Origin of the sequence: Amycolatopsis sp. NPDC098790 (assembly GCF_044759945.1) — a bacterium.
In the GTDB taxonomy this organism is placed as follows: domain Bacteria; phylum Actinomycetota; class Actinomycetes; order Mycobacteriales; family Pseudonocardiaceae; genus Amycolatopsis.
In genome coordinates this window covers 55,862-111,878 of record NZ_JBIWAI010000005.1, presented here as the reverse complement: position 1 = coordinate 111,878, position 56,017 = coordinate 55,862, and the positions used below count along the sequence as shown (strand labels likewise).

The 56,017-nt window shown below is 71.8% G+C and carries 51 protein-coding genes (2 of these 51 cut by a window edge); 31 read left to right on the top strand and 20 right to left on the bottom strand.

Annotation, left to right across the window (positions count from 1 at the left end; genetic code table 11):
• Nucleotides 1–251: the end of an alpha/beta hydrolase gene (locus ACIQWX_RS34110; RefSeq protein ID WP_400880104.1), read on the top strand. Its footprint begins 823 nt before the window's first position; 251 of the gene's 1,074 nt are visible here — the last part of the coding sequence; the start codon falls outside the window, past its left edge; it ends in the stop codon at nt 249–251.
• A 20-nt stretch (nt 252–271) separates the two neighbouring features.
• Nucleotides 272–922 carry a cutinase family protein gene (locus tag ACIQWX_RS34105; protein ID WP_400880101.1) on the top strand — a complete coding sequence of 217 codons (651 nt, stop codon included), beginning with the start codon at nt 272–274 and terminating at the stop codon, nt 920–922.
• Between the two features lie 93 nt (nt 923–1,015).
• Here the strand turns inward: ACIQWX_RS34105 and ACIQWX_RS34100 are convergent, their stop codons facing one another.
• The gene (locus ACIQWX_RS34100) at nt 1,016–2,482 is read right to left on the bottom strand and encodes a hypothetical protein (protein WP_400880098.1); all 1,467 of its coding nucleotides are present in this window, start codon (nt 2,480–2,482) and stop codon (nt 1,016–1,018) included.
• Nucleotides 2,483–2,607: 125 nt separating this feature from the next.
• Between ACIQWX_RS34100 and ACIQWX_RS34095 the strand changes: the two genes are divergently transcribed.
• Nucleotides 2,608–2,901, top strand: coding sequence for a hypothetical protein (locus ACIQWX_RS34095; protein ID WP_400880095.1), 294 nt, complete (start codon nt 2,608–2,610; stop codon nt 2,899–2,901).
• Between the two features lie 42 nt (nt 2,902–2,943).
• Here ACIQWX_RS34095 and ACIQWX_RS34090 read toward each other — a convergent pair whose 3' ends face one another.
• Nucleotides 2,944–3,735, bottom strand: a complete 792-nt coding sequence (locus ACIQWX_RS34090; RefSeq protein WP_400880092.1) for a lysozyme — start codon at nt 3,733–3,735, stop codon at nt 2,944–2,946.
• A gap of 214 nt (nt 3,736–3,949) precedes the next feature.
• Between ACIQWX_RS34090 and ggt the strand changes: the two genes are divergently transcribed.
• A complete protein-coding gene (gene ggt, locus ACIQWX_RS34085; protein ID WP_400880090.1) occupies nt 3,950–5,749 on the top strand; it encodes a gamma-glutamyltransferase in 1,800 nt (599 codons plus the stop codon).
• A gap of 88 nt (nt 5,750–5,837) precedes the next feature.
• On the opposite strand, the gene ACIQWX_RS34080 is transcribed toward ggt, so the two are convergent.
• The gene (locus ACIQWX_RS34080; RefSeq protein ID WP_400880087.1) at nt 5,838–6,782 is read right to left on the bottom strand and encodes a GNAT family N-acetyltransferase; all 945 of its coding nucleotides are present in this window, start codon (nt 6,780–6,782) and stop codon (nt 5,838–5,840) included.
• Nucleotides 6,783–6,920: 138 nt separating this feature from the next.
• On the opposite strand from ACIQWX_RS34080, the gene fmt reads away from it, so the two are divergent.
• From fmt to ACIQWX_RS34065, 3 genes are read left to right on the top strand one after another with little or no spacing between them, the layout of a single operon-like run.
• Entirely contained in the window at nt 6,921–7,847 is a 927-nt protein-coding gene (gene fmt, locus ACIQWX_RS34075) for a methionyl-tRNA formyltransferase (protein ID WP_400880085.1), read from the top strand.
• Nucleotides 7,844–9,268 carry an RsmB/NOP family class I SAM-dependent RNA methyltransferase gene (locus tag ACIQWX_RS34070; RefSeq protein ID WP_400880083.1) on the top strand — a complete coding sequence of 475 codons (1,425 nt, stop codon included), beginning with the start codon at nt 7,844–7,846 and terminating at the stop codon, nt 9,266–9,268. The genes fmt and ACIQWX_RS34070 overlap by 4 nt, the downstream gene beginning before the upstream one ends.
• The gene (locus ACIQWX_RS34065; protein ID WP_400880080.1) at nt 9,265–9,762 is read left to right on the top strand and encodes a flavoprotein; all 498 of its coding nucleotides are present in this window, start codon (nt 9,265–9,267) and stop codon (nt 9,760–9,762) included. The genes ACIQWX_RS34070 and ACIQWX_RS34065 overlap by 4 nt, the downstream gene beginning before the upstream one ends.
• 355 nt (nt 9,763–10,117) lie before the next feature.
• Here the strand turns inward: ACIQWX_RS34065 and ACIQWX_RS34060 are convergent, their stop codons facing one another.
• The 4 genes from ACIQWX_RS34060 to ACIQWX_RS34045 all read right to left on the bottom strand — a co-directional run bounded on the left by ACIQWX_RS34060 (nt 10,118) and on the right by ACIQWX_RS34045 (nt 14,721).
• Nucleotides 10,118–11,200: a serine hydrolase domain-containing protein gene (locus ACIQWX_RS34060; RefSeq protein WP_400880077.1), complete on the bottom strand. Its 1,083-nt coding sequence runs from the start codon at nt 11,198–11,200 to the stop codon at nt 10,118–10,120.
• A 113-nt stretch (nt 11,201–11,313) separates the two neighbouring features.
• Nucleotides 11,314–12,708 (bottom strand): alkaline phosphatase, encoded by a 1,395-nt coding sequence (gene phoA / locus ACIQWX_RS34055; protein WP_400880075.1) that lies wholly within the window; start codon nt 12,706–12,708, stop codon nt 11,314–11,316.
• Nucleotides 12,709–12,865: 157 nt separating this feature from the next.
• Complete coding sequence (locus tag ACIQWX_RS34050) at nt 12,866–13,525, bottom strand: response regulator (protein ID WP_400880073.1); 660 nt, start codon at nt 13,523–13,525, stop codon at nt 12,866–12,868.
• Nucleotides 13,522–14,721: a sensor histidine kinase gene (locus ACIQWX_RS34045; RefSeq protein WP_400880070.1), complete on the bottom strand. Its 1,200-nt coding sequence runs from the start codon at nt 14,719–14,721 to the stop codon at nt 13,522–13,524. The genes ACIQWX_RS34050 and ACIQWX_RS34045 overlap by 4 nt, the downstream gene beginning before the upstream one ends.
• A gap of 121 nt (nt 14,722–14,842) precedes the next feature.
• On the opposite strand from ACIQWX_RS34045, the gene rpe reads away from it, so the two are divergent.
• From rpe to ACIQWX_RS34020, 5 genes are all read left to right on the top strand, one after another.
• Nucleotides 14,843–15,514 (top strand): ribulose-phosphate 3-epimerase, encoded by a 672-nt coding sequence (gene rpe / locus ACIQWX_RS34040; RefSeq protein ID WP_400881426.1) that lies wholly within the window; start codon nt 14,843–14,845, stop codon nt 15,512–15,514.
• A gap of 79 nt (nt 15,515–15,593) precedes the next feature.
• Nucleotides 15,594–16,223: a riboflavin synthase gene (locus ACIQWX_RS34035; RefSeq protein WP_400880068.1), complete on the top strand. Its 630-nt coding sequence runs from the start codon at nt 15,594–15,596 to the stop codon at nt 16,221–16,223.
• Nucleotides 16,220–17,548, top strand: coding sequence for a bifunctional 3,4-dihydroxy-2-butanone-4-phosphate synthase/GTP cyclohydrolase II (locus ACIQWX_RS34030; protein WP_400880065.1), 1,329 nt, complete (start codon nt 16,220–16,222; stop codon nt 17,546–17,548). Before ACIQWX_RS34035 ends, ACIQWX_RS34030 begins: the two co-directional genes overlap by 4 nt.
• A complete protein-coding gene (gene ribH, locus ACIQWX_RS34025; protein ID WP_400880062.1) occupies nt 17,545–18,051 on the top strand; it encodes a 6,7-dimethyl-8-ribityllumazine synthase in 507 nt (168 codons plus the stop codon). The genes ACIQWX_RS34030 and ribH overlap by 4 nt, the downstream gene beginning before the upstream one ends.
• A 35-nt stretch (nt 18,052–18,086) precedes the next feature.
• Nucleotides 18,087–18,482 carry a PH domain-containing protein gene (locus ACIQWX_RS34020; RefSeq protein ID WP_400881424.1) on the top strand — a complete coding sequence of 132 codons (396 nt, stop codon included), beginning with the start codon at nt 18,087–18,089 and terminating at the stop codon, nt 18,480–18,482.
• 308 nt (nt 18,483–18,790) lie between these two features.
• On the opposite strand, the gene ACIQWX_RS34015 is transcribed toward ACIQWX_RS34020, so the two are convergent.
• Entirely contained in the window at nt 18,791–19,567 is a 777-nt protein-coding gene (locus ACIQWX_RS34015; protein ID WP_400880059.1) for an exodeoxyribonuclease III, read from the bottom strand.
• Between the two features lie 64 nt (nt 19,568–19,631).
• Complete coding sequence (locus ACIQWX_RS34010; RefSeq protein ID WP_400880056.1) at nt 19,632–20,354, bottom strand: S1 family peptidase; 723 nt, start codon at nt 20,352–20,354, stop codon at nt 19,632–19,634.
• Between the two features lie 165 nt (nt 20,355–20,519).
• On the opposite strand from ACIQWX_RS34010, the gene uvrC reads away from it, so the two are divergent.
• From uvrC to whiA, 4 genes are read left to right on the top strand one after another with little or no spacing between them, the layout of a single operon-like run.
• The gene (uvrC, locus tag ACIQWX_RS34005; protein ID WP_400880054.1) at nt 20,520–22,475 is read left to right on the top strand and encodes an excinuclease ABC subunit UvrC; all 1,956 of its coding nucleotides are present in this window, start codon (nt 20,520–20,522) and stop codon (nt 22,473–22,475) included.
• Nucleotides 22,476–22,517: 42 nt separating this feature from the next.
• Nucleotides 22,518–23,375 carry an RNase adapter RapZ gene (rapZ, locus tag ACIQWX_RS34000; RefSeq protein WP_003101350.1) on the top strand — a complete coding sequence of 286 codons (858 nt, stop codon included), beginning with the start codon at nt 22,518–22,520 and terminating at the stop codon, nt 23,373–23,375.
• Between the two features lies 1 nt (nt 23,376).
• Nucleotides 23,377–24,372: a uridine diphosphate-N-acetylglucosamine-binding protein YvcK gene (gene yvcK / locus ACIQWX_RS33995; RefSeq protein WP_400881422.1), complete on the top strand. Its 996-nt coding sequence runs from the start codon at nt 23,377–23,379 to the stop codon at nt 24,370–24,372.
• Nucleotides 24,363–25,355, top strand: coding sequence for a DNA-binding protein WhiA (gene whiA, locus ACIQWX_RS33990; protein ID WP_086671216.1), 993 nt, complete (start codon nt 24,363–24,365; stop codon nt 25,353–25,355). The genes yvcK and whiA overlap by 10 nt, the downstream gene beginning before the upstream one ends.
• A 1-nt stretch (nt 25,356) precedes the next feature.
• On the opposite strand, the gene ACIQWX_RS33985 is transcribed toward whiA, so the two are convergent.
• The 3 genes from ACIQWX_RS33985 to ACIQWX_RS33975 are packed head-to-tail and all read right to left on the bottom strand — an operon-like array spanning nt 25,357 to nt 26,857.
• Nucleotides 25,357–25,875, bottom strand: a complete 519-nt coding sequence (locus tag ACIQWX_RS33985) for a hypothetical protein (RefSeq protein WP_400880050.1) — start codon at nt 25,873–25,875, stop codon at nt 25,357–25,359.
• Nucleotides 25,872–26,732, bottom strand: coding sequence for a hypothetical protein (locus tag ACIQWX_RS33980; RefSeq protein WP_400880047.1), 861 nt, complete (start codon nt 26,730–26,732; stop codon nt 25,872–25,874). Before ACIQWX_RS33980 ends, ACIQWX_RS33985 begins: the two co-directional genes overlap by 4 nt.
• Nucleotides 26,729–26,857 carry a hypothetical protein gene (locus ACIQWX_RS33975; protein WP_400880044.1) on the bottom strand — a complete coding sequence of 43 codons (129 nt, stop codon included), beginning with the start codon at nt 26,855–26,857 and terminating at the stop codon, nt 26,729–26,731. The genes ACIQWX_RS33980 and ACIQWX_RS33975 overlap by 4 nt, the downstream gene beginning before the upstream one ends.
• Before the next feature lie 146 nt (nt 26,858–27,003).
• Here ACIQWX_RS33975 and ACIQWX_RS33970 point away from each other — a divergent pair, with 146 nt between their 5' ends.
• On the top strand, nt 27,004–27,981 hold the full coding sequence (locus ACIQWX_RS33970; protein ID WP_400880041.1) for a glucosyl-3-phosphoglycerate synthase: 978 nt from the start codon (nt 27,004–27,006) through the stop codon (nt 27,979–27,981).
• 207 nt (nt 27,982–28,188) lie between these two features.
• Nucleotides 28,189–28,908 carry a response regulator transcription factor gene (locus tag ACIQWX_RS33965; RefSeq protein WP_400880038.1) on the top strand — a complete coding sequence of 240 codons (720 nt, stop codon included), beginning with the start codon at nt 28,189–28,191 and terminating at the stop codon, nt 28,906–28,908.
• A gap of 12 nt (nt 28,909–28,920) precedes the next feature.
• Here ACIQWX_RS33965 and ACIQWX_RS33960 read toward each other — a convergent pair whose 3' ends face one another.
• The gene (locus ACIQWX_RS33960) at nt 28,921–29,271 is read right to left on the bottom strand and encodes an ArsR/SmtB family transcription factor (RefSeq protein ID WP_400880036.1); all 351 of its coding nucleotides are present in this window, start codon (nt 29,269–29,271) and stop codon (nt 28,921–28,923) included.
• A gap of 271 nt (nt 29,272–29,542) precedes the next feature.
• Here ACIQWX_RS33960 and ACIQWX_RS33955 point away from each other — a divergent pair, with 271 nt between their 5' ends.
• The gene (locus ACIQWX_RS33955) at nt 29,543–33,091 is read left to right on the top strand and encodes an ACP S-malonyltransferase (RefSeq protein WP_400880034.1); all 3,549 of its coding nucleotides are present in this window, start codon (nt 29,543–29,545) and stop codon (nt 33,089–33,091) included.
• Nucleotides 33,092–33,110: 19 nt separating this feature from the next.
• Nucleotides 33,111–34,580 (top strand): hypothetical protein, encoded by a 1,470-nt coding sequence (locus ACIQWX_RS33950; RefSeq protein ID WP_400880031.1) that lies wholly within the window; start codon nt 33,111–33,113, stop codon nt 34,578–34,580.
• Between the two features lie 60 nt (nt 34,581–34,640).
• Here the strand turns inward: ACIQWX_RS33950 and ACIQWX_RS33945 are convergent, their stop codons facing one another.
• The gene (locus ACIQWX_RS33945; protein ID WP_400880028.1) at nt 34,641–36,071 is read right to left on the bottom strand and encodes an MFS transporter; all 1,431 of its coding nucleotides are present in this window, start codon (nt 36,069–36,071) and stop codon (nt 34,641–34,643) included.
• 213 nt (nt 36,072–36,284) lie between these two features.
• Here ACIQWX_RS33945 and ACIQWX_RS33940 point away from each other — a divergent pair, with 213 nt between their 5' ends.
• The gene (locus tag ACIQWX_RS33940) at nt 36,285–37,181 is read left to right on the top strand and encodes a helix-turn-helix transcriptional regulator (RefSeq protein ID WP_400880025.1); all 897 of its coding nucleotides are present in this window, start codon (nt 36,285–36,287) and stop codon (nt 37,179–37,181) included.
• Here ACIQWX_RS33940 and ACIQWX_RS33935 read toward each other — a convergent pair.
• Entirely contained in the window at nt 37,067–37,993 is a 927-nt protein-coding gene (locus ACIQWX_RS33935; protein WP_400880022.1) for a sterol desaturase family protein, read from the bottom strand. The genes ACIQWX_RS33940 and ACIQWX_RS33935 overlap by 115 nt on opposite strands.
• A 70-nt stretch (nt 37,994–38,063) precedes the next feature.
• Between ACIQWX_RS33935 and ACIQWX_RS33930 the strand changes: the two genes are divergently transcribed.
• Entirely contained in the window at nt 38,064–38,672 is a 609-nt protein-coding gene (locus ACIQWX_RS33930; protein WP_400880019.1) for a TetR/AcrR family transcriptional regulator, read from the top strand.
• Nucleotides 38,673–38,958: 286 nt separating this feature from the next.
• Here the strand turns inward: ACIQWX_RS33930 and ACIQWX_RS33925 are convergent, their stop codons facing one another.
• Nucleotides 38,959–39,492: a hypothetical protein gene (locus ACIQWX_RS33925; protein ID WP_400880016.1), complete on the bottom strand. Its 534-nt coding sequence runs from the start codon at nt 39,490–39,492 to the stop codon at nt 38,959–38,961.
• Nucleotides 39,493–39,654: 162 nt separating this feature from the next.
• On the opposite strand from ACIQWX_RS33925, the gene ACIQWX_RS33920 reads away from it, so the two are divergent.
• Nucleotides 39,655–40,023, top strand: coding sequence for a hypothetical protein (locus tag ACIQWX_RS33920; protein WP_400880013.1), 369 nt, complete (start codon nt 39,655–39,657; stop codon nt 40,021–40,023).
• 48 nt (nt 40,024–40,071) lie between these two features.
• Here the strand turns inward: ACIQWX_RS33920 and ACIQWX_RS33915 are convergent, their stop codons facing one another.
• The 3 genes from ACIQWX_RS33915 to ACIQWX_RS33905 all read right to left on the bottom strand — a co-directional run bounded on the left by ACIQWX_RS33915 (nt 40,072) and on the right by ACIQWX_RS33905 (nt 44,493).
• Nucleotides 40,072–42,636 (bottom strand): PQQ-dependent sugar dehydrogenase, encoded by a 2,565-nt coding sequence (locus ACIQWX_RS33915; RefSeq protein ID WP_400880010.1) that lies wholly within the window; start codon nt 42,634–42,636, stop codon nt 40,072–40,074.
• Between the two features lie 539 nt (nt 42,637–43,175).
• Nucleotides 43,176–44,015 (bottom strand): coproporphyrinogen III oxidase, encoded by an 840-nt coding sequence (locus ACIQWX_RS33910; protein WP_400880007.1) that lies wholly within the window; start codon nt 44,013–44,015, stop codon nt 43,176–43,178.
• Between the two features lie 40 nt (nt 44,016–44,055).
• Nucleotides 44,056–44,493, bottom strand: coding sequence for a PPOX class F420-dependent oxidoreductase (locus ACIQWX_RS33905; RefSeq protein ID WP_400880004.1), 438 nt, complete (start codon nt 44,491–44,493; stop codon nt 44,056–44,058).
• A gap of 101 nt (nt 44,494–44,594) precedes the next feature.
• On the opposite strand from ACIQWX_RS33905, the gene ACIQWX_RS33900 reads away from it, so the two are divergent.
• Genes ACIQWX_RS33900 through ACIQWX_RS33880 form a run of 5 tightly spaced genes read left to right on the top strand, consistent with a single transcriptional unit; the run spans nt 44,595 to nt 52,458 of the window.
• A complete protein-coding gene (locus ACIQWX_RS33900) occupies nt 44,595–46,046 on the top strand; it encodes a hypothetical protein (RefSeq protein WP_400881420.1) in 1,452 nt (483 codons plus the stop codon).
• Nucleotides 46,046–46,846, top strand: a complete 801-nt coding sequence (locus ACIQWX_RS33895) for a hypothetical protein (protein ID WP_372659999.1) — start codon at nt 46,046–46,048, stop codon at nt 46,844–46,846. Before ACIQWX_RS33900 ends, ACIQWX_RS33895 begins: the two co-directional genes overlap by 1 nt.
• A gap of 11 nt (nt 46,847–46,857) precedes the next feature.
• Entirely contained in the window at nt 46,858–51,312 is a 4,455-nt protein-coding gene (locus tag ACIQWX_RS33890) for a hypothetical protein (RefSeq protein WP_400880001.1), read from the top strand.
• A 37-nt stretch (nt 51,313–51,349) separates the two neighbouring features.
• Nucleotides 51,350–52,135, top strand: coding sequence for a TIGR03620 family F420-dependent LLM class oxidoreductase (locus ACIQWX_RS33885; RefSeq protein ID WP_400879998.1), 786 nt, complete (start codon nt 51,350–51,352; stop codon nt 52,133–52,135).
• The gene (locus tag ACIQWX_RS33880) at nt 52,132–52,458 is read left to right on the top strand and encodes an ArsR/SmtB family transcription factor (protein ID WP_400879996.1); all 327 of its coding nucleotides are present in this window, start codon (nt 52,132–52,134) and stop codon (nt 52,456–52,458) included. Before ACIQWX_RS33885 ends, ACIQWX_RS33880 begins: the two co-directional genes overlap by 4 nt.
• Here the strand turns inward: ACIQWX_RS33880 and ACIQWX_RS33875 are convergent.
• Nucleotides 52,439–53,083, bottom strand: a complete 645-nt coding sequence (locus ACIQWX_RS33875) for a LysE family translocator (protein ID WP_400879994.1) — start codon at nt 53,081–53,083, stop codon at nt 52,439–52,441. The two genes, ACIQWX_RS33880 and ACIQWX_RS33875, sit on opposite strands and share 20 nt — an antisense overlap.
• A gap of 72 nt (nt 53,084–53,155) precedes the next feature.
• On the opposite strand from ACIQWX_RS33875, the gene ACIQWX_RS33870 reads away from it, so the two are divergent.
• The 3 genes from ACIQWX_RS33870 to ACIQWX_RS33860 all read left to right on the top strand — a co-directional run.
• A complete protein-coding gene (locus ACIQWX_RS33870) occupies nt 53,156–54,337 on the top strand; it encodes a winged helix DNA-binding domain-containing protein (RefSeq protein ID WP_400879991.1) in 1,182 nt (393 codons plus the stop codon).
• A 397-nt stretch (nt 54,338–54,734) separates the two neighbouring features.
• Nucleotides 54,735–55,736 (top strand): type I glyceraldehyde-3-phosphate dehydrogenase, encoded by a 1,002-nt coding sequence (gene gap / locus ACIQWX_RS33865; RefSeq protein ID WP_370961427.1) that lies wholly within the window; start codon nt 54,735–54,737, stop codon nt 55,734–55,736.
• 5 nt (nt 55,737–55,741) lie between these two features.
• Nucleotides 55,742–56,017: the start of a phosphoglycerate kinase gene (locus ACIQWX_RS33860; RefSeq protein WP_400879988.1), read on the top strand. Its footprint extends 972 nt past the window's final position; only the first 276 of its 1,248 coding nucleotides appear in the window; the start codon lies at nt 55,742–55,744; its stop codon lies beyond the right edge, outside the window.

Below are 56,017 nucleotides of genomic sequence, written 5' to 3'. Positions count from 1 at the left end.
TCGCCGGCGTCGGGGTTTCGCTGTACGTCGGCAACGGCGGCGGTGACCCCACCGAGCCGGAGTTCTGGCTCGAAGGCGCGGCGAAGCGCACCAAGGCCGCGATGGACGCGCTGAACATGCCTTACTACTACGTCAACTACGGCGACGGGGCCGCTTGGGGCACGCAGTGCGACGGCGGCCACAACGGCGGCTGCTGGGAGCAGGACCTCCGTGACCTGATCCCTCGCCTCGAACGACTTCTGACCGTCTGACCCGAGAAGGGGAGTTCACCATGAAGAAGACCGCGGCCGCACTGGCCGGCCTGATGATTTCCGCGGGGTTGACCCTGGCCGCTCCGACGTCCGCCTCGGCGGCGTCCTGCGACGGCACCTACACGATCGTGGTCGGCGGAACGGGGGACAACGATTCCAACGCGCCCTATTGGCAGGGCAACATCAGCCAGCGCGTCGGGTACCCGGCCCAGCCGATCGGCTTCAACGCCCGGCAGGGGGTCAACGAGCTGAACCGGCTCATCCGCGACCAGCGCAACGCCTGCTGGGACCAGCACGTCAAGGCGGTCGGGTTCTCGCTCGGCGCCGCGGTGGTGCACACCTGGGTCACCGAGAACTGGGGGAGCATCGACAACGTGAACGCCGTCCTCATCGCGGACCCGAAGCGGGCGCCGGGTCCGGGCAACGCCGGAGCGGCCGGGCACCCGCTGATCGCCCCGATCGCCGGGTTCCCGCTCGCCGGGGTGGACAACTTCTTCGGCGACATCCCGACGCTGACGTTGTGCACCGACGACGTCATCTGCGACATCAGCGCGGCTTCGGGTCTGCCCGGTTACCTGTGGGAAGGCAAGCACGGCAACTACAACTTCAACGTCGACGTCTATTCCGACGACGCCGGCGGCCAGTGGTACAACGGCGTTTACTTCCCCTGATCAGGAAGGGCAGCGTCGCAGCCGGATCGAAGCAGGACTGGGTGGCGCGGTCGAGTGTTCCGCCGACCGCGCCACCCTCGTAACCCGGGGGCGTTACAGGGCTGCACTCGCCGTGGCTTCGACCGGGAGCCGCAGCCACCAGTTCGCGCGGGCCCGGACGACGGGAGCGTGTGTCCGCAGGAGCCGCAGCCCGTCGTGGTCGCCGTTCATCCCCACCGCGTAGAGCGCGGCTCGCTGGGTGCTCCCGCCGGTCGGGTGCGCGGTGAGCACGTGGTGCCAGAGCCGCGGGTCCGTCCGCCCGGGGAGGTGAGCCAGGGCCACGGCCGCCGCGTCCCGGGCCGTGTCCCGTCGCACCAGGTTTTCGACGACCGGGCGGTGCCGAAGCTCGCCGAGGCTGCCCAGCAGGTCCACGAGCACGCTGTGGATCGCCGAGCCGGTCCTCAAGCGGCCGCCGGACAGCATCGCCGCGAGGGTGTCGGCGAGGAGCCCGCGAAACGGCGACGCGTGCAGGACGTTGACGGTGAGGATGCGCAGATCGCTGTCGGTGCTGGCCAGCGCCTGACGGAGGATCCGCGGGCCGAGCAGGTCCGCTTCGTGCCGCCGGGTCTGTGCTCGGGTCAAGGCGGCGTGCAATTGGCCGAAAGCGGCTTCTCCGGTTCTGTCCGGAGGCACCGAACGCGCGCTCGGGCGGTGCCGGAACAGCGCTGCGAGGACGTCCGAGGCCGCTTCTCGGATCGGTGGCGAGGTCGACGCGCCTGCACACAGTTCGCGAGAGATGGCTTCCAGCCGGCGAACGAGGTCGGGTGCGCCGGGCGGCCGGGCTGCCCAAGCGAAGAGCGCGCCGAGTTGTTCGGCATCGTTGCGCGGTGCGGACAGCAGCCGGAGGAGGCGGCGCGAGGTCGTCGGTGCCCGGTTCGCCGCGAGCAGGGCGACCGGGTCGATGATCAGCTGGCAGGCCGGCTCGGCGACGAATTCTTCGGTCGCCGCGACGAGCGCGGCGCCTCCTTCCGGGTGCCGGTGCACCCGTTGCAGCGCGGAAAGGCGGAGCAGGTAGCGCCACCTCACGGAAAGGCACATTTCGGTGAGCAGCCGGTGGACGAGGGTTTCCCACACCGGCCGGGCGAGTGTCCGTCGCGGCTGGGTCAAGGAAACCGTCAGGTCTGCCCATTCCGCCGCGGAAATCGGATCACGGGCGAGACATTTCTCGAGCAGTTCGTCACAGGGCGGCGCGGTCCGGCGCCCTGTCTGCCGGTTCCGGCCGAGCGCGGTGACCACAGCCACCAGTTCGCCCGGCGGGAGGTCGAAGAGGCGCTCGTACTGGTGCAGGGCCGAAGTCGGCACGGTGGCTCGGGAGTTCTCCCAGCGGGAGACGGTCGCGTTGTCGACGGGTGGTGTCCGGATCGCGGCCGCCAGCTGCCGGATGGTCAGGATGTCTTCGTCGCCGTAGAGGCGCCACATCTTGAGCAGCCAGGCGGCGAGCCGGCTTCGCTCGATTCGCGGCCACGGATCGGCCGCCTCGTCGCCGAGGGAGGTCGGACGTCCACGCCGAGCCGGTGGCATCGCCCGATTTTCCCCGGCCGGTTCGGTGGGGAACGCCGCCGAACGGGTGCACCGGTTTCGCAGCAAATCGGTTCGGGACCGTCCGTGCGGCTTACCGTCGATTTCCCACGGAAAGGAGCCCGGTCATGACCCGTGCGGTCCCGTACGGCTCGCTTCACTTCTGTTCGTTCCCGGACAACGGGATGACACCCGTGAGCGGCCCTCAGCTGGTCGTCGTCTTGAACCCGCTGTACAGCCCGGAGACCGGGCAGTGCTTGGTGGCGGGCGCGTTCATGCAGGACGGCAAGGCGGGGGTGGATCTCCACCACCTCCACACGGTTCGGATCGACAGCCTGCAGGACAGCCGCCTCCACCTCGAACCGGAGCTCTTCCACCAGGCTCACCGGGCGCTGGCGGAGAAGGTCGGATCCGGCAGTTGACGTGCCGGGAGCACGCACCGATGCGTGCTCCCGGCCCCCAAATCAGCCGGTCGCGAGGACCTTCAAGCGCGAAATGTCCGCGCTGAACTGGTCCTGGTCGATCGGCGAAGAGCTGTACTGCCAAAACGTGTAGAAACCCCAGTTGTACGGCAACGTCCCCGCCGAAGACGCGTACCGCGCCACCCAAAGCGGGTTCGTCGAACTGAAATCGCCCGTGTTGCCGGTGCACTGGCTCCACCAGCTCGTCGCCGTGTAGATCACCGGCCAGCGGGTCGTCTTCGCGTGGTACTCGTCGCTGAACGCCTTGATCCACGCCACCATCTGGGCCGGCGTCTTGCCGTAGCACGCGTTGTTCGGGCCCCACTCGATGTCGAGCGTGCCCGGGAGCGTCTTGCCGTCCTTCGACCAGCCGCCTCCGTGGGCGACGAAGTAGTCCGCCTGGGCCGCACCGCCCGAGGTGTCCGGGCGGCCGTAGTGGTACGCGCCGCGGATCATGCCCACGTTGTACGAGCCCGTGTACTGCTGGCTGAAGTACGCGTTCTGGTAGCTCGTGCCCTCGGTCGCCTTCACGTAGGCGAACTTCTTGCCCGCGCTCCAGTACGACGCCCAGTTGACGTTCCCCTGGTACGAGCTGACGTCGATGCCGGGGACGCTCGCGTCGACCGACGCCGGCAGGAGACCCGCCGGGGCCACGCCGTCGTGGGCGCGGATCGACGCGCCCATCTCGTGGTTGTCCGACGCCGCCTGGGCGCCGGTGGCGGTCACGACCAGCAGGGAGGTCGAGACGGCCACAGCGGCGCCGAGCAGGCGGCGCCACCTCCGTGGTGCAGTCATCTTCGGTTGTTCCTTTCGGTTGCCCTCGCGATGCGCGGTGTGCAGGCCGCGCCGCATGATTCTGTTACACCGGGTACCACAACGTCACTGCTCCATGTGAAGCAATTTCGAAGTCTGGGGAAACATGTGAAACGTTGGCAAACCGGGCGAATCGGCTCGATCCGCGCCCTTTGGCGTCTTGAAGGCGCTTGATCCGAGGGGCAGACTCGCCCGCATGTCCGCGCACTGGAGCCGCACCACGCTCGTCCTGGCCGCTGCCGCCGCGCTCACCGCCGGCGTGGCCGCGCCCGCCGCCGCCGCCGCGACCCCGACGCCGAAGTCACCGGTCGCCGTCGGGTTCGGGGGCGCCGTGGCCAGCATCGACGCCGACGCCACCGCGATCGGCACGAAGGTCCTGCGCGACGGCGGCAACGCCGTCGACGCGGCCGTCGCGGTCGCCGCCGCCCTCGGCGTCACCGACCCGTTCTCCGCCGGCGTCGGCGGCGGCGGGTTCTTCGTGTACTACGACGCGAAGACCCACCGCGTCCACACGCTCGACGGCCGGGAGACCGCGCCGAAGACCGCCGACGCGAACCTCTTCGTCGAGAACGGCCAGCCGCTGCCGTTCAACGACGCCGTCACGAGCGGGCTGAGCGTCGGCGTCCCCGGCACGCCCGCGACGTGGTCCGAGGCGCTGCGCAAGTGGGGGACGCGCTCGCTGGCGAAGTCGCTGAAGCCCGCGGAAGATCTGGCGCGCAAGGGATTCGTCGTCGACTCGACGTTCCAGACGCAGGTCGCGAACAACGCCGCGCGGTTCTCCGCGTTCCCCTCGACGCGGTCGCTGTACCTGCCCGGCGGCGCGCCCCCGTCGCCCGGGACCGTCTTCCGCAACCCCGACCTCGCGAACACGTACGCGCAGCTCGAGCGCCAGGGCGTCGACGCGCTGTACCGCGGCCCGATCGGTGCCGACGTCGCCAAGACTGTCCAGCAGCCGCCGAAGGACCCGGCCTCGACGCTGAACGTGCGTCCCGGCAAGCTGACCACCGCGGACCTCGCCGCCTACCGCGCCATCGAGCGCACCCCGACCCACGCGACCTACGAGGGCCTCGACGTCTACGGCATGCCGGCGCCGTCCTCGGGCGGGCTCACGGTCGGCGAAGCGCTCAACATCCTCGAGAACTTCGACCTGAAGCACGCGAGCAAGGCCGACTACCTGCAGTACTTCCTGGAGTCGACGCGGTTCGCCTTCGCCGACCGCAACCGCTGGATCGGCGACCCGGCGTTCGTCGACGTCCCGGCCAAGCAGCTGCTGAGCCAGCGCTTCGCTGACTCGCGGGCGTGCCTGATCTCGAAGGACAAGGCCGCGACCAGCCCGGTCGCGCCGGCCGACCCCCGCCACCCGGCGCCGTGCGCGGCGGGCACGACGGCCGCGCCGACGCCGTACGAGGGCGAGAACACCACGCACCTGACGGTCGCCGACAAGTGGGGCAACGTCGTCGCCTACACGCTGACGATCGAGCAGGAGGGCGGCAGCGGGATCGTCGTGCCGGGCCGCGGGTTCCTGCTCAACAACGAGCTGACCGACTTCTCGTTCACGCCGGTGACGCCGGGCGTGCCCGACCCGAACCTGCCCGGCCCCGGCAAGCGGCCGCGTTCGTCGATGGCGCCGACGATCGTCCTCGACCACGGCCGCCCGTTCTTCGCCACGGGCTCGCCGGGTGGCGCGTCGATCATCACGACGGTGCTGCAGGTGATCCTCGGCCGCCTCGACCGCGGGCTGTCACTGGAGAACGCGATCGCGGCGCCGCGGGCGTCGCAGCGCAACTCGGCGGCGGCGCAGGTCGAGCAGGCGTTCCTGGACCAGCCGGAGACGGCGGCCCTGCGGGCCAGGGGCCAGGGCTTCTCGACGGCACCGGCGGAGATCGGCGCGGCAACGGGAGTGGAGCGCCTGCGCGACGGCCGCTGGCTGGCGGCGGCGGAGCCGGTCCGCCGCGGCCAGGGCGCGGCCCAGGTCGTGTGGCCGGCCCGCTGGTAGCAAGCGCCCCAATGTGGCCTTCGGTGCGTCTCACGCACCCAAGGCGGCCTTCGGTGCGTCAGACGCAACCAAGGCCGCCTTGGGGCGCTCAGGCTTCCCGGGCCCAGCGGACGTACTGCGTCTTCGGCGCGAACCCGGCCTTCTCGAACACCCCGGAGGCCCCCGTCGGGCTCGCCGAGTCGACGACCAGAACCGCCCGGTCGTAACCCCGCTCCGCCGCGGTGCGCAACGCGTGTGCCAGCAGGGCGGTGGCGACCCCGCGCTTCCGGTGCTCGCGCAGCGTCCCGACGATCATGAAGTGCGCGTCGCGGATCCCGGTGGCCTCGGTGTCGGCGTCCCACGACATCGTCACCAGCAGGCCCACCGGAATCCCGGTCGCGTCGCGGTGCAGGAAGCTGACCTCGGGCCGGAACGTCTGGTTGACGATCTTGTTCCGCCACATGTCCGCGGGCATCGGCACCGCGCCCCAGGCGTCCTCGAACGCCGCGTTCCGGACCCGCCGGAAGTCCTCGTCGGTCCCCGCCGACCACGGCTCGATCCGCGCTTCCACCGGCGCGACGTCCCCGAGCGGGTGTTCCATGCGCCGGAAGTACCGGACCGGCTCGAAGCCCTGCGAACGCATCAGCTCGGCCAGGCCGGCGATGTGCTCGGGCCGGTGGACGTCCACCGCGAGCCGCAGCCCTGGGTGGTGCAGTTCGTGGAGCACCTTCGCCGCGGCCACCCCGGCCTCGACGAGCCGGGTGCCGATGCCCCGGCGACGGTGGGCCGGGTGGACCCCGCCGTCCAGGAAGACCCGGTGGACCTCGTCCGCGGACGGTTTGAAGCGGATCTTCACGTAGCCGATCATCGCGTCGCCGTCGAAGGCCGCGAGACTGCCGCGCTCGAGGTCGGCGTACGGGTCGACCAGCTCCTGGCGGGTGTCTTCGGCCGTGTAGTTCTCGCCGATCCCGTCGACCGCCTCCATCGCGTTGAGCAGGTCGGCGGCGGCCTGGGCGTCCTCGACGGCGAGGGGCCGCCACGTCGGAGTGGGCATGCCGGCGACGCTAACCGGACTCGCGCGCGCTGTCGCCCGGGTTTTCCGGCGGGCGCGGGCGCGCCGCGATCACGGGGGCCTTCTAGACTCGGGCGCGATGTTCCAGCCACCTGAACCCTCCCCACCGGGGGTGGGCCGATGAAGCTCGTCTTCGCCGGCACCCCCGAGCCTGCCGTCCCCGCGCTGCGCGCCCTGCTCGACTCCGGCCGCCACGAGGTCGCCGCCGTCGTCACGCGTCCGGACGCGCAGGCCGGCCGCGGCCGCCGCGTCGTCCGCTCCCCGGTCGGCGCCCTCGCCGACGAGCACGGCATCGAGGTCCTGACGCCCGCGCGCGCCGGCGACCCGGCCTTCCTCGCGCGCCTGACCGAACTCGCACCGGACGCCTGCCCGGTCGTCGCCTACGGGGCGTTGCTGCCGCAGGCCGCCCTCGACATCCCGCGCCTCGGCTGGGTGAACCTGCACTTCTCGCTGCTGCCCGCCTGGCGCGGCGCGGCGCCGGTGCAGGCCGCCATCCGCGCCGGCGACGAGATCACCGGCGCGTCGACGTTCCGGATCGTCAAGGAGCTGGACGCGGGCCCGGTCTTCGGCGTCGTCACCGAGGCGATCGGCGCGACCGACACCGCCGGCGGCCTGCTCGGGCGGCTCGCGGAGTCCGGCGCCAAGCTGCTGCTGTCCACGATGGACGGTCTGGCCGACGGCAGCCTCGTCGCGCGCGAGCAGCCCGCCGAAGGCCTGAGCTACGCGCCGAAGGTGACGGTCGAGGACGCGCGCGTGTCCTTCGCCGACCCGGCCTCGGCGGTCGACCGGCAGATCCGGTCGGTCACGCCCGACCCGGGCGCGTGGGCGGAGTTCCGCGACAAGCGGCTGAAGCTCGGCCCGGTCACGGTGCTCGACGAACCCGGCCCGCCGCCGGGCGAGATCGTGGTCGAACGCAAGCGGGTGCTGGTCGGGACGGCGACGAAGCCGCTGCGGCTCGGCGAGGTCCAGGCACCCGGCAAGAAACGGATGGCGGCCACCGACTGGGCTCGCGGATCACGCATCGAGCAGGGAGAACGCCTCCGGTGAACGACCACAGGGAACGACGTCCGTCACGGCCGCAGCGGGGCCGCCCGGCGCCGCGCAAGGAAGGCCCGCGCCGTCCGCCGTCGGTGGACCCGCCGCGGCAGGCCGCGTTCGACGTCCTCGCGGCCGTCCGCACGAAGGACGCCTACGCCAACCTCGTCCTGCCCGACCTGCTGCGCGAGCGGCGGATCTCCGGCCGTGACGCGGCGCTGGCCACCGAACTCGCCTACGGCGCGTCGCGGGCGCAGGGCCTGCTCGACGCCGTGATCGCCGCCTGCGCCGAGCGTCCGCTCTCGCAGACCGACCCGGCGGTGCTCGACGCGCTGCGCCTCGGCGCCTACCAGCTGCTGCGCACCCGCATCCCCGAGCACGCCGCCGTGACGTCCACTGTGGACCTCGTCCGCGCGGAAGCCGGTTCGTGGGCAACGGGTTTCGCCAACGCGATCATGCGCAAGGTGTCCGAAAAGGACGAAGCGGCGTGGCTGGACGAGCTCGCGCCGGACGAGGCCACCGACCCGATCGGCGCCTACGCGCTGCGCACCGCGCACCCGCGCTGGATCGCCCGGTCGTTCGCCGAAGCGCTGGGGGACAAGGGCGCGGGCCTCAAAGCCGCGCTCGAAGCCGACGACGCGCGTCCGGAGGTGCACCTGGTCGCCCGTCCGGGTGAGATCAGCGCCGACGAGCTGGCGGCGATCACCGGCGGCGACCCGGCGCCGTACTCGCCGTACGGCGTCCGCTTGCCCGCCGGCGCCGGCGACCCGGCCGACGCGGAGCCGATCCGCGAACGGCTGGCCGCCGTCCAGGACGAGGGCAGCCAGCTGTGCGCGATCGCCGCGACGAAGGTGCCCGTGGAAGGTTCCGACGAGCGCTGGCTCGACCTGTGCGCCGGCCCCGGCGGCAAGGCCGCGCTGCTCGGCGCGCTGGCGGCGATCAACGGGGCGACCGTGGACGCCGTCGAGAAGGCGCCGCACCGCGCGAAGCTCGTCGAGAAGGCCACGAGCGGCCTGCCGGTGAAGGTGCACGTCGGCGACGGCCGCGAGTCCGGTCTGGAGCCGGGCTACGACCGGATCCTGGTCGACGCGCCGTGCAGCGGTCTGGGCGCGCTGCGGCGGCGGCCGGAGGCGCGCTGGCGCCGGCAGCCTTCGGACGTCGCGGACCTGACCAAGCTGCAGGGCGAGCTGATCACCGCGGCGTACGGGCTGCTGCGCCCGGGTGGCGCGCTCACGTACGTCGTCTGCTCGCCGCACCTGGCCGAGACGGAGGGCGTGATCGGCGAGACGGCGCGGCGCCTCAAGGCCGAGGTGCTGGACGCGCGCGAGCTGTTCCCGGGCGTGCCGGAGCTGGGCGACGGGCCGTACGTGCAGCTGTGGCCGCACCGCCACGGCACCGACGCGATGTTCTGCGCCGTGCTGCGCAAGCCGTGAAGGACCTCGGGCTGGTAGCGGGCTCGTGCGGCGGGCTGGACACCCGGTTCGCCGCCGAGCTGGTCCGGCCCGCGACCGAGCGCGGCTGGCGCCCGGCGATCACGCTGACGCCGACGGCTCATCGGTGGCTGGAGTCGACGGGCGGTCTGGCGGAGGTCGCGGGGTCGGTGGAGCTGCCGGTCCGCAGCGTCTCGCGGTTGCCGGGCGAGCCGCGGCCGCACCCGGACCCGTCGGTGTTCCTGTTCGCGCCGGCATCGGCCAATTCGGTGGCCAAGCTGGCGTTGGGGATCGCGGACAACCAGGCGCTGACGGTGCTCGGCGATGTGCTGGGGGCGCCGGGGATCACGGTGGTGGTGGCGTACCAGATCCAGGACACGCGGGTGTTCCACCCGGCGTGGCAGCGCCACCTCGACACCCTCGCGGGGGCCGGGGTGACGCTGCACCGGTTGGATGTCGGGCGCCCGTGGACGGAGGTCTTGGACCTGCTGCCCTGAGGTTGCGTCGCGGGGGCGCCCCCCGTTTTCCACGCTACTCGGTGGCACCGACAATTCCGGGCTTGAGCGCACCGCAGCCTCGCTGGTCGGACCATGCGCCGCAGGGGCGCCCCCCGTTTTCCACTTTACCGGGTGGCACCGACAATTTCGGATCGTGAGCGGCGCACGCTGCTGATGGCGCCGCTCGCGAACGGTAGGTGTCAGCCGTTGGGCGGACGGAAGCCCTGGACCTGCTGCCCTGCGCACGGCCGCAGGGGCGCCCCCCGTTTTCTACTTTACCGGGCAGCACCGACAATTTCGGATCGCGAGCGGCGCACGCTGCCGATAGCGCCGCTCGCGAACGGTGAACGGCGGCCTACGAACACACCGCCGCATCGGTCGCGGCCAGCATGTGTTCGTTCGCGGCCGCCGGGGTCGGGTTCTGGTTCAGCACCACCGTCACCCGCCGGCCTCCCGGGCCCACACCCGCCAGGTTGGTGAACCCGATGATCCCACCCTCGTGCCCCCAGAACTCCCCACACGACAACGGAATACTGCCCACCCCCAACCCATAACGCGCCCCCGGCACACCCAAATCCGCCGGCACCGTCCGCTTCATCTCCGCCAACTCAGCCGGGCGCAGCAACCGACCGCCCAACAAAGCCCCGTAGAACCGGTCCAAATCGGCCGGCGTCGAAACCAACCCGCCCGCCGCTCCCGCGATCGTCGCGTCGAAGTCGCTGAAATCCACCCGGTCCGGTGTGTAGCCCACCGCGTGCGGGTCCGGCAGCTTCTCGTCTCCGCGGCGCGGCAAGTACGTGTCGCGCAGGCCGAGCGGGCGCGTGATCCGCTGGGCGATCAGCTCGCTCAGCGCGTGCCCCGTCACCTTCTCGGCCAGCATCCCCGCCACGATGTAGTTCGTGTTCGAGTACGACCAGTCCGTCCCGGGCGGGAACAGCGCCGGGTGCCGGACCGCCATCGCCACCAGCTCGGCCGGCTCCGCGCCGCGGTGGCGCAGCGCTTCCGGGTCCGACAGGTCCAGGTCGTCGGTGTAGTTGTACAGACCACTCGTGTGCTGCAGCAGCTGCCGGACCGTGATCCGCCGGTCGGGCAGCAATCCCGGCAGGTAGCGCTCGACCGGTGCGTCCAGCTTCACCCGTCCTTCGCCGACCAGTTGCAGCACGACGGTCGCCACGAACGACTTCGTGACGCTGCCCGCGCGGAACGATCCGTTGCGCGGGAACGGTTTCCCGGTCGCCACGTCACCGACGCCGCTGCGGACCACCCGGGTCCGGCGGCCGTCCTGGATCACCGCTTCGGCGCCCGGTACGCCGTCCTGGGCGGTGATCACGTCCAAGCTTCCTTGCACCGAACCGGCCGCGAGCGCCGGTGCCGCCGTCGTCGCCGCGAGCAGCACGACCAGCGTGCCGGCCGCGGCCATCCGCACTGACTTGCGCATAAAAGAACCCCCTGGTGTCTCGGTGATCCCCAACCTAGGGAGCCGAAACGCCAGGGGGCATGGGGCAGGCCGCCGGATCGCTCCGGGGGCCTGCCCCACCACTCGCGAGCGGGTCAGCGCAGGCGCAGAGCCCGCTTCAACGTGCCGAACAGGTCGGTCTGGTTGGTCAGCCCGACGATGTTGGCCGCCTGCGGGCCGAGGCCCGCGATGCGCACCTGGGTACCCGTGTGCGACTGCGAGCCGCCCGTTTCCGCCGTGCCGTACGCCAGCGTCATGTTCGCGCCCTCGTTGGTGACGAGCGTCGCGGTCAGGCCCGGGGTGGCCGTCGGCTCGACGATCTGGCTGCTGTGGCCGTGGTCGGCCGTCACCAGCACCAGGGTGTCCGGGTGGCTGCGGGCGAACGCCGTGCCCGCCGCGATCGCCGCGTCGAAGTCGACCGTCTCGCCGATCTGGCCGCACGGGTCGGCCGCGTGGTCCTGCTTGTCGATGCTCGCGCCCTCGACCTGGAGGAAGAAGCCCTTGTCGCTGCGGCGGTCGTCGAGCAGTTCCAGAGCCTTGCGGGTCTGGTCGGCCAGCTTCGGCTGGGTCTTCGGCAGGTTCGCGTTCGTCGTGCAGCGGGCCGGCGCGGTGCCGCCGTGCACGGCCGCCGGGCCGGTCCAGTTGACCGGCATGTTGCCGTCGGCGAACAGGCCGAGGACCGGCTTGCCCTTCTTGGCCGCGGCCAGGTCCGCCGCGGTGTTGACGACGTTGTAGCCGGCCGCCTTGGCCTGGTCCAGGACGGTCTTGCCCTTGAACTTGCCGGCCGTCACGGGCTGGTTGAAGTACTTCGCGCCGCCGCCCAGCAGAACGTCGGGGCGGGTCTGCACCAGCTGCTCGGAGATCGAGCCGAGGCCGCCGTTCTCCTTGGCGTTCTTCGCGCACTTCGCGGTCGTCTCGACCGGGCCCTTGCAGTCGCGGTTGACGACGTGCGAGCCGAGCACGGCGGGGGTCGCGTCCTGGACCTCGGCGGTCGTGACGTCGCCGGTGCGCAGGCCGTTGCGCTTGGCGATCTCCAGGATCGTCGGGACGTCGTTGCCGTACGCGTCGACGGAGATGGCGCCGTTGTAGGTCTTGGTGCCGGTGGCCCAGCCGGTGCCGGACGCGGCCGAGTCGGTCACGTAGTTCGGCTTGGCCGGGTTGTTCTGCTCCACGGCGTAGGTCGTGTAGTCGCCGGTCAGCGGCAGCTCGTCCATCGCGAGCCGGCCGGCGGCGCCGCGCTCGTAGTTGCGGGCGGCGGTGATCTCCGACTGGCCCATGCCGTCGCCGATGAACAGGATCACGTTGCGGGCGTGCCCGCCCTGGACGGCGGCGCGGACGTCGTTCGTGCGGTCACCGGTGCCGGCCGACGAACGCGCGTCGGCGGAGCCGGAGCCGGTGGCGGCCAGGGCGACCGGGGCGGCGGCGACCAGCGCGGCGCCGAGCGCGCCCGCGACCAGCCACCGGCGGCGGCCGGCGAACAGCGAAGCCATGTTTCTCCTCATTGGGGGACTTCGGGAGGTCAATGCCCGGATTTCGGACACGGGTCATTAGTCCTCTTGCATGTGTGGGGCGAAGAGACTGAAGGTGACGCCCGCGTGGCCGCTGGCCGAACTCCTGGCTTCCCCGGGGTGACCGGGAGCACGTCGGTTATTGACCGGCGAGGTGCCCGGGCGCGACGACGCCCGATTCGTACGCTATGACCACTGCCTGGCTGCGGTTGGCCGCGCCGAGCTTGCCGAAGACGTTGCCCACGTGGGTCTTCACGGTCTCCAGGCTGATCACCAGCTCGGTCGCGATGTCCTGGTTGGACAGTCCGCGCGCGACCAGCCGGAGCACCTCGGTTTCGCGCCGGGTGAGCGCTTTCGCGGCCTTCGCGTACCGCCCGCCGGGCGCCCGGGCGGTCACCAGGCGCCGGATCGCCTCGGGGAACAGCAGCGACTCCCCAGCGGCCACGGTCCGGACGGCGTGCGCGATCTCCTCCTTGCGCGCCCGCTTGAGCAGGAACCCGCTCGCCCCGGCCAGCAGCGCCTCGTGCACGTAGTCGTCGTTGTCGAACGTCGTGACGACGAGGACCTTCGGCGGGTCGCCGAGCGAGCCGAGCAGCTGCCGGGTCGCCTCGATGCCGTCCGTGCCGGGCATCCGGACGTCCATCAGGACGACGTCGGGCCGGGTGCGGCGCACCGCGGGCAGCACCTCGGCGCCGTCGGCCGCCTCGCCGACCACCGGGATTCCCTGCTGCTCCAGCAGCGCCCTCAGGCCGGTGCGGACCAGTGGCTCGTCGTCGGCCAGGAGCACGGTGGGTGTCACGCGCCCGCCCGCAGCGGGATCGTCGCGGCCAGCCGCCACCGCGGCCCGTCCGGACCGGCGTCGAGCTCGCCGCGCAGGGCTTCGACGCGCTCGGCGAGCCCGGCCAGCCCGCGCCGCCCCGGCCGCGGCTCCCCGCCGGGCAGGGCGTTGACGACGGCGATCGCGAGGCGCTCGGGACCGGCCTCGACGCGGACGTCGACCGCGCCCGGCCCGGCGTGGCGCAGCGCGTTCGTCAGACCCTCCTGGACGATCCGGTAGCCCTCGCGCGACACCGCGGCGGGCAGCCCGGCGACCGGGCCGGTGACGGTCAGCCGGACGTCGAGCCCGGCTTCGCGGGCGCGCACGGCGAGGACGTCGACCTCGGCGAGCGTGCGGGTCGGCTCCTTCGCCGCGGGTTCGTCGCGGAGCAGGCCGAGAACGTGGTCGAGGTCCTCGAGGGCGGATCGAGACGCTTCTTCGATCGTGCCGAGCGCGCGCCGCGCCTGGGCCGGGTCGGTCTCGACCAGCTCGGCCGCGGCGGCGGCCTGGATGGTCGACGTCGTCAGCGTGTGCCCGATCGAGTCGTGCAGCTCGCGCGCCAGCCGGTTGCGCTGGGCGAGCACGGCGGCGCGGCGTTCGGCGAGCGCCGCGCGTTCGGTCACGGACGGGCCCAGTAGTGCTTCCGCGCCGGTGCGGAACGCGCGGGTGGCCCCCGCGACCAGTACGAACGCGCCGAAGAACAGCACGAGGCCGAACGGGACCGTCCACGCGCCGAGCGGGACGTCGTCCCAGAACAGGCTGATCGAGTCCTGCCCGCCGGCCAGCCACACCGCGGGCACGAGCAGGCCGAGCCCGAGGAACGCGAGCACGGTCAGCAGCACGCCGCTGAGCAGCGTGTGCAGGGCGAGCCACAGGCCCGAGCGCAGCCGCGAGCCGGCGTCGGGACGCCCGGCCGGGGCCGGGACGGTGGTCCCGAGCAGGAGGTTCGCCAGTCCGACGGCGGCGCGCCGCACCGGTCCCAGCAGGCCCAGCAGCCCGGTGAGCACCGCGATGGCGACCAGGGCGAGCAGCGCGCGGACCCGCGAGTCGGTTTCGACGGACACTGCCGCGGCGAAGGCGAAGGGGGACACCGGGACCATCATGAGGGCGCCGGCAACGGCGAACGGGAGGCCGCGGTAGCTGCCGAGCCGCGCCAGGGAGCGGAAGAATCCGGACATGCGGCGAGCGTAGGGCGGCCGGTGTGGCCGTCGCCTCCCTCCGCGGAGCCAGATCCTGGTCACAACCGGTTAGTGAGCGTTAGCACGCTCCTCCTACACTCAGGACGTGGCAGACCGACCCCTGATCGCCCCCAGCATCCTGTCCGCGGACTTCGCCCGGCTCGGCGAGGAGATCGCCGCCGTGGCCGGCACTGGCGAGACCCGCGCCGACTGGGTCCACGTCGACGTCATGGACGCGCACTTCGTGCCCAACCTGACCCTCGGCCTGCCCGTGGTCAAGGCGCTGCTCAAGAGCACCGACGTGCCGATCGACTGCCACCTGATGATCGACGACCCGGACCGCTGGGCGATCGGGTACGCCGAGGCCGGCGCCTACAACGTCACCGTGCACGCCGAAGCCGCGAAGGACCCGGTCGCGCTGGCCAAGAACCTGCGCGCCGCGGGCGCGAAGGCCGGCCTGTCGATCAAGCCGGGCACCGCGCTCGAGCCGTGGCTGGACGCCCTCAAGCACTACGACACGCTGCTGGTCATGTCCGTCGAGCCGGGCTTCGGCGGGCAGTCGTTCATCGCCGACGTCCTCGAGAAGGTCCGCACCGCGCGGCGGCTGGTCGACACCGGCCACCTCAAGCTGGTCGTCGAGATCGACGGCGGGATCAACACCGACACCATCGAGCAGGCCGCCGAGGCGGGCGTCGACTGCTTCGTCGCGGGCTCGGCCGTCTACGGCGCCGGCGACCCCGGCAAGGCGGTCGCCGCGCTGCGCGAGCAGGCGGCCCGCGGCCGGGCGGGCTGACCCCGGGGCGGCACCGGAGAAGCCCCGGGGCCGCGGCGGGTGTTGGATGGGAGGACCGGCTCACAAGGAGGCAGCGGACGTGTTCACCGGCATAGTCGAGGAGATCGGCGAGATCACCGCGGTCGAACAGCTGACCAACGCGGCACGGCTGCGGGTACGCGGCCCGCTGGTCACCAGCGACGCCGGGCACGGCGACTCGATCGCGGTCAGCGGGGTGTGCCTGACGGTCGTCGAGGTCGGCGGGGGCGAGTTCACCGTCGACGTCGTGAACGAGACGCTGCAGCGCTCGAGCCTGGCCAAGGTCGCGACCGGCGACCGGGTCAACCTGGAACGCGCGACCCCCGCGGGCGGGCGGCTCGGCGGGCACATCATGCAGGGCCACGTCGACGGCACCGGGACGTTCCTCGGCCGCGACGAGAACGGCGTCACGACCTTCTCGCTGCCCGCGCACCTCGCGCGGTACGTCGTGGAGAAGGGGTCGATCGCGGTCGACGGGATCTCCCTGACCGTCGCGGCCGTCACCGACGACCGGTTCCAGGTGGCGCTGATCCCGACCACGCTCGAAGTGACGACCCTCGGCGGCCGGGAAGCCGGCGACCTGGTCAACCTCGAGGTCGACGTGGTCGCCAAGTACGTGGAGAAACTGGCCGAGGCGCACATCCGCGATCAGGGGCAAAATCGGGACAGCGGCACGGAGGAGCGGTCATGAGTGAATCGAGTGCGGCGGAGCCCGAGGCGGGCTGGACCCCGTGCGGCACCGGCGCGGTGTTCGACGCCGACGCCATCGAGCGGGCGATCGCGGACGTCGCGGCGGGCCGCCCGGTCGTCGTGGTCGACGACGAAGACCGCGAGAACGAGGGCGACCTGATCTTCGCCGCGGAGAAGGCGACGCCGGAGCTGCTGGCGTTCATGGTCCGCTACACCTCGGGCTACGTCTGCGTGGCGCTCACCGAGGGCGAGGCCGACCGGCTGGACCTGCCGCCGATGTACCACACGAACCAGGACGCGCGCGGGACCGCGTACAGCGTCACGGTCGACGCCGCCGAGGGCATCAGCACCGGCATCTCCGCCGCCGACCGCGCGCACACCATCCGGCTGCTGGCCGACCCCGCGTCGACGGCGAAGGACTTCCGCCGCCCCGGGCACGTCGTGCCGCTGCGGGCCAAGGAGGGCGGCGTGCTGCGGCGCCCCGGGCACACCGAGGCGTCGGTCGACCTGGCCCGGATGGCCGGGCTCGCGCCGGCCGGCGTGCTCTGCGAGATCGTGTCGCAGAAGGACGAAGGCGACATGGCGCGCCGCGACGAGCTCGAGGTGTTCGCCGCCGACCACGACCTCGCGATCATCACCATCGCGGACCTGATCGCCTACCGCCGCCGCACCGAGAAGCAGGTCGAGCGCGTCGCCGAGGCGCGCATCCCGCTCGCCCCGGGCACGTTCCGCGCGGTCGGCTACGACTCGCTGCTGGACGGCATCGAGCACGTCGCGTTCGTCTACGGCGAGATCGGCGACGGCCAGGACATCCTGGTCCGCGTCCACTCCGAGTGCCTGACCGGCGACGTCTTCGGGTCGCTGCGCTGCGACTGCGGCCCGCAGCTCGAGGCGGCGCTGGAAGCGGTGGCCGCCGAAGGCCGCGGCGTCGTGCTCTACATCCGCGGCCACGAAGGCCGCGGCATCGGCCTGCTGCACAAGCTGCAGGCCTACCAGCTGCAGGACGACGGCGCCGACACGGTCGACGCGAACCTGGCGCTCGGCGTCCCGGCCGACGCCCGCGACTACGGCACGGGCGCGCAGATCCTGTGCGACCTCGGCGTCCGCACGATGCGGCTGCTGTCGAACAACCCGGCCAAGCGGATCGGCCTGGAGGGCTACGGCCTGCGCGTCACCGGGCGGGTGCCGCTGCCGATCTCGCCGAACCCGGAGAACCTGCGCTACCTGCGGACCAAGCGCGACCGGATGGGCCACGACCTGGCCCAGCTCGAGCACTACGACCAGGTCGGCGCGGGCACCGAGCACGCGGATGGAGGAGCACAGTGAGCGGCGAAGGCCGTCCCGACGTTTCCCTGGACCTGACCGGCTGCAAGTCCCTCAAGCTCGGCATCGTGGCCACGAAGTGGAATTCGGACATCACCGACGTCCTGCTGGAGCGGGCACTGGTCGCGGCGCGCGAGGCGGAGCTGGAGGAGGACCCGACGGTCGTCCACGTCGCGGGCGCGATCGAGCTGCCGGTGGTGGTGCAGGCGCTGGCCCGCAACCACGACGCGGTGGTGGCGCTGGGCGTGGTCATCCGCGGCGGCACCCCGCACTTCGAGTACGTGTGCGACGCGGTGACGGCGGGCCTGACCCGGGTGGCGCTCGACGAGAGCACCCCGGTCGGCAACGGCGTCCTGACGTGCGACACGCACGAGCAGGCGGTCGACCGGTCGGGCCGCCCGGGGGCGAAGGAGGACAAGGGCTACGAGGCGACGGTGGCGGCCCTGGACACCGCGCACGTGCTGAAGAGCCTGCGCCAGCCGTGGACCGAGCGGGGTTTCGTGTGACGCTCCTGGTGATCCGCCCCCGGCGCGCGCTGATCATGTGCAGCGTGCTGGCGGTGGCGCTGCTGGCGGTGTTCGTGGTGGTGGCGGTGTTGCTGCGCAACGGCAACACGGGCGTCCACTTCCAGCGCTCCGACCAGGCGGCGATGATCGGCATCGGCATCCTGCTGGCGTGCGGCGTGATGCTGTTCGCGATCGCCAGGGTGCGCGCGGACGACGAGGGCATCGAGGTCCGGAACGTGCTGGTGACCCGGCGGTTCGCGTGGAGCGACGTGTTGTCGGTGAGCTTCCCGGACGGCGCGTCGTGGGCGCGGCTGGAGCTGCCGGACGACGAGTACCACGCGGTGATGGCTATTCAGGCCGTGGACCGGGCTCGGGCGGTGGAAGCGGTGCGGGCGTTGAGGAAGCTGCACCGCGCGGCAACCGGCGGCTGACCTTCGGGCTCGGCTTCGCGCGCTGGGTCGCCGCGTGGGGCGACAATTACGGCCGCGCGGGGCCACCTCGGCCAAGGCGGCGGGCGCGCCGTCCGCAACACTGGCAGGCGGTGCGGGCGTCGCGGAAACTGCACCGCGCGACCACCGGCGGGTGACGCTCGCCCCGACTCGTCAACTGCGCGGCTGATTCCGAGCAGCGCCCACTCGGTTTGGGCTGGCGGCGACCCGGCGCGGCTGCCGGCTACTTACCGGCCGCAACACCAACGGGCATGAGGAAACTGCACCGCGCGGCCACCGGCGGTTGAGCGTCAGAGGTTCAGGTCCACCACGATCGGCGCGTGGTCCGACGGCCCCTTCCCCTTCCGCGCGTTCCGGTCCACATAGGAATCCGTCACCGCGGAGGTGAAAGCCTCGTTCCCGTAGACCAAATCGATCCGCATCCCCTTGTTGTTGGGGAAGTTCCCGGCCCGGTAGTCCCAGTAAGTGAACGGGTAGTCGTACTTCAACGGCCGCGGGAACACGTCCGTCAGCCCCAGTTTCCGCAGGCGCGCCAAAGCCTCGCGTTCCGGCGGAGTCACGTGCGTCGACTCCGCGAACAGCGCGATGTCCCACACGTCCTCGTCCGTCGGTGCCACGTTGAAGTCACCGAGCACCGCGAACGGCGCGGACGAAAGCTCCGAAGAAACCAGCGACCGCAGAGATTCCAGCCACTCCAGCTTGTACGCGTAGTGCGGGTTGTCCGGCTCACGCCCGTTGGGCACGTACACCGACCACACCCGCACGCCGCCGCAGGTGGCTCCGACCGCCCGGGCCTCCGCGGCACCCTCGAACTGCGGCTCGCCCGGCAACCCGCGCACCACGTCGGTCAGCCCCACGCGCGACACGATGCCGACGCCGTTCCAGCGCCCCAGTCCGTACGCCGCCACCTCGTAGCCCAGCGCCTCGACCTCGGCCAGCGGGAACTTCTCCGTCGTCGTCTTCAGCTCCTGCAGGCACAGCACGTCCGGTGCCGTCTCCTCCAGGAAGCCCAGCACCCGGGGCAGGCGGGGGACGATGGAGTTCACGTTCCAGGTGGCGATCCGCATGCCCGCGAGCATCCCACACGCCACCGACAAAACCGGGGCGGCGCCGCAGCGCCGCCCCGGGGAGTCACACGCCCGCGGTCGTCCGGATCCACGAGCGGCTCGACGCCACGCTCGCGTAGTTGTTCGTCCCGCGCGTGTTCGTGCCGCTCTGGTTCTGGACCGTCGACGCGACGCCGACCTGCACGCCGCCCGAGACCTGGGGGCCGCCCGAGTCGCCCTTCCACGCCGACCCGTTGATGCCGACGCTCTGGATCGCGCGGCCGCCGTACGCGTCCGTCGACCGGCCGGTCACCTGGACGTTCGCCGTCTTCAGCGCCGATGCCGGCGGGCCGGTCGGGGTGGTGCGGCCCCAGCCGTAGAGCTGGTTGGTGCTGCCCGTCGACGGGTCCGCGCTGCCCAGCCGGATCGGCGCCGCGCTCGTCGCCGACGCCAGGTGCAGCAGCGCGATGTCGCCGTTCGGGGACTCGTACTTGCCGTCGACCGCGATCTGCGTGCCCGAGAACAGCGTGTTGCTGCCGACCTTGACGTGCATGCCCGAACCGTCGGAGTCGAGGCAGTGCACCGCCGTCATCACCCAACGCGCGGCGATCACCGTGCCCGAGCAGTTGAAGCCCTCGAAGTCACGGCCGGGGGTGTTGACGTACACCTGCGCGCCCCACGACACGGTGGGGGCGGTGGTGCCGCCGACGATGTTCGGCTGGACGCCGGCGGACGCGACGGCGCCACCCGCGAGAGTCAGCGCGACGGCGGCCGCGGAAACGGCGCCGAGCAGGCGGAGAGTGCTCACGATGGGGATCCTTTCGGACGGGGCCCGATCGGGCCGGTCGGAAAGTAACCACCGCGTCACCCAGGGGGACACCTCCCAAAGTCGGAATCGGACCAAGCACCCTACTTCCGGCGGGCGCGACGGGGGTGTGCGAGAACTGTCGGTGGTGCCAAATACTCTGTGAGGGTGGCTGACCCGACCACCTACCGACCCGCTCCGGGAAGCATCCCGGAGGCCCCTGGCGTGTACAAGTTCCGCGACGCGACCAAGCGGGTCATCTACGTCGGCAAGGCGAAAAGCCTGCGCAGCAGGCTGAACTCCTACTTCGCCGACCTCTCCGGCCTGCACCCGCGCACCCGCCAGATGGTGACGACGGCGGCCAGCGTCGAGTGGACCGTCGTCACCACCGAGGTCGAGGCCCTCCAGCTGGAGTACAACTGGATCAAGGAGTTCGACCCGCGGTTCAACGTCCGCTACCGCGACGACAAGAGCTACCCGGTGCTCGCGGTGACGCTGAACGAGGAGTTCCCCCGCCTGCACGTCTACCGCGGCGCGCGCAAGAAGGGCGTCCGGTACTTCGGGCCGTACGCGCACGCGTGGGCCATCCGCGAGACGCTCGACCTGCTGCTGCGCGTCTTCCCGGCCCGCACCTGCTCGGCCGGGGTGTTCCGGCGCCACGGCCAGATCGGCAGGCCCTGCCTGCTCGGCTACATCGACAAGTGCTCGGCGCCGTGCGTCGGCCGGGTCTCGGCCGACGAGCACCGGGACATCGTCGAGGACTTCTGCGACTTCCTGGCGGGCAAGACCGACGTCATGATCAAGCGCCTGGAAGCCGAGATGGCCGCGGCTTCCCAGGAGCTGGAGTTCGAGCGCGCGGCCCGGCTGCGCGACGACCTCGGCGCGCTGCGCCGCGCCATGGAGAAGCAGGCCGTGGTGCTCGGCGACGGCACGGACGCCGACGTCGTGGCGTTCGCCCACGACGACCTCGAAGCCGCCGTCCAGGTCTTCCACGTGCGCGGCGGCCGGGTCCGCGGCCAGCGCGGCTGGGTCATCGACAAGGCCGAGGAGATGGACGTCCCGGCGCTGGTCGACCACTTCCTCACCCAGTTCTACGGCGACGAGGCCGAGCTGGACGCCCGTGACGACGTCGACGCCGGGCCGGTCGTCCCGCGCGAGGTGCTGGTGCCGGAGCTGCCCGCGGACGCCGACGCGGTCGCGGAGTGGCTGACCGGGCTGCGCGGCTCGCGGGTCCAGCTGCGGGTGCCGCAGCGCGGCGACAAGAAGGCGCTGGCCGAAACCGTCGAGCGCAACGCGGGGGAGGCGTTCACGCAGCACAAGCTGCGCCGCGCGGGCGACCTGACGGCCCGTTCGGCGGCGCTGACCGAGCTGCAGGAGTTCCTGGCGCTGGACACCGCGCCGCTGCGCATCGAGTGCATCGACATCAGCCACATCCAGGGCAGCGACGTCGTGGCGTCGCTCGTCGTCTTCGAGGACGGGCTCGCGCGCAAGTCCGAGTACCGGCGCTTCGCGCTGCGCGAGGCGGCCGAAGAGGGCGATGTGGCGTCGATCGCCGAGGTCGTGCGCCGGCGCTTCTACCGCTACCTCAAGGAAACGGCGGAGGACACGAGCAAGCCCGGCCTCGACCCGGAGACCGGCCGGCCGAAGAAGTTCGCCTACCCGCCGAACCTGCTGGTCGTCGACGGCGCGGGCCCGCAGGCCACCGCGGCCGCGGACGTGCTGGCCGAGCTCGGCATCACCGACATCTCCGTCGTCGGGCTGGCGAAGCGGCTGGAAGAGGTCTGGTTGCCCGCCGACCCGGACCCGGTCATCCTGCCGCGGACGTCGGAGGGGCTGTACCTGCTGCAGCGGCTGCGTGACGAGGCCCACCGCTTCGCCATCGCCTACCACCGCGAGAAGCGCTCCAAGCGGCTGGTGACGTCCGAATTGGACAGTGTGCCCGGGCTGGGGCAGGCTCGCCGCACCGCGCTGATCAAGCACTTCGGCTCGGTGAAGAAGCTCAAGCAGGCCAGGGTCGAGGAGATCGAGGCGGTGCCCGGCTTCGGCAGGCGCACCGCGGAGGCCGTGGTCGCCGCGCTGGCCGGGGAGTCCGGTGCGGGCAACGGCACACAAGCAGGGGAGTAGGGAAAGACAGTGAGTGCGCAAGAGGAGATCCGCGGGTCCGGCATGGAGGTCGCGGTCGTGTCCGGGCTGTCCGGGGCGGGGCGCAGCACGGCGGCCAAGTGCCTGGAGGACCTGGGCTGGTTCGTCGTCGACAACCTGCCCCCGGAGCTGATCGCGACGATGGTCGAGCTGGGCGCGCAGGCGCGCGGCGCGATCACGAAGGTGGCGGTGGTGATGGACGTGCGCTCGCGCGCGTTCACCGACGACCTCGCCTCGGTCATCAAGGACCTCGACGCGCGGGGCTACAAGCCGCGCGTGCTGTTCCTGGAGGCGACCGACGCGGTGCTGGTGCGGCGGTTCGAAGCCGTCCGGCGCGGGCACCCGATGCAGGGCGACGGCCGGCTCGCCGACGGCATCACCGCGGAGCGGACGCTGCTGGAGCCGCTGCGCGAAGAGGCCGACCTGGTGCTCGACACGTCGTCGCTGTCGGTGCACGACCTGCGCGCCAAGATCGAGGACGCGTTCGGCTCCGAGGCGAGCACCCAGACCCGCGTCACCGTGCTGTCCTTCGGCTACAAGTACGGCCTGCCGATGGACGCCGACCTGGTGATGGACGTCCGGTTCCTGCCGAACCCGTTCTGGATCCCGGAGCTGCGCGAACACACGGGCCTCGACGGCGAGGTCCGCAACTACGTCCTCTCGCAGGAGGGCGCGGAAGAGTTCCTGGACCGCTACCACCAGCTGCTGCGGCTGATCGGCGCCGGCTACAAGCGCGAGGGCAAGCGGTACCTGACGCTCGCCGTCGGCTGCACCGGCGGCAAGCACCGCAGCGTGGCGCTGTCCGTCGAGCTCGCCCAGCGTCTGTCCAAAGAGGACGGTATGGCCGTGAAGGTGGTGCACCGCGACCTTGGTCGTGAATAACGTGCGCGCGGTCGCCCTCGGGGGCGGCCACGGGCTGCACGCCACGTTGTCCGCGGTGCGGCGGGTGACCCCCGACGTCACCGCGATCGTCACCGTGGCCGACGACGGCGGATCGTCCGGCCGGCTGCGGCGCGAACTCGGGCTGCTGCCGCCGGGCGACCTCCGGCAGGCCTTCGCCGCGTTCGCCGCGGAAGACGGCGGCACGCTGTGGGCCGAGGTGTTCCAGCACCGCTTCGGCGGCGACGGCGCGCTGGCCGGCCACGCGGTGGGGAACCTGCTGCTGGCCGGGCTGTTCGAGGTGCTCGGCGACCCGGTCGCCGCGCTCGACGAGGCGTGCCGGCTGATGGGCGTCTCGGGCCGCGTGCTGCCGATGTCACCGGAGCCGCTGGAGATCGAGGGGCAGGTCAGCGGCCTGGACAGCGAGAACCCGGAGGCGCTGCGCACGATCCGCGGGCAGGTCGCGGTGGCGTCGACGCCCGGGCAGGTGCAGCGCGTCAGCCTGCGCTCACCGGGCGGCTCGGGGCGGCCGCCGCTGGCGTGCGAGGAAGCCGTCGAAGCGGTGCTGAACGCCGACGTCGTCTTCCTCGGTCCGGGCTCCTGGTTCACGAGCGTTTTACCTCATCTGCTGGTGCCGGGCCTGCACGACGCGCTCGTGCGGACCGCCGCGACGAAGGTGCTCGTGCTCAACCTTGTCCCCCAGCCGGGGGAAACCGCGGGATTCTCGCCGGAGCGGCACCTGGACGTACTGTTCGAGCACGCGCCCGATCTGCGGGTCGACGCGGTGATCGCGGACCGCGATTCCGTGCCCGACCCGGCGAATCTCCGGCGCGCGGCGGAACGGCTCGGCGGGCGCGCGCACCTGGGGGCGGTGGGCGACCCGGAAGTGGCGGGACGGCATGATCCTGATGCGCTCGCGTTGTGCATGCGGGAGGCTCTCGGTCTCGGCGGGGAGCACGGGGGAGGAGCGAAAGGCAGGGAGGGGCAGCAATGGCGATGACCGCCGCGGTCAAGGACGAGCTGAGCCGGCTGGAGATCACGAAGATCGGGCCGCGCCGGGCGGAGGTCGCGTCACTGCTCCGCTTCGCCGGCGGGCTGCACATCGTGGCCGGCCGGGTGGTCGTGGAGGCGGAGCTGGACACGGGCTCGGTCGCGCGACGGCTGCGCAAGGAGATCCACGAGCTGTACGGCCACCATTCGGACGTCCACGTCATCACCGCCAGCGGCGGCCTGCGCAAGGGCACGCGGTACGTGGTGCGCGTGGTCAAGGACGGCGAGGGCCTGGCCCGCCAGACCGGGCTGATCGACCAGCGCGGCCGCCCGGTGCGCGGGCTGCCCGCGGCGGTGGTGTCCGGGGGAGTGGCCGACGCCGAAGCGGCGTGGCGGGGAGCGTTCCTCGCGCACGGCTCCCTGACGGAACCGGGCCGGTCGTCGTCGCTCGAGGTGACGTGCCCGGGCCCGGAGGCGGCGCTGGCGCTGGTGGGCGCGGCCCGCCGGATGGGTATCCAGGCGAAGTCGCGCGAGGTCCGGGGAGCGGACCGGGTGGTGGTCCGCGACGGCGACGCGATCGGAGCGTTGCTGACCCGCCTGGGCGCGCACACGAGCGTCCTGCAGTGGGAAGAGCGCCGGATGCGCAGGGAGGTCCGCGCGACGGCCAACCGCCTGGCCAACTTCGACGACGCGAACCTGCGCCGATCGGCCCGAGCGGCGGTCGCGGCGGCGGCCCGGGTGGAGCGAGCACTGGAGATCCTGGGCGACACGGCTCCCGACCACTTGCTGGCGGCGGGCAAGCTCCGGCTGTCGAACCGCCAGGCGTCCCTGGAGGAGCTGGGCCAGCTGTCGGACCCGCAGATGACGAAGGACGCGGTGGCGGGCCGCATCCGCCGGCTGCTCGCGATGGCGGACAAGCGGGCGAAGGACCTGAACATCCCGGACACGGAGTCCGCGGTCACGCCGGAGATGCTGGAAGAAGAAGACGCCTAGGTCACGGCTCTTCGTGGTGGGGGCAGTCGGCTTCGTGCTGCGCCTGCCAGGCCGCGCGCATCGCTTCCTGCTGCCGCTCGAACTTGGCGTCGCGGCGGGCCTGCCAGGGTGAGGGGGCCAGGCAGCGGGTGACCAGCAGCTGGTCGGGCACGTAGTCGTTGCCGCTGCCGGTGACCTCGAACCCGGCCGTGGTGAGGATCTTCCGCATCGCCTCGGCCATCGCCGCGTCGATGGTGACCACCAGCGCCCCGATCGCCTCGCACTCGCCGCGTTCGCGGAGCGGGTCTTCGGCCCAGGCGTCCTGGCTCGCGTCGAGGAGGACGGCGTGGGCGCGCCAGTCGACGAGCACGCCGCGTGGATCCAGCACGTCGAGCTTCACGACGGCGCCGGCCAAGCCGACCGGCACGGGCTGGTCACCGGGGATCACCGGCAACCCGGCGGCCGCCAGCTCCTGCCGGACGCGAGTGGCGAGGACCTCCAGGCGGAGCCGTCGGTTCTGCTCGTCGTGCGCGGATGTCATGTGGTCCTCCGGGAGGTCGGCAGGAGACGCCTGACGAGGTCCCGCAGCCACGGCTCGGCGATCGCGGGCTCGCGTTCGAGCACCCGGGCCAGCCGTTCCCGCACCGCCGCGGTACGTCCGGCGCCGGCGATCGCGACGGCTTCGGCCAGCGCACGGCGAGTCCGATCATCGCGGGCCGGCTCGCGGACGTCTTCGGCGGCCCACCGCTCCCGGCCGAACGACCGCGTCAGCTTGGGCTGGTAGTCGGCGAGGTAGCTGAACAACCTCGACTCGACGGAGACGTTCCGGATCGTCAACTCGCGCGCCCAGTCCGCGTGCTGCTGCCACCGGTGGGTGTTCGGGCTGGTGTGCGTGCGCCGCGTCAGGCCGACGATCCGGATCCGGCGGAGCACGGCCGGCCAGTCCGCTCGGTCGTCGGCGGCCCAGTCGCGCAGGATGTCCAGCAGCTGCTTCACCGTCCGGCCCGTCGACACGACGTCGGCGAAGACGATCGGCCGGGCTCCGCGGGCGAGGAGGGCGGGACTCAGCCCGTGCGCGGCCAGGTTGGCGCGCAGCTGCGCCACTTCGGCCGGGTGGAGGCGGCCGTACGGCCAGTCGTCGATCGACGCGGTCGACAGCGGCAGCAGGTGCAGCCGGCCCGGGTCCGGCAGGGCTCCGCCGAGCAGGTCGAACACCGAGTCCGCGGACCGGCCGACGAAGTACAGCTCGCCGTCCTCGGACCGGGCGAGCACCTTGGCCGCGCACTCGGCCAGGTCGTCGAGGAACCACAGGTCCGGCTCGGGCAGTCCGGCCACCAGGGAGCCGAAGTGGTCGGGGCGCACGAGGTCCCAGCGGAACGGCCGGTTCGGCTCGATCACACCGGCATCGCGCCTTCGTACCCGGCCGACGGGACGAACGCCTCCGCGAGGCACGTGAACAACGTTCCCGGCCCGTTGGACGGGTTTCCCACGCACCGGTCGTGGATGCTGAAGTACTGGCTCATCACCCGCGAGCCTAGGCCCGCGACACCACTCCGGTCAGCCGGTTTAACCGGACCCCGCACTTCGTAACACCGCGGTAGCACCCGGGCGCCCCCGTCGAAACGCGGTGCCTCGAACCTCGGGACCGGACCGAGGGAAGGGGAAACGCATGCACGTCTCACCGGAGGTCGGCACCTGGCTCGCCCGCCGCAGTGGCAAAGCCGGCGACTGGACCGTCGACGACCTCGTCGCCGCGAAGCGGGGGACCACTGTCTCCGTCGTCATCCCGGCCCGCGACGAGGAAGCCACCGTCGGGGCGATCGTCACCGCCATCCGGGAGGAGCTCCACGGCGTTCTCGTCGACGAGATCCTCGTCGTCGACAGCCACTCCACCGACGCCACCGCCGAGGTCGCCGCCGCGGCCGGGGCCCGGGTCGTCGCGCAGGACGCCGTCTTCCCCGGCCTGCGTGCGCAGCAGGGCAAGGGCGAAGCGCTGTGGAAGGGTGTCGCCGCGACGAGCGGGGACCTCGTCGTCTTCGTCGACGGCGACCTGCACGACTTCACCACCGGCTACGTCACCGGGCTGCTCGGCCCGCTGCTCACCGATCCGTCCGTCGCCTACGTCAAGGGCTTCTACCACCGCCCGCTCGGCGACCAGGCCGACGGCGGCGGCCGCGTCACCGAGCTCGTCGCCCGGCCGCTGCTCAACATGTTCTGGCCGGAGCTGGCCGGGTTCGTGCAGCCCCTCGCCGGCGAGTACGCGGGCCGCCGCGAGGTGCTCGAAAGCATCCCGTTCGTCGTCAACTACGGCGTCGAGATCGGGCACCTCATCGATCTGCTGGAGCTGCGCGGCCTCGACGCGCTCGCCCAGGTCGACCTCGGCCACCGCGCCCACCGGCACCAGAGCACGCAGGCGCTGGGCCGGATGTCCGGGCAGATCATGCAGACGCTCTTCGACCGCCTGGAGCACTACGGCAGGCTGGTCACCGCGATCCCGCCGGCGACGCTGCTCGCGCAGTTCCGGCGCGGGGCGTCGGAGACGGGCGTCGAGCGCGAACTGGTGCTGACCGACCTGACGTCCCCGCGGCGCCCGCCGCTGGCGACGCTGCGCCCGGAAACCACCCTCGATCTGCGGGACACGGCGTGAGGTCCACCGCTTGACGAACGCCGGGAACAGCCGGGCAGGGGAGTCCCTGCCCGGCTGTTTCGCGCTGTCCGCAAAGGATTTCGCCGTTGAGACCGCCGTCCATATCGTGATATCGTGGTGTGTCGAAGTGGGCGGCCTGGTAACGTTTTCCTGGGGTGTGCTGCGCACTGTTCGAAGTTTTGCGTCCTTTGGGGGAAGGAGCGTCGGGTGAATCGGCACGTCGTGGAACTGGTGAGACCACGCGATCAGGAGGTGCGAGCGCAGGCGTTGCGGGTTCTCGTCGTCGAAAACGACACTTCGGTGGCGGAAGATCTTTCGCGGGAACTGCGCCGCCACGGGTACGCGGCGAGCAGCGTGTCCACCGCGGCGGAAGCGCTCGAAGTCCACAGTGGTTTCGACATGGTCCTGCTGGACCTCGACCTCTCCGACCTCGACGGACTGGAGGTGTGCCGCCGGATCCGGGCGGCGGGCGACGTGCCGATCATCTCGATCACCGTGCGCGGAGCCGAACTCGACTGCGTGCTCGGCCTGGGGGCCGGCGCCGACGACTACATCGTCAAGCCCTACGGCCTGCGGGAACTGCTCGCCCGGATGGAAGCGGTGCTGCGCCGGGCCTATCCCCGGCCGCCGGCGGCGGACGTGGTGACGCACGGTCCACTCCGGATCGACGCCGGTGCGCGCGAGGTCCTGCAGGAGGGGCGGCGGGTGGACCTCACGCCCAAGGAGTTCGACCTGCTCTACCAGCTCGCTTCGCAGCCGGGCACCACGCTTTCCCGCCGTCACCTGCTCAGCCGGGTGTGGGACGACGAATGGTCGCACCGCAGCCGCACCATCGACACGCACGTCAGCAGTCTCCGGAGCAAGCTCGGCTCGAGCCGGTGGATCGTCACCGTGCGCGGCGTCGGTTTCCGGATCGGGCGCGGGTGAGCCGGAAACCGGTCAGGCCAGGCCGGCGGAAAACGATCCGAGTTCCTGCCTGAACGATTCGATGAAAGACGCGATGCGTTCTTCGTCACGCCGGTAGTGCGTCCATTTCCCGACGCGCGTCGCCCGCACCAGGCCCGCGCGTTCCAGTACCGCCATGTAGGCGGACACGGTCGACTGCGCGAGCCCGGCCTTCGCCTGGATGTGGCTGACGCAGACGCCGACTTCGCGCGGGTCGACGACGGCGGGGTCGACGGGGAAGTGCTCTTCCGGTTCGCGAAGCCATTGGAGCACTTCGAACCGCACTGGGTTGGTGAGCGCCTTCAGGGGCTCGAGCAGGGCCGCGATGTCGCCTGTCACGGGCATGTCTTCGGTGGCCTTCCGTGCTGATCATGGCCGTATCGATGATATCCGATGCGACCGGCCTGCGCGACCTCCGGGCTGTGAGCGCGAACTAAACACCGGCCTTGACATTCCTTGACATTTCCCGACGGAAGCTTGAAGAAGCCTGTACATAATCGTGTTGAAACACGTTCGGGTGAACGTCAAGAATCGATTTGTACTCGCGATCGAGTATTCACGCCCAACGGCGAGCGTGCGATTCCACCGCCACCGAAATTCCGAGAGGCGATGCCCTGTGCTCCGCTCCCCGTCGCTCGTTCCCGCCACCGTCCACCCCGGACTGCCCGCGCCCGCGGCGGACCGGATCCGCGTGGCGGGCTTCTTCCCCGGTCTCGGCAGCCGGGCGCTCTACCGGGATCTGCCCCGGTCGTTCCTCGACTCCGCGGTGCCCGAAGTCGCCGGCATTTACCGCGAAGCCGCGCGCGCCCTCGGTTTTCCGGCGCGGCCGGAACTGCTCCTGCTCGAATCCGGGAGCCTGCCGGAGGGCAGGCTGGAACTGCAGGGCCGCATCGGGGCGGCCCTGCTGGTGCACAGCCTCGCCGTGGACGCCCACCTGCGCGACCGGATCGCGAAGAAGGGCGGGCCGGCCGGCTTCGTCGCCTACACCGGCGAGAGCTTCGGCATCCTGACGGCCGCGGTGGCGAGTGGCGCCCTTTCCGTCTTCGACGGCGTGAAGATCGCGCAGGTGTTCACGCCGCTCATGCTGCGGGCCGCCGGCGGCCCGGACGTGGACGACGACTTCGCCCGGACCGTCGAGCCGTACCTGGACGAGGCCGCCCGGCGGGCGCCACTGGTCGGGGAGCCGCACCACGTGGTCGCGGTGAAGGCGCCGACCCCGGAAGCTCTGGCGGACGTCCTGGCCGAGGTGCGCGCGGTTTTCCCGCTCACGGACGTCGAAGTGCACAAGACCTACGCGCCGACGCAGGCGAACCTCTACGTCCGGTCCGGGGTCAAGAGCGCGTTCGACGCGCTCGTCGCGTCCGCGACCGCCTGGGAGCTGAAGGAACCGACCGTCTTCCTCGCCCACTCCGCGCGGATGCGGCCGGCCCGCAACGCCCTCGCCCGGTTCATCGACGACCAGGGGATCCGCTTCGCCGACCCCCGCGTCCCGGTGGTGTCCAACCACGACAAGTCCCTGCTGACCACCGCCGCCGCCGTCCGCGACGGGGTGCTGGCCATGACCGATCGCGTGATGGCGTCGCGCGACACGTGCGAAACCCTGACCGGTCTCGACGCGGACCTCGTGCTGGAACTGGGGCTGGGCCGCAAGTCCGTCGACCTGGTGCGGGACAACGCCGTCGCCACGCCGGTCACGGCCTGCTCGGGCAGCCGGGACGACGTCGACACGGTCCTGCGCGCCCTCGACGTGGCCAGTGCCGTGCGGTCCCGGCTGGAGGAGCTGTCCCTGGCGGGGGAGGAGCCGACCCGCGGGGACTACGGCCTCCTGCACGAGGTCTTCGGCCTCGCCGCCGGGAACGCCTTCTGCGACGGCTTCTTCTCCCACGTCTTCGAGCGTGTCATCTCGGCGGAGATGCTGCGGCCCGACCGGGCGGCGTCACCCGCGTTCCACCGGTTCCTGGAGCTGTACCAGCACACCCGCAGCCACCGCGAACACCTCAACCTCGACCAGGGCGAGCTTGCCCTGCGCGCGCGTACGAAGAAGGGGCTCGCCGCAGGGGATCCCGCACCGCCGGGCCAGGCCTACGTCGAGCTGACCGTGCGGGACCTGGCCGGCGGCGTCCGCGCGCGGACCGTCCCGACCACGCGGCCGGAGGTCGTCGTCTTCTGCTTCGGCGGGGCGTCCGGCCGTTCGGCGGCGGACCACGTCGTCCGGCAGCACGAGCTGTTCGAGACCCTCGCCCGGCACCGGCCCGCGCTTCTCGCGCAGAGCGACCACTACCTCGCGGCCGCCGACGTCCCGGGCTGGCTGGCGGCGTTGGCCGCCTCCGGAGCCGTCTCGCCGTCCGACGCGGTCGCCCTGGCCGAGCGGACGCCGGAAGCCGACCGGATCCTCGACGGCCTCACCGCGGCCCGGATCCCGCTCGTCTCACCGGAAGGCGTGCCGATCCACGCCCGGAAGGAGCTGGCGGACGCCACCCGCGCGGTGCTCCGCGACGGCGTCCTCGGCGCCGGCCCGCGGCCGGTCCACCTCAACGGCCACTGCCGGATCGTCGCCCTCGGGTCCGTGTCCGAAGTGGACACCGGGCCGTACGCCTCCCACGTCCTCGTGGTCGCGGATCCGGCCGAAGCCCGGCGGAAGCGGCTCAACACCGCCCTCGACGAGTTCGAGTACGCGTGCCTGCTGGGCCTGACCGAGGAGAACGAGCGCGTCCTCGCCAGCGCCCGCGCCCGGCGGGTGCTGCCCAGCACGGTCCACGCCTACCTGAACAGCGACGAAGCGGTCGCCGGCTTCGGCCAGGGCGGGAGCGAGTCGATGACGGTCTTCGTCCGCAAGGACGGGGAGCGGCACGTCACCGTCCGCAAGATCCTCAGCGAGGCGCTGACGACCGCGCGCTGGAACCCGGACGGCGACGGCGTCATGCTCCCGCCGTTCACCAAGGCCCGGAAGCAGGCCGAGTTCCTGCGGGCGCTGCCCGACCCGGTGCGCGGCTACTTCCCGGAGGTCTTTTCCGTGTGCGAACGGGAGGTGCCGGCCCGGCTCGGCGACCGCGCGGTCGACCGCGAAGTGATCTACGAGATGAGCTACGTCGCCGGCGAGGAGGTCAGCCGCTACGTCGAGAAGCACACCCCGCCGCCGGTCGTCGTCGCCCGGCTCTACGAGCAGATCATCCGCGTGCTCAACGACGAGGTGCACAGCGTCGGCCGCGTGCCGGCGCCCGGGGAGACCCTGGAAGTTTCCTATCTACGGAAGATCGAGGACCGCCTGGACCTCTGCCGCCGGACGGCGCCGCGGACGTTCGGCCCGGACCTGCTCGACACCGAGCGGATCGTCATCGACGGCGTCTCCTACCTCAACCACTCGGCGCTGCTGAAGCGCTTCCGCGAAACCCCGCAGTTCCACGCGGTCCTCGAACCGGCGTTCCACTCCCTGGTCATGGGCGACACGAACACCGAGAACATCAAGATCACCCACACCGAACCGCTGCGGCGCGCCCAGCGGCTGGTGGAATCCGGGGCGCCGCAAGAGGACATCGACGCGGCGCTCGCGGCGATCACCCCCGCCGCGCTGGGCATCCGGTTCCTCGACCCGCGCGCCATCGGCTTCAAGAGCGACGGCGCCGAAACCCGCGACGACCCGATGTACGACAACAAGCCCTGGCACAACTCGATCGGCCACTACGACGAAATCCACTTCGAACAGTTCGCCATGACCGTCGACGCCGGCGCCGGCCGGACGCCCAGTGTCGACATAGCGTTCTCGGCGGGCAACCCGTACCAGCGGGCCTACCGCGTCCGGGACGTGACCGCGGGCGGCGGCCGCGTCGACCCCGTTGCGCCGCAAGGGATGGAAGACTTCTTCGCCCCGGTGATGACGGCCGCGCTGCGGCTGGACGACCCGGAGTCGCCGTACCTGCGCGACGACCCCTACTGGCTGATCCGGTTCGTGTTCCTGATGGGCCAGCACTTCACGGCCATGCCGCCGTTCCACTTCCAGAAGGAGCTGGACGGCACGCTCGTGGACAGCCACCGCACCCAGCGCCGTCCGGTCGCCATCTACTGCCAGGGCGTCAAATGGCTCAACTGGGCCCTGGAGCTGCTGGAAGGCAGCCGGACCGAATTCCTCGGCATCGCGGCGCCCGCGGTGCCGCACGCCACCTCGTGAGCCCCGAAAAAGGAGATCGATGAACGCCGTCACGCGCGCTCTGCCCGTGTCCGGACTGGGCGACCTGCCCCGCGAGTCCCGGATGATCGCGACCCCGTGGAGCCGGATGCTCCGCGGGATCGGCCTCGGCCAGTACCCCATCGCCTACGACCCGGCCGTCGCCGGGCACCTCCGCGCCACCTTCGACCGCCTGGCCGCGAAGGTGCCGCCGGCCGACGGCTACACCCGGTTCTGCCGCGAGCTGGCGGACTTCACGCTGAAGGTCGTCGAGCCCGGCCGTGACCGCGCCTGGGTGGAGCCGGCCGTCGGGCCGCTGCTCGACGCCGTCCGGGCCGTGCCCAACCCGTACTACCGGGCGACGGCGGGCAGCATCCTGCTGGACGCGTTCGCCAAGCTGGAGCTGGACCTCGCCCTGCTGGTCAACGCCGAGCTCGACTTCCCCGCCGAAGTGCTCGGCATGCTCGACGAGATCGTGCCGGACGGGATCGCGGACGAGAACCAGGGCAAGCACGGGGAGTACGAGCGGGTTTCCGCCTGCTCCACGGTGTTCCTCGCGATCGGGCAGCTCGGGCTGGGCGACCGCCTGGTCACCGCGGAGCGCAACCACGTCGTCGAGGCGCTGGACCTGCTCGAGCGCATCCCCATCCCGTACTTCTGCGGGCGCGCGGGCGGGATGCTGATGTCGGTGCTCGCGCTGCTCGGCTACACCGGCGAAATCTGCGACGGCGACCGCGACTACCTGGCCGAGGTCCTCGAGTACCTGACGCGGGCCGACGAGGTCGGGAACTGGCCGTTCTTCCACAACCACCTGACGACCGAGTGGATGAAGGTCTACCCGCTGCTGACGATGCTCAACGCCGTCGCGCTGATCGGGCGGCCGGAGTACCTGACGCGGCCGATCGACGCCCTCGCCGAGGCCCGGTCGCTGATGCGCCTGATCCCGTGGAACATCCGGGTCCACATGTCCCAGTACTACGTGATCGCCCTGCACAACCTGGGCCGGCTGGCCGACGAACTGCCCGACCTGGACGGCTTCCTGCGCGACGTCACGGCGGTGTTCGACGTCGTCGACCCGGGGGAGAACTACTCGCCGCGGGGCAACGCGTACCCGTACATCATCGAGCTGTCGATGATGACGGGCCGGATGGACCTCGTCCCGGAGGCGGCGCTGGAGCGCATGGCCGACTCGTTCCCGGACCTGGACCGGACGCGGTTCGACCGCGAGAACCGCGCGTTCCCGGTCAGCTACGTGCTCAACGTCCTCGGCGAGATCGGCGCTTCGGACCTGGTCTTCGCGCCGCGCGACCGGTACGAGGGCAAGTCGGCGATCGAGTGGTTCGTCGACAACCTTTCCGAAGGGGCGGAAGAAGAAGGCGACCGGATTTCGATGATCGACCACGCTCTGGTCAGCTACGCCCTGCGGATGCGCGGGGCCGGTGCGCAGGAGACCCCGCTGTTCGCGAACTTCCGGTTCCCGCTGGCGGACTGACGCCGACACCGGAGAAGGCCCCTCGGGACTCGTCCCGAGGGGCCTTCTCCGGTTCTGCGGTCAGCGCGCCCGGTCGCTGCGCAGGAACAGGGCGCTGGTCAGCAGACCCAGGAGCACGATGGCGGCGTTCACCGCGATCGCCGCCTTCAGGCCGCCGAGGATGGCCGTGGCGCCGGTGCCCGCCGCCGCGGAGGTGACCACGACGCTCATGATCGGCGTGCCCATCGTGATGCCGACCTGCTGGGTCATCGTGGCGAGGCCGGTGGCCAGGCCCTGTTCGTGGTCGGCCAGCCCGGAGGTGGCGGTGACCATGAACCCGACGATGACGAGCATGTTGCCGACGCCGCCGGCGAAGCTCGCGACCAGCATCAGCGCCATCCACGAGCGGTCGTCGCCGAGGCCGAGCAGCGCCGCGGTGAACACCGTCTGCAGGATGCCGCCGATGATCAGCGTCCGCTTGCTGCCGACCTTGCCGATGACCTTCGGGGCGAACACGCCGCCGGTGACCGTGCCGAGGCCGAGCACACCGAAGGACAGGCCCGCGGCCAGCGGCGAGAAGCCGAGCACCTCCTGCAAGTAGAGCGTCAGCGGGAAGACCAGCGAGCACTCGGTGAGGAACGCGATCAGGCCCGCGACGTTGCCCCAGGCCACCGACCGCTTGCGGAGCACGGTGAGCGGCACCAGCGGCGCGGACACCTTGCGCTCGACGGCGTAGAACACCAGCAGCAGCACCACACCGGCCGCCAGCGACCCGAGCACGGTCGGCGAGCCCCAGCCCTCTTCGCTCGCCTGGGTGAGCCCGAAGATGATGGCGAGCAGGCCTAGCGTCACCGTGATGGCGCCGGGCACGTCGAGCTTGGGACGCTCGTCGGGCCGGGACTCCTTGATCACCGTCGGGGCGACGAGCAGCACGGCGAGCGCGACGGGCACGTTGATGAAGAACGCCCACCGCCACGACAGCAGGTCGGTCAGCACGCCGCCGAGGATGGCGCCGGCGGTGAAGCCGCTGGACATCAGCGCGCCGTTGAGGCCGAGCGCCTTCTGGCGCAGCGGGCCCTCCGGGAACGACACCGTCATCAGCGACAGCGCGGCCGGCGTCACGGCGGCGGTGGCCAGGCCCTGGAAGATGCGGGCGATGATCAGCATCTCCGGGTTCTGCGCCAGACCGCCCAGGATCGAGGCGGCACCCAGGACGACCAGGCCGCCGAGGAACAGCCGCCGCCGGCCGAACAGGTCCGCGACCCGGCCGAAGAACAGCGTGAAGCCCGCCGCGCACAGCGCGAACGCGGTGGCGATCCACTGCAGGTGCCCCAGCGAGAAGCCGAGGTTCCCGCCGATCACCGGCAGGGCCACGTTCAGGATCGCGAAGTCCACGGCGAGCATGAACTGCGTGGCGAGCAGCAGGACGAGCACCAGCCGCAGCCGGGGCGTGAGCCGGTCCGGTGCCGCGCCGGCGACGGTCCCGGCCGCCTCGGTATCAGTGACAGACATGGGTCCTTTTCCTTCGACGGTTGCGGGTACGCGGTGCGCTCCGACGCGCGTGATCGGGGAAAAGCTTCGTCGGCACCGGGGTGGCCAGCCAGAACCCCGTTTTGCCCAGTCCGCGCGAGGGTGGTCACGGCAGCACCACCCTCACGGCTTCCGGCCGCCGGGCCGCGCGGGCATCATGGGGAGGTAGCGATCAAGGCCGAACCGGAGGCACTCATGGACGCCCCGTCCGAGCTGGGCGACTTCCTCAAGTCGCGCCGCGCCGCGCTGCGTCCCGAGGACGTCGGCATCACGCCGCACCCGGCCCGCCGCCGCGTCAGCGGCCTGCGCCGCGAGGAGCTGGCGACGCTCGCCAACGTCAGCATCACCCACTACACCCGCCTCGAGCAGGGCCGCGCCGGCAACGCGTCCGACAGCACGCTGGAGGCGATCGCCCGCACCCTGCGGCTCACCGAGGACGAGACGGCCCACCTGAAGGACCTCGCCCGGCCGACCGCGCCGTCGCGCCCGGCGCCGCCGCGGGTGGCGCACGCGAGCGCGTCGGCCCGGCAGCTGCTCGGGGCGATGACCCACGTCCCGGCGGTGATCATGGACCGCCGGGGCGACGTCCTCGCCTGGAACCAGCTGGGCCACGCGCTGCTCGCCGCCCACCTCGCGCCGGACAGCCCGGAGCACCCGGCGACCCGGCCCAACCTGACCCGGATGCTGTTCCTGGACGAGCGGTACCGCGCGCTCTACCGGAACTGGGACGAGCAGGCGGAGCTGGCGGTGGCGTCGCTGCGCCTGGTCGCCGGCCGGCACCACGACGACCGCGCACTCGCCGAGCTGGTCGGCGGGCTCACGATGAACTCCGACGAGTTCGCGTCGCTGTGGGCCCGGCACCCGGTGCGCACGTGCACCTCCGGCGTCAAGCTGCTGCGGCACCCGGTGGTCGGCGAAGTGGAGCTCAGCTTCGAGAACCTCGTCATTCCGGGCACGTCGGGGCAGCGGTTGATCGCCTACACGGCCGAGCCCGGTTCACCGTCGGAGACCGCGCTGAAGCTCCTGGGCAGCGCGTCGGCTCCGGCGCCCGCGGTGGTGTGGGGCGTCCACCCGGGCGGGCCGAACACGTAGCCCGCGCGCTCACGCCACGTCCGGGCCGCGCGGAGGTCGCGCAGGATCGAGCCGTACTCGTGGAAGCCGACCTTCAGCAGGTTGTACGTGCCGATGTTCGTCGTCAGCCCGTACGTCGGCCGCTTGCCTTCGGGGACGAAGCTGCCGAACAGGCGATCCCAAACGATGAGGATGCCGCCGTAGTTGGAGTCTAGATACTCTTCGTCGCTGCCGTGGTGGACGCGGTGGTGCGACGGGGTGTTGAAGACGTACTCGAACCAGCGCGGCAGCTTCCCGACCTTCTCGGTGTGTACGAAGAACTGGTAGACGAGGTCGATCGACAGGCCGGTCAGGATCATCCACGGCGGGATCCCGCAGAGCGCCAGCACCGACCAGAAGGGGAGCTGGAAGTACGGCGTCCACTTCTGGCGCAGCGCCGTCGAGAAGTTGTAGTGCTCGCTGGAGTGGTGCACCTGGTGGCCCGCCCACAGCAGCCGTACGCGGTGGCTCGCGCGGTGGTAGGCGTAGAAGACCAGTTCCTGGCCGAGCAGCATGAGCACCCACGTCCACCAGTCGCGCGGGTCGAGTTTGACGGGCGCCAGCTCGAACAGCGCGGCGAAGACGAAGAGCATCACCAGCCGGAACAGCGCGTTGACGCCGACCGCGACGGTGCCCATCAGCATGCTGGTGCGGGTGTCGGCGACGCTGTAGCCGACGACGTTGTCGTCGTGCCCCAGCACGTGCACCGCGACGATTTCGATCGCCACGAACAGCACGAACACCGGAATCGCGAACAGCACGGGGTCGCGCAGGTGCGCCAGGAACTCGGCCACGTCGCCTCCTTCGATCTGACCTGACGGTAACTTACCCCCGGGTCACTTTACGCACGGTAGGCTCTCGCGCGTGACGGAGTCAAGGGCGGTCGGGACCAAGGGGATGCCTCGCGAAGAGCGCGAGGCCCAGCTCGTCGTGGCCGGCACCGAGGAGTTCGGCCGGGTGGGCTACGCGGGCGCGTCGATGGTCGAGATCGCCCGCCGGGTCGGGGTCACGAAGCCGTTGCTGTACCAGTACTTCGGTTCGAAGGACGGGCTCTACCTGGCCTGCCTGCACCGCGCGGGCGACCGGCTGACCGAAGGCGTGGCGACGACGATGGCGGGCGGCGGCGATCCCGACCAGATGCCGCTGAAGGTGCTCTCGGCGATCTTCACGACGTTCGACCACGACCGCTACGCGTGGCGCCTCCTGCGCGACGAAACGGTCCCGGCCACGGGCGACATCGCAGCCTCGGCGGCGGACTACCGGCGCCGCCTGGACGCGTTCGCCCTGCTGGGCGCGACGGAGCTGATGACCTCGCGCGGGCTGGCCGACCCGGTCGACATCGAGGCGATCGCCCAGGTGTGGACCGGGGTGGTGGATTCGCTGATCAGCTGGTGGATCGACCGCCCGGACGAGGACGCGGCCGCGATGACGGCCCGCTGCGCGCGCATCATGGCGGGTTTGTTCGGCTGGTGACCCTCGGCGCGGGTTCCGGGTGACCGTGGGTGGCTCGGGGTGGCCGGGCCCGATTGCCGGTGTCCGGTTCGCGGGGTCGGTGCTTGACTGTGGTGCTCCCGTTCACGGGGCTGCCTGTTCGGCCGTGGTCCTTCGGCCTGCCGGGTTGTCTGTTCGGCTGTGGTGCTGCGCTTGGCCGCGGCGTTCCGGTCCGCCGGGCTGTTCGCTCAGCTGCGGTGATCCACCCGTCGGGCCGCCCGCGCGGCAGCGGTGATCCCCGCCGGCGTGCTTCCCCGATCGCGGTGAGCTACCCCTGCGCCGGCGGCGGGAGTTTCCGCGCGAAGCCGTGCCAGTACGCGGCCGCCGCGCTGTGCTGCCTGACCACCGCGTCGGGCGCCGGGGGCGCGGGCCAGAACTGCAGCACGTAGCTGTCCCCCTCGGCCTCGCCGTCGACGCGCGTGTCCAGCTCGCGGCCCGCGTCCATCCCGGTCCCGCTGTAGCGGACGCGATAGTCGCCCGGCGCCAGTTCCAGGTCCCACCAGTCCTCGCCGCCCCAGGTCACGAGCCTCGCCGGCCCCTCCGCCCGGAACGACGCCTCGACCACGTCCTCGCCGCCTGCGTCCGGCGGCTCGGTCTCGTGCACCTCGGCGGTGAAGCCGACGTCCCCGGTGTGCAGGCCCGTGAGCAGGAACAACGTGCCCGGGACGGCGGCGCCGCACAGCCCGTTGCGCTGCCCGGCGAAGCACGCGCTCAGGTCGCCCTCGAACGGCTCGCCGCCCTCGCTGTGGACGTAGATCTGTCCATAGTGGACATGAATGTCGCCGTGCACCACGGTTCGCATGCCGCCAGCATGGCAGGCACCACCGACAGACTCCCTTTGGCCGGTTTTGTCCGTTATCCTGCCACGCAGAGTGGTGTTCGCCGATTGGCTGCCCGAACGGCGTAGCGAAACCGGTCGCGTTCGCGATTAATCAGGGAAGCCATCGCGTCGAGAGGTTGCCCCATGCCCGAACCAGCCGCCCCCGTCCCCGCGGACCCCCGCCTCGCCGCGCGGTTCACCGAGGACCTCCTCGACGGCTGCCGGGTTCTCGCCAAGGACTACGGCTACCGGCCGGCCCAGTTCGAGCGCATGGTCCGCGAGCACGGCGGCGTCGAGGCGGCGCGGCTCCTGCTGCGCGGCGCCGGCACCGCGGGCGGGTTCACCGTCCTCTGGGAGAAGAACCAGCTCGGCCGCAGCTCGGAGGCCACGATGCTCCGCTCGGAGTACTCGGAGCTGTTCACCCCCGACGAGCTCCTGCTCGCCCGCCGCCGGCTGGAGGAACACGGCTTCGACGTCGACGCGCACCTGCGCACGCTCGCCGAACAGGGGTGAGGGCGGCAGGGGTGACCGGCGCCGCTCCGGTCACCCCTGCCGCGGCTTCTAGGCCGCCGCGCTCGACTTGCCGCGCAGCACCACGTTCGCCGTCGACGCGCCCTTGATCGCCGTCTCGACCTGGGCCATCGTCGAGGACGAGCTCAACCCGGGGACCGTCGCGGTGTTCAGGGCGTAGAGCGTGAACGTGTACGGGTGGCTGGACCCGCCCGGGCAGGGGCCGAAGAACTTCTGCGCGTTCGCCCCGCTGCCCATCGCCTTCTGCTTGGCGCCACCCTGGTTCGGCACGGTGTAGCCCGCGCCGAGTCCCTCCGGCAGTGAGCGGGCCGACGCCGGGACGTCCCAGATCGCCCAGTGCAGCTTGTTCCCGCTGTTGGCGACGTCGGCGAACACGACCGCGTACGCCTTCGCGCCGGTCGACGCGCCCCACGCGAGCGGCGGCGACGGGTCCTGGCCCGCCGTGCCGTCGCCGGCGCACGTGTACTTGTCCGGGATCGTCGCGTTGTCGCCGAACGCGGAGCTGGTCAGCTTGAAGTCACCCGGCGTGGTTCCGCCGGGGAACTTCAGCCGCACGACCACGTTGTCCAGCACCGACGGGGTGCCGCCGTTCTTGTCGTTGTTCGTCGACGTCAGCCACAGCCCGCCGTCCGGGGTCTTCGTGACCGAGCGCAGCCGGCCCCAGCGGCCGGAGAACAGCGTCGACACGGTGCCGATGCCGGTGCCCGCGGAGTTGATCTGCGTGGCGAACAGCTGCTCGCCGGTGACGCCGGCGATGTAGATCCAGTCGTTGACGATCTCCAGCCCGCTCGGCCCGGCCTGCGACGTCGGCCAGGTCTTCTTGGGAGCGATGAAGCCGCTGCAGCTGCCCTGCGTGCCCTCGCAGCTGGGCCAGCCGAAGTTGCCGCCCTTCTGGATCAGGTTGAGCTCGTCCTGGCTGCTCTCGCCGAACTCCGCCGCCCACAGCTGGCCGCGCGAGTCCCAGGCCAGGCCCTGCGGGTTGCGGTGGCCGTAGCTCCAGACGTACCGCGCGTTGCCGCCGGTGGCGTAGAACGGGTTGTCGCTCGGCGCCGAACCGTCGGGGTTGAGCCGCAGGATCTTCCCGTTGAGCGAGCTCTTGTTCTGCGCGTTGTCGCTGTTCTTCGCGTCGCCGACGGTGGCGTAGAGCTTGCCGTCCGGCCCGAACTTGATCCGGCCGCCGTTGTGGTAGCGGTTCTTCGCGATCCCGGTCAGCACCGGTGTCGACGTCGAGGACAGGGTGCTGCCGTCGTAGGTCATCTTCACGATCCGGTTGTCCCCGGAAGCCGTGTGGTACAGGTAGATCGCGTGGTCGCTCGCCCAGTTCGGCGAGATCGCCAGGCCGAGCAGGCCGCCTTCACCGCTGGTCGTGACCGCACCCGGCACCTTGCCCAGCGTCGTCTTCTGCCCGGACGGCGTCACCAGCACGACTTCGAACCGGTCCCGCTCGGTCACCAGCGCGTTGCCGTTCGGCAGGAAGTCGACCGACCAGCCGAGGTCGACCTTCGCGATGTCCTTGTCGTACTCCGGGATGCCGCCCGCGCCGCCCGGAGCGGACGTCTTGGCGGTGACCGCGTTGCTCGCCGCGGAGCTGTTGCCGTCGGGGTCGCGCGCCTTGACCGTGAAGGTGTACGAGGTGTTCGGGTTCAGGTTCGTGACGGTCGTCGAGAGCGACGTCGTGGTCGCGACCTTGGTGGCGCCCTGGTAGACGTCGTAGCCGGCGACGGTGCCGCCGTTGTCGGTGGAAGCGTTCCACGCCAACGAAACGCTGTTCGCGGTGACGCCGGTGGAGCGCAGGTTGCCCGGCACGGTCGGCGGGGTCGTGTCGTCGCTCGGCGGCGTGGTGAAGGTGACCACGTTGCTCTGCTGCGACGGGTTGCCCGCGGCGTCGAACGCGCCGACGGAGATGTCGTAGGCGGTGTTCGGGGTCAGGTTGGTGACGGTCGCGGTGGTGGTGTTGCCGTCGACGGTCTTGAGGATGTTGCCGCCGCGGTTGACTTCGTAGCGGACGACGCCGACGTTGTCGGTCGCGGCGGTCCAGGTGAACGTCGCCGCGGTCGGCAGGATGTTGCCGGCTTTGAGGTTCGACGGCGGCGACGGCGGCTCGCCGTCGGTCGGCGCTACGAACGTGTCGGTCAGCTTGTCGGCGTTCGGGCCGCCGTTCGCGGTGGTGGCGGTGGTCCGGACCTTGTTGACGCCGGCGGTGAGCTGGACGGTCGCGGTGGCGGTCTTCCACGTCGTCCAGGCACCGGTGCCGGGGAAGTCGACGGTGCCCTTGTCCCCGCCGTCGACGACGAGCTTGACCGGGCGGTTGTCGGCGGTTCCGTTGGCGTAGCGGAAGGTCAGGGTGTGCGTGCCCGCCTGGGCGGCGTTCACGGAGTATTCGACGTAGCTGCCGGCGACGTTGTCGAAGTTGACGAACCCGGTGCCGGAGTAGCCGGCGTGGTTCGATTCGACGGCGCCTTGGGAGACCACGGCGTTCTCGGATTCGTAGTCGGTGTCCGCGGCGAAAGCGCTTACCGGGCTGAGCGCGGTGAGGCCGAGCGCCGCGACGGCGGTACCGGCCAGTACCACGCGCCACGGTGGACGGGGTGCCACTGGGAGCCTCCTGCGTGGGTCGGGGGACAGGGGGTGACCGGGGCGGAACTGGTCGGCGGACCACCGGAATCGAACCTAATAGTTAGGAAAGTTTCCTATCTATAGGGACAGATCTCACACCCTTCGAGCGGGCCGTGTCAATACTCGACGGGACCGCTCACCCTTGGTGAAGAAGGGTTTCCCGCTCACCGGTGCGCGCCGGGGCCGAAGCTCATGAAAGAGTCGTTCACCGCGCCGGACGCGTTGAAAGGGTCGTTCATCGCGCCGGGCGCCGGGCGCCGGGCGCCGGGCGTCGGGCGTCGGGCGCCGGGGGCCGCGCGCCGGGGGCCCGGCCAAAGTCAGCGTTCCGGGTCGCCGAAGCGAAGCCCGAGTGTCTTGAATGAGTCATTCAGGTCTTCGGGGGTCCTGAATGACTCATTCAAGACGTTTGGCGGGACCGCCGGCCAACGCGGACTTCGCCGGAACCCCGGGGCCGGACGCGATGAAAGGGTCGTTCACCGCGTCGGACGCGCTGAAAGGGTCGTTCATGACCTCGGGTCTCAGCTGACCACCGCGGCGGTCTCGCCCGCCCAGTCGCGCGGTACGAGGAACGAGGCCAGCTCCGCCTCCGGGCTCCCCGGCTCGGGCGTGAACCCGGCGTCCCACCGGACCACCGGCGGCAGCGCCGCCAACACCGCCTCCGCGTCCGCTCGCGAAGCCGACGCCGCGTGGAAGATCGCCGATTCCGCGAACCGGCCGCGGCGGTGCAGCTGCCACTGCCGTTCGCGCTCGCCGTGCGGCAGATCTCGCCGCCGCCGGACGATCGGGAGGTACGCCGGGGCGATCGTCGCGATGCCCGCCGCCGTGAACGCCGCTCCGCGCCGCCAGCCGTGCGGCCCCGACGGGCTCAGGTGGTCGAACGCGATGCCGCCGATCCCGTGCGGCTCGGCGCGGTGGGGGAGCCGGAACCGGTCGTCCGCGGCCCGCTTCGCCTGCGCGTGGAACGCCGGGTCGAGCGTGTCGCAGTGGTTCTTGAGCACCCGGTGGAAGTGGGTCGCGTCCTCGGCGAAGCCGTAGCACGGCAGCAGTTCCGCGGCCCCTTCGAACCACCACGCGTCACCGGACTCGCAGTAGCGGAAGGCCGCCCGGAACGTCGGCACGAAGGGGTTGCGCGGGTGCAGCACGACCGACAGCCCGCTGGTGAAGAACTCGCTGTCGTCCGCCGACGTGACCGCGATGCCGGCGCGCTCGAAGACGTCGCCGCCGTCCAGCAGGCGTACCCGGCCCCGGCCGAAGCGGGCCCCGCCGTCCAGCCGTTCCAGCTCGGCGACCAGTTCGCGCTGGCCTGAGCTCAGGATCGCCTTGACGGCGTCGCGTCTGTCGTCCTCACCCGGAAGCATGTCCCCCACCCCCGCCGGCGAGGGTACCAGCGAACCGAGGTCAGCCGGCGATTTCGGCCCGCGCTATCACCTTGGTGATGGTCGCCCGGACGAGCGACTCCTCCGGGACGGCGTTGCGCTTCCCGTACTCCTCGCCCCGCTCCGCGCCCATGTACCGGGAACCCAGGCGAGTCGCCCACGCGAGCATGTCGTCGAAGTCGTGGGTCAGCCGCGCCTCGGCGGTGAACTGGACGTACGAATACGGCGGTTTCCCGTCGTCGACGGCGAGGGAAATGCGGCCGTCGCGGGCGATGGCCTTGCCTTTCAGCGTCTCGGTGCCGGTCGTGAAGATCAGCTCGTCGCCGTCGGGGCCTTCGTTCAGCAGGAACCAGACCGGCGTCACGATCGGGGCGCCGTTGGCCCTGACCAGGCCGAGCATGCCCGTGCGGGTTCCCTCGGACGCGAACTTCCACCACTCGTCACGGCTCATCTCACGCATGAGGGGGACGTTAACCTGTCACCCGGGCGTGTGCAGAGGGTGGCCGACTAGCCTGGCCTGCTGTGCGAGACGACGCTGTGCCGATGAACAACGCGGCGGCAATGGGACTGGCCGACGAGGGGCTGACCCGCCGCCTCAAGGCGCTGGCCTGCACCGCGCCGCTGCACGACCTGGACGCGCGCAAGGCGAAGCTCGACTGGGCCGACGCCACCATCTACCAGATGGCCGAGATCGCGCTGCACACGATCGACCAGGTCACCATCGCGATGGACTTCGACACCGGCGCCGGCCACGACGAGGTCATCGACCGCCTGCTGCCCTTCATCGCCCAGCAGGCGCCCTCGCGGATGCCCGAGGAGCACGTCCGCGTCGCCAAGTGGGTCCTGGACAACCTGATCAACGTCGGCACCACCGACCGCGGCTTCCGGCGCGTCTACGGCTCGATGGGACCCGGCGGCTACCAGCGCCGCCAGTTCGACTTCAAGCTGCTCGTCGAGCTGGCCGCCCGCGACGGCGAGGTCTACCTCCGCGCCACCGACGAGGCCATCAACGTCCTCGTCGGCGCGCTCGACACCGACGTCGAGTCCGCGCAGATCGCGGCCGAGGTCAAGCTCGAGAACCTGATCAACCGCGGCCGGCTCGCCGACGCCAAGCTGGCCGCCGAGCAGGCCCGCTACCGGACCGTCCAGTACGGCGAGACCCTGCGCGCGAAGCTCGACGCGACCCGCCGCGACGTCCGGTCGGTCGACTGGGAGCGCGAGGTCCCGGAGCTCCTCGACAGCGCGCTGAGCCACATCGAGGCCCGCTTCCGCGCCGAGAACGCCATCCTCAAGAACATCACCACCGCCCGCGACGAGACCGAGGACCTCGACCGCAAGCGCCGCGCCGCCGAGCTCGTCGACATCGTCGGCGACTGCATCCGCCGGCACACCCGCCTGCAGTCCCGGCTCGCCGACGCGGGCGCGGTGTTTCGCGCCGAGCAGGACCGCCAGCAGTTCTCAGGCCCGCCCCAGCGCGCCACGCTCGACCTGTTCGGCCAGCTCCTCGTGCCCACCCTGGGCCTGCCGCTGGCCGACGCCGTCGCGCCCGCCGAGCACTTCTTCCACGCCGCCGCCGGCATCACCGCGCCCGTCGTGCCCTCGCTGTCGTCCCTGGTCTCGCTGCTCCTGCGCCCGGCCCCCGAACGCGACCAGCTGGTGGGGGAGATCCCGGAACCCGAGCTGATGCCCGCCGAGACCACCGACCGCTTCGGCGACGACGTCTGGCGCGCCGCCGACGAACTCCTCGACCTCCCCGAAGTGCCCCGCCGGCTCTCCGGCCTGCTCGAAGAGGCCCGCCGCAGCCGCCAGCCCGGCCTCGCCGCCCTGGTCGCGCTGCGCGCCGTCCACGCCTACAGTCCCGGGGTCGGCGCGGCCCGCCGCCAAGGCGACCGGCAGGTACTGCTCGCCGTCGACGACGGCACGCTCCTCGACGACCCCGACTTCGGCGGCGCCGACCTGCTCCTGTCCACCGCCGCCGTCGAGCGGGCCGATGAAGAAGAGGAAGTCGCGTAATGGCGCTGTCCCACAGCAGCGTGGACGCCGAGGCCGCGGCCCGGCTGGTCGCGTTCGGCATGCGGCCGAAGCAGCTGCCCGCGCGTGACGTCGTCTACGGCGACCTCGTCCGCCGCTACGGCGAGGACAACGCGTTCAAGGCGCTCACCCACGCTGTCGCCGCCGGGCTCGGCCTGATGGTCCTCGAGGTCAACCAGCAGGCCGGCGCGGTCCTCGCGGCCACCGACGAGTCCGTCTTCGAGATCAAGATGGACTCCTACGCCCGCCAGGCCAAGATCCGCGAACGCCGTGACACGGAGAAGGTCCTGCACGGCCTCATCCACCTCGCCACCGCCGCGCTCGGCTACCCGCGCCCGGACGACCTCGCCAACGACACCTACATCGGCCGCGTCAGCGTCGAGCAGGTCGACGCGATGGTCCGCGAAGCCGCCCGCATGCTCGACGAACGCGCCGCGGCGGCCGAGGCCAACAACGACCCCCTGGCCGACGCGCCCGAGCTGGAACAGGCCTGGCGCGCCTACACCCGCCGTCCCGCGGCCGCGGCCACCAAGGACGGCCGGCTGGCCGCCGACACCACCCGCGGCATGGTCTCCCGCGCCCTGCGCTTCCTCGCCGACCAGGGCTTCCTGGTCCCGGTGAGCGACGAGCAGGGCGGCACCTACCGGACCACGCCGCGCTACCAGATCCAGGTCCGGGAACTCGCCGCCGACGCCGCCTTCGACGACTTGCTCGCGCTCGACGTCGTGGCCGTCGCGAACGCCGGGGGAACGCTGCGCGCGGCGTCCTCGGACACGCTGTAAGAGGGGAATCGATGTACGAGCTTTCGCGGGTCCGCCTGCATTCCGTGGGCCCGGCGGGTGCCCGCTACCAGGACGTCGTGCTCGACTTCAGCGGCGTCGGCGCCAAGATCACCGCGCCGCAGCAGGACGCGCTGTTCAGCGCCGGCATCCACGCGACCGGGCCGGCCGAGCTGCGCCGCCCGTCGCCGGCGAGCGTGCTGTTCCTCGAGAACGGCGGCGGCAAGTCCGTCCTCATCAAGCTGATCTTCTCGGTCATGCTGCCGGGACGCCGCCAGGTCGTCGGCACCACCAGCACCAAGGTCCTCGAGAAGTTCGTCGCCGCCAAGGACGTCTCGCACGTCGTGCTGGAGTGGCTGCACGTCGAGAGCGGGCACCGGATCATCACCGGCAAGGTCTCCGAGTGGCGCGGGCACGTCGTGTCCGCCGACTCCGAAAACCTCGCCGACTCCTGGTACTGCTTCCGCCCGACCGCCGCGCTCGGGCTTGATTCGCTGCCGATGACGCAGGACGGCCGGCTGCTCACCATGTCCGGCTTCCACGACAAGCTCGCCGCCGCTCAGCTGGCCGAGCCGGAACTGGAACTGTCCTGGACCCGCCGCCACCACGAGTGGACCGGCAGGCTCGACACCCTCGGCCTCGACACCGAGCTGTTCCGCTACCAGCGCGCGATGAACGCGGGTGAAGGCGAGGCGGCGGACGCGTTCGCCTTCGGCACCGACGACGCGTTCGTCGAGTTCCTGCTGAAGGCGGTGATCTCGGAGGACGAACCGAAGGACCTCGCCGAAGTCGTCGCCACGTACGCGAACAACCTGGCCCAGCGCGGGGATCTGCTGTCCGAACGCGACTTCGTGGCCGGTGCCCTGGACCTGCTGGGCCCGCTGGCCGCCGAAGAAGGCGTCGCCGCGGAGTCGCGGAAGATCGCCGAATCGGCGAAAGCCGACATGGCCGCGCTCGCCGCCCGCGTCGTCGCGCGCAACGAGCTGGAGAACGCGCGGCTGTCCGGGCTCGAGGACCACGTCACCGAGGTCAAGTCCGCGGAGAAGCTCGCCGAGGGCGACCACCGGCGGCTCGCCGCGGGCGTGACGGAGCTGCGTCGCCTGGTCGCCGTGCTGCGCCTGGACGAAGCCCAGGAGGCCCGCAAACGCGTCGACGCGGAACTCGCTTCGGCGAAAACCGCGGCGGAAGCGTGGCGTGAGACGGCGACCGTGCTCAACTCCCTGAACGCGGCCCGCAAGGCCAAGGACCTGCGCGAATTGGTCGGCAGCCGCGAGGAGAAGGCGCGGCCGGCGTTGAAGGCGCGCAACGACGCCGCTTCGGCGCTCGCACGCGGGTTGCACGCGCTGGCGCAGGACGCCCAGCGTCAGGCCGACAAGGCCGAAGCGCACGCAGATGCGTTGCGCGCCGAAGCCGAGAAGGCGCAGACCGACCGCGACGAGGCCGCGAACCTCGCGGCCGCGAGGCGCGCCGAAGCGCGGGGCCTCACCGCCCGGATCACCGAGCTGCGCGAAGAGGTTCAGAACGCCGTACGCGCGGGGCTGTTGCCTTCGGGCGCCGACGTCGCCGAAGCGTCCCGCGCGGCCCGTAGCGCCGCCGAAGCGGCCACCGCCGAACTCGCGCGGCGCGAGCAGGAACTGGACCGCGTCGCGGCGGATCTCCAAGCGGCGCAACGGGCCGTGAACGAGGCGCACCAGCTCGCGGGCACCACCCAGGACCGCTTCGAACGCGCCACCGAGGACCTCGACCGGGCCCACCGCCGCACCGACGCGCTGGCCGCGGAAGGCCGGCTGGTCGAGCTGCTCGGCGCGGACGACGTCGCTCTCGAAAGCGACCTGCCGGTGCTGCTGGAACGGCTGCGCGAGGCGAGCGCGGCCGTCGAGAAGGAGCAGACCGCGCTGCGGATGGAGGAGTCCGCCGACGAACGCGCGCTGGCCGCACTCGGGTCCGGCGGGCTGCTGCCGCCGCCGGAGGACGTCCAGGCCGCTCTCGACGCGCTGGAAGAAGCCGGCATCACGGCGTGGTCCGGCTGGCGCTATCTGTCCAAACTGGACGTTTCCCGGCGCGCCGAAGTCCTGGAAAGCCTGCCGCAGCTGGTGTCGGGGGTGCTCCTGAACGACGCCGCGCACGCCGACCGCGCCCGCGAGGTGCTCACCAAGCGGCGGCTCCTCCCCAGCTCCATCATCGCCGTCGGCACCACCGAGGCGGCACTTTCACGTGAAAGTGCCGCGCCCGGCGTCGAGTTCCTCGTGCCGCCGAACCCCGCGATGTACGACGAAGAAGCCGCCGACGCCGAGCGGGAAGCCGTGGCGCGGCGGCACACCGAACGGCAGCGGCGCCTGGAGTCGTTGTCCGCCAAGCTGTCCGCGGACGGCGCCTTGACGTGGAAGCTCACCACCTGGCGCGAGGACTACCCGCCCGGCGCCGTCGCGACCCTGGCCGAGCAGGCCCAGGCGGCCCGCACCGCACGCGAGACCGCGCGCACGGCACTGGAGCAGGCCGACGCGGACTTCGCGCGGCTGAGCGAAAAGGCGGCGTCGCTGCGCGAGCGCGTCCCCGAACTGCGCGCGGCCGCGGCCGAGGCGGAGGAACGCGCCCGGCGGCTCGGCGAACTCGGTGCCCGCAGCGCGCGGATCACCGAGTGGACCGAAGAGGTCGAGCGCGCCACCGAGGTCGCCGAGCGCGCCGACCTGCAGGCCGCCGACGCGGCGGGCAAGGCCGCGCGGCTGCGTGAGCAGGCGGGGGAGGAGCAGCGCACCGCCGACGGCCACCGCCGGACCGCGACGACCGCGCGTGCCGAACTCGCCGAGGTGCCCGGCGCGGCCGAGGCGTCGGAAGGCCCGGTGCCGTCGGAGCCGGTCGACGCCTTGCGGCGGACGTACCTGTCGGCGTCCGAGTCGTACGCAAAGGTCGAGGTCGGCAGCGACCTGCGCGCCGAACTGGAGCAGGCGGAATCCGCCGAAGCGGCCGCGGGCTCGGCCGTCGAGTCCCTGGACGAGGCGGTCCGGGTCCGGGCGGCCGAACTCTTGGAGACGCCGGACGGTTCCGACGCTTCCGCGCGTGCGGCGGCGTTGGCGCGCGCCCGCCGCGTCGTCGACGGCCTGGAGGACGAGCGCACCGAAGCCATCGGGCTCGTCTCGACGCGGCGCGCCGAGCTGGACGCGCTGCCGCTGCAGAACGGCGTCAACGGCGAGAAGCCGCGGGACATCGAGCACGGCCTGGAGCTGATCGACGCGGCCGGCCTGGAGGCGTCGGCGGCCGCGCGGAAGTGGGAAGAGCTGCAGGAACGCCGGGCCGCTGCGGAAGCGACGCTGGAGTCGGCCCGCAATTCGGCGTCCGGGTTCGCGCTGCTCGCCGAATCGATGGGTCACCTGGTCACCGACACGGACGCGGCGGCCTACGACGGCGACGTCGAGACGGCCCGCGCCCAGCACACCCGCCTCAACGCGACGCTCGGCCAGGCGCAGGAAGCCGCCGACGCGGGTGACCGCCGGGTGCGCGCGGCCGCCGACCAGCTCGCGCAGTACGCGACGGAGAAGCGGTTCGAGAAGCTGAGCACGCCGGTGCGCCAGCAGGTCATCTCCGTCAAGCGCGACCAGCTCCCGGCGCACGCGGCCGAGTGGGCCGAAGCGCTGCGGCCGCGGCTGCGGTCGCTGACCGACGACCTCGCGCAGATCGACCGGCACCGCGGCGGCATCATCACGCGCCTGCAGGGCATGGTCGACGGCGCGCTCCGGACGTTGCGCTCGGCCCAGCGCGTCTCGCGGCTGCCCGACGGGCTCGGCGACTGGTCCGGGCAGGAGTTCCTCCGCATCCGCTTCACCGAGCTGGAGGACAACGAGCTCACCGAAAAGCTCGGCGAGGTCGTCGACGAGGCCGCCGTCGGCAAGACCGCCGACGGCCGGGACGTCAAGCGCGACGGGCTTTCCCTGGTGCTGCGCGGGGTCCGTGCCGCGGCGCCCAAGGGCTTCCGCGTCGACATGCTCAAGCCGGACTCGGTGCTGCGGACCGAACGCCAGCGCGTCTCCGAGATCCGGGACGTCTTCTCGGGCGGCCAGCAGCTGACCGCGGCGATCATCCTGTACTGCACGCTGGCGGCGCTGCGGGCCAACAACCGCGGCAAGGTCCGCAACCGGCACTCGGGCGTGTTGTTCCTGGACAACCCGATCGGCCGCGCGTCCGCGGGCTACCTGCTGGAGCTGCAGCGAGCGGTGGCCGAGGCGCTCGGCGTGCAGCTGATCTACACGACGGGCCTGTTCGACGCGGGTGCGCTGTCGGAGTTCCCGCTGATCGTGCGGCTGCGCAACGACGCCGACCTGCGGGCGGGCCGCAAGTACCTGTCGGTGGATTCGACGATCCGCAACTCCCTGGACGACCTCGGCGACCCCGACGGCGTCGCGCGGCTGTCGGCGACCCGGATGTTCACGCGGGCGGCCGAGGATGATTCCGCTGAGGACGAACAGACGGCCTGACGGGAACATCTCCCGGCGTTCCCGGGTTGCGCTGCGCATGGAACTGGGGCCACTGGGCGCAACGCTGAACACGACCGGAGCGGAGGCCGTCGCGGCCGCCGCCGAACTGGACGAGCTGGGGTACGCCACGCTCTGGCTGCCGGGCGGGCAGGGCAGCAACCTGCCGCTGATCACCGAGGTGGTCCACGGGACCGCGAAGATCCCGGTGGCCAGCGGCATCCTGCCGGTCGACCGGGTGCCTGCCGCTTCGGTCGCTTCGGCGTACGCCGACCTGCCCGCGGGACGGTTCGTGGTCGGTCTCGGCGGCGCCCACGGCCCGCGTCCGCTGGCCACGCTGAACGACTACCTCGACGAGCTGGACGACTCCGTGCCCGCGTCGGCGCGGATCCTGTCGGCGCTCGGCCCGAAGATGCTGGAGCTGGCGCGCGACCGCGCGGACGGCGCGTACCCGTTCCTGGTGACGACGGACTACGTCGCTTCGGCGCGCGAAATCCTCGGCGCCGGCCGGCAGCTGGTTGTGCTGCTGAGCGTCGTCCCGGAGACGGATCCGGCGACGGCTCGCGAACGTGCTCGCGGCGGCTCGCTCCGGTTCCTGGCCGGGATGCCGGGTTACGCGAACAACTTCCGCCGGATGGGCTTCACCGACGCCGACATCGCGGACCTCTCGGATTCCCTGGTCGACGGCCTCACGGTGCGCGGCGACCTCGACGCGGTCGTGGCCCGCCTGCGCGAGTACCGGGCGGCGGGGGCGGACCAGGTCGTCGTCCCGGCCGGTGACCTGCCCCGCGAGTGGTGGCCGGCGCTGGCGGAGGCTCTGCGGTGACCTCGGCGCGGGCCCGCGGGCTGACGCACGGCGTCCCGGCGGAGGTGTCCCTGCAGGACGCCCTCGCCGCGGTCGCCGACCCCGTGCGCCGCAGCATCCTGCGCTCGCTCGCCGAAGTGCCGGAGTGGTCGAAGGCGTGCGGCACGTTCGACCTGCCGGTGGCGAAGGCGACGCTCAGCCACCACTTCGGGGTGCTGCGCGCGGCGGGCCTGATCGAGCAGCGCGACGAAGGCGCGCGGCGGCTGAACCGCTTGCGGCGCCCCGAATTCGACGCGGCGTTCCCGGGGTTGCTGGACCTGGTGCTCAGTCACCCCGGCCGGTGAACGCCAGCCCGGTGCCGAGGCCGATCATCACGAGACCGCCGGTGCCGCCGACCATCTCCAGGCGCTTCGGCGAGCGGGCGAACCACGCGCGGGCCGTGCCCGCCACCAGCGCCCACGCGCTGTCGGTGGCCAGCGCGATCGCCGGCAGGCACAGCCCGAGCACGAGCATCTGCGCCGGGACCGAACCGGCGGCCGGGTCGACGAACTGGGGGAGCAGCGCGGCGAGGAACACGATCGACTTGGGGTTGGCGAAGCCGACGACGAACCCGTCCCGCAGCACGGTCAGGACTCGACCGGGTGTGGTGGCCACCTTGGCGGCCATGGCGTCGGTGAGCTTCCGGCGGTGCCGGAAGGCCTGGACGCCCAGGTAGACGAGGTAGAGCGCGCCGGCGACCTTGATGGCGGTGAAGACCGCGGCCGACGTCGTCACGAGCGCGCCGAGGCCGAACGCGACCGCGACCACCTGCGTGTAGACGCCGGCGGAGTTGCCCACGACGGTGAGCAGCGCGTCGCGCCGGCCGACCGTGAGCGCGCGGCTGATGGTGAACAGCACGCTCGGCCCGGGGACGACGACCATGAGGAACGTCAGCGCGGCGAAGGCCGCGAAGTGCGCACCGGAAACCATTTCCGCAGGCTATCCCCGCGCCTGACCTGGCGACCAGCGGTTTTTGTCGGGGGCGGCTGGTATCAAATGCGGGTGCCTCCACCGACGATCACCACCGCGCAGCGCCGGGCCCGCCTCGGGGTCCGCCACCACCTGGCCGCACCCGCGGCCACGATCACCGACGCCGTGACCGGGGTCGTGGCCCTGCACGCCACCGACCCGGCGACGGTGCACCTGTCGGCGTCCGCGCGGCTCGCGACACCGGGGGTTTCCCTGGTGGAGCAGGCGTTGTACGACGACCGGACGCTGCTGCGGCTGCTCGGCATGCGCCGCACGGTGTTCGTGACGACCCTCGACACGGCGGCGCTCGTGCAGGCCGGCTGCTCGGCGGACATCGCCGTCAAGCAGCGGAAGCTCCTCGAACAGCACCTCGGCCAGCAAGGGCATCCCGAGAACGTGCCCGAGCCGGGCAAGTGGCTCCGCGACGTGGAGGACTCGGTCGAGGCCGCGTTGCGCGCCCGAGGGTCGGCGACGGCGCAGCAGCTGAGCGAGGACGAGCCGCGGTTGCGCCAGCAGTTGCTGATGGCGGCGGGGAAGCCGTACGAGGCGATCGGGAACGTCACGAGCCGGGTGCTGTTCCTGCTGGCGGCCGACGGCCGGATCGCGCGTGGGCGGCCGCGGGGGAGCTGGCTCAGCAGCCAGTACGTGTGGCACCCCCTGGACGTGTGGGTGCCGGGGTTGCGGTCGTGGGACGCGGAGGAGGCCCGGGCCGAGCTGGCCCGGCGATGGTTGCGCGCGTACGGCCCGGCGCCGGTGGCGGACCTGCGCTGGTGGACGGGCTGGACGGCGGGCCAGACGAAGAAGGCCCTTGCCGCGGTGTCCCCGGTCGAGGTGGACCTGGACGGCGTTCCCGGCGTCGCGCTGGCGGACGACCTTTCGCCGGTGCCGCCGCCTTCGCCGTGGGTGGCGTTCTTGCCCGCGCTGGACCCGACGCCGATGGGCTGGCAGGAGCGCGACTGGTTCCTGGGCCCGCACCGGCCGGCGTTGTTCGACCGCAGCGGCAACGTCGGCCCGACGATCTGGGCATCCGGCCGGATCGTCGGGGGCTGGGGACAGCGCGCATCGGGGGAGATCGCGTACCGGCTGCTGGAGGACGTGGGGTCGGAGGTCGCGGCGAGGGTGGAGTCGGAGGCGGACCGGTGCGCGAGCTGGTACGGCGAGGTCCGGGCCGTCCCGCGGTTCCGCACCCCGCTCGAACGCGAGCTGACGGCGTGAACGACGTCGCTGGATCGGTCGAGTCATCGACCTCACTCCGGCCGCGACGGCGGCGCGAGCGCTTCTTCCGCTTCGCCTTCCGCGCCTTTGCGGCACTCCATCGGCTGAATCGGTCCAGCACCCAGATGCTCCCACCGCGAACCGCCCGTCCGCACCCGTCGTGGCCAGCCGGAACCGGTCCCGGCACCCGAACCGCCGCCACCGCGCGGGCCGCCGTGGTCCACCCCCGGAACCCCGCCCGGGGACCCCCGGCTTCTTAATCGATTCTTGACCCGTTCGCCAAGTGGTGGAAGTCTCGTCAGGGCAGTCAGGGACGCGCATGCCCGCACGCTAGGGTGACCGCGAGCCCGCAAGTCACGGCCGGGCCTCCCGGCCGATCCTCAGAGGAGTGGCAGCAGTGACCGTTCGCGTAGGTGTCAACGGCTTCGGCCGCATCGGCCGCAACTTCTTCCGCGCCGTGCAGGCCAGCGGCCACGACATCGAGGTCGTCGCGTTCAACGACCTCGGCGACGTCGCCACCATGGCCCACCTGCTGAAGTACGACTCCATCCTGGGCCGGTTCCCGGGTGAGGTCAGCGTCAGCGACGAGGGCATCGTCGTCGACGGCAAGACCATCAAGGCCCTCGCCGAGCGCGACCCGGCCAACCTGCCCTGGGGCGACCTGGGCGTGGACGTCGTCGTCGAGTCGACCGGCTTCTTCACCAACGCCGACGCCGCCAAGGCGCACATCGCCGGCGGTGCCAAGAAGGTCATCATCTCCGCGCCCGCCAAGGGCGAGGACCTGACCGTCGTCCTCGGCGTCAACGACGACAAGTACGACGGCTCGCAGGTCATCATCTCCAACGCCTCCTGCACCACCAACTGCCTCGGCCCGCTGGCCAAGGTGCTGAACGACGAGTTCGGCATCGAGCAGGGCCTGATGACCACGATCCACGCGTACACGCAGGACCAGAACCTGCAGGACGGCCCGCACAAGGACCTCCGCCGCGCCCGCGCCGCCGCGCTGAACGTCGTCCCGGCCTCGACCGGTGCCGCCAAGGCGATCGGCCTCGTGCTGCCGGAGCTGCTGGGCAAGCTGGACGGCTACGCGCTGCGCGTCCCGGTGCCGACCGGCTCGGCCACCGACCTCACCGTGACCCTGAAGAAGTCCGCCACGGTCGACGAGATCAACGCCGCCTACAAGGCCGCCGCCGAGGGCCCCCTCGCCGGCATCCTGCGCTACTCGGTCGACCCGATCGTGTCCTCGGACATCGTCACCGACCCGGCGTCGTGCATCTACGACTCGCCGCTGACCAAGGTCATCGGCAACCAGGTCAAGGTCGTCGGCTGGTACGACAACGAGTGGGGCTACTCCAACCGCCTCGCGGACCTGATCAAGCTCGTCGGTTCGAAGCTCTGAGCCGGATGACCGTCAAGAACCTCGACGACCTACTGGGCGAGGGCGTTCAGGGCCGGTACGTACTCGTGCGTTCCGACCTGAACGTCCCGCTCGGCAGCGCTGATGGCTCCGGCCCGCAAGCGACCGTCGCTGACCGCATCACCGACGACGGCCGGGTCCGCGCGGCGTTGCCGACGATCAAGAAGCTCGCCGAGGCGGGCGCAAAGGTCGTCGTCACCGCGCACCTCGGCCGCCCCAAGGGCGAGCCGGACCCGAAGTACACGCTGGCCCCGGTCGCCAAG

Excerpts from the sequence above, each read along its gene's own strand:
- ACIQWX_RS34105 (WP_400880101.1), top strand. The coding sequence starts at position 272 with ATGAAGAAGACCGCGGCCGCACTGGCCGGCCTGATGATTTCCGCGGGG.
- ACIQWX_RS34100 (WP_400880098.1), bottom strand. The coding sequence starts at position 2,482 with ATGCCACCGGCTCGGCGTGGACGTCCGACCTCCCTCGGCGACGAGGCG.
- ACIQWX_RS34095 (WP_400880095.1), top strand. The coding sequence starts at position 2,608 with ATGACCCGTGCGGTCCCGTACGGCTCGCTTCACTTCTGTTCGTTCCCG.
- ACIQWX_RS34090 (WP_400880092.1), bottom strand. The coding sequence starts at position 3,735 with ATGACTGCACCACGGAGGTGGCGCCGCCTGCTCGGCGCCGCTGTGGCC.
- ggt (WP_400880090.1), top strand. The coding sequence starts at position 3,950 with ATGTCCGCGCACTGGAGCCGCACCACGCTCGTCCTGGCCGCTGCCGCC.
- ACIQWX_RS34080 (WP_400880087.1), bottom strand. The coding sequence starts at position 6,782 with ATGCCCACTCCGACGTGGCGGCCCCTCGCCGTCGAGGACGCCCAGGCC.
- fmt (WP_400880085.1), top strand. The coding sequence starts at position 6,921 with ATGAAGCTCGTCTTCGCCGGCACCCCCGAGCCTGCCGTCCCCGCGCTG.
- ACIQWX_RS34060 (WP_400880077.1), bottom strand. The coding sequence starts at position 11,200 with ATGCGCAAGTCAGTGCGGATGGCCGCGGCCGGCACGCTGGTCGTGCTG.
- phoA (WP_400880075.1), bottom strand. The coding sequence starts at position 12,708 with ATGGCTTCGCTGTTCGCCGGCCGCCGCCGGTGGCTGGTCGCGGGCGCG.
- ACIQWX_RS34045 (WP_400880070.1), bottom strand. The coding sequence starts at position 14,721 with ATGTCCGGATTCTTCCGCTCCCTGGCGCGGCTCGGCAGCTACCGCGGC.
- ACIQWX_RS34030 (WP_400880065.1), top strand. The coding sequence starts at position 16,220 with ATGAGTGAATCGAGTGCGGCGGAGCCCGAGGCGGGCTGGACCCCGTGC.
- ACIQWX_RS34020 (WP_400881424.1), top strand. The coding sequence starts at position 18,087 with ATGTGCAGCGTGCTGGCGGTGGCGCTGCTGGCGGTGTTCGTGGTGGTG.
- ACIQWX_RS34015 (WP_400880059.1), bottom strand. The coding sequence starts at position 19,567 with ATGCGGATCGCCACCTGGAACGTGAACTCCATCGTCCCCCGCCTGCCC.
- rapZ (WP_003101350.1), top strand. The coding sequence starts at position 22,518 with ATGGAGGTCGCGGTCGTGTCCGGGCTGTCCGGGGCGGGGCGCAGCACG.
- whiA (WP_086671216.1), top strand. The coding sequence starts at position 24,363 with ATGGCGATGACCGCCGCGGTCAAGGACGAGCTGAGCCGGCTGGAGATC.
- ACIQWX_RS33985 (WP_400880050.1), bottom strand. The coding sequence starts at position 25,875 with ATGACATCCGCGCACGACGAGCAGAACCGACGGCTCCGCCTGGAGGTC.
- ACIQWX_RS33975 (WP_400880044.1), bottom strand. The coding sequence starts at position 26,857 with ATGAGCCAGTACTTCAGCATCCACGACCGGTGCGTGGGAAACCCGTCC.
- ACIQWX_RS33970 (WP_400880041.1), top strand. The coding sequence starts at position 27,004 with ATGCACGTCTCACCGGAGGTCGGCACCTGGCTCGCCCGCCGCAGTGGC.
- ACIQWX_RS33960 (WP_400880036.1), bottom strand. The coding sequence starts at position 29,271 with ATGCCCGTGACAGGCGACATCGCGGCCCTGCTCGAGCCCCTGAAGGCG.
- ACIQWX_RS33950 (WP_400880031.1), top strand. The coding sequence starts at position 33,111 with ATGAACGCCGTCACGCGCGCTCTGCCCGTGTCCGGACTGGGCGACCTG.
- ACIQWX_RS33945 (WP_400880028.1), bottom strand. The coding sequence starts at position 36,071 with ATGTCTGTCACTGATACCGAGGCGGCCGGGACCGTCGCCGGCGCGGCA.
- ACIQWX_RS33940 (WP_400880025.1), top strand. The coding sequence starts at position 36,285 with ATGGACGCCCCGTCCGAGCTGGGCGACTTCCTCAAGTCGCGCCGCGCC.
- ACIQWX_RS33925 (WP_400880016.1), bottom strand. The coding sequence starts at position 39,492 with ATGCGAACCGTGGTGCACGGCGACATTCATGTCCACTATGGACAGATC.
- ACIQWX_RS33920 (WP_400880013.1), top strand. The coding sequence starts at position 39,655 with ATGCCCGAACCAGCCGCCCCCGTCCCCGCGGACCCCCGCCTCGCCGCG.
- ACIQWX_RS33910 (WP_400880007.1), bottom strand. The coding sequence starts at position 44,015 with ATGCTTCCGGGTGAGGACGACAGACGCGACGCCGTCAAGGCGATCCTG.
- ACIQWX_RS33905 (WP_400880004.1), bottom strand. The coding sequence starts at position 44,493 with ATGCGTGAGATGAGCCGTGACGAGTGGTGGAAGTTCGCGTCCGAGGGA.
- ACIQWX_RS33900 (WP_400881420.1), top strand. The coding sequence starts at position 44,595 with ATGGGACTGGCCGACGAGGGGCTGACCCGCCGCCTCAAGGCGCTGGCC.
- ACIQWX_RS33895 (WP_372659999.1), top strand. The coding sequence starts at position 46,046 with ATGGCGCTGTCCCACAGCAGCGTGGACGCCGAGGCCGCGGCCCGGCTG.
- ACIQWX_RS33890 (WP_400880001.1), top strand. The coding sequence starts at position 46,858 with ATGTACGAGCTTTCGCGGGTCCGCCTGCATTCCGTGGGCCCGGCGGGT.
- ACIQWX_RS33885 (WP_400879998.1), top strand. The coding sequence starts at position 51,350 with ATGGAACTGGGGCCACTGGGCGCAACGCTGAACACGACCGGAGCGGAG.
- ACIQWX_RS33875 (WP_400879994.1), bottom strand. The coding sequence starts at position 53,083 with ATGGTTTCCGGTGCGCACTTCGCGGCCTTCGCCGCGCTGACGTTCCTC.